At 66.7% G+C, this 57,671-nt stretch carries 35 protein-coding genes (1 of these 35 running past the window's edge); 8 read left to right on the forward strand and 27 right to left on the reverse strand.

Annotation, left to right across the window (positions count from 1 at the left end; all coding sequences use genetic code 11):
• Positions 1 to 102: 102 nt before the first annotated feature.
• The 5 genes from ABZ293_RS11600 to ABZ293_RS11620 form a co-directional block, all read right to left on the reverse strand.
• A complete protein-coding gene (locus ABZ293_RS11600; RefSeq protein ID WP_355179649.1) occupies positions 103 to 2,289 on the reverse strand; it encodes an MMPL family transporter in 2,187 nt (728 codons plus the stop codon).
• A gap of 49 nt (positions 2,290 to 2,338) precedes the next feature.
• Positions 2,339 to 2,860 carry an EXLDI protein gene (locus ABZ293_RS11605; RefSeq protein WP_355179651.1) on the reverse strand — a complete coding sequence of 174 codons (522 nt, stop codon included), beginning with the start codon at positions 2,858 to 2,860 and terminating at the stop codon, positions 2,339 to 2,341.
• A 413-nt stretch (positions 2,861 to 3,273) separates the two neighbouring features.
• Positions 3,274 to 4,533 carry an MFS transporter gene (locus tag ABZ293_RS11610; protein WP_355179653.1) on the reverse strand — a complete coding sequence of 420 codons (1,260 nt, stop codon included), beginning with the start codon at positions 4,531 to 4,533 and terminating at the stop codon, positions 3,274 to 3,276.
• Positions 4,534 to 4,880: 347 nt separating this feature from the next.
• On the reverse strand, positions 4,881 to 5,342 hold the full coding sequence (locus tag ABZ293_RS11615) for an NUDIX hydrolase (RefSeq protein WP_355179655.1): 462 nt from the start codon (positions 5,340 to 5,342) through the stop codon (positions 4,881 to 4,883).
• 4 nt (positions 5,343 to 5,346) lie between these two features.
• On the reverse strand, positions 5,347 to 6,558 hold the full coding sequence (locus ABZ293_RS11620) for a helix-turn-helix transcriptional regulator (RefSeq protein WP_355179657.1): 1,212 nt from the start codon (positions 6,556 to 6,558) through the stop codon (positions 5,347 to 5,349).
• Positions 6,559 to 6,685: 127 nt separating this feature from the next.
• Here ABZ293_RS11620 and ABZ293_RS11625 point away from each other — a divergent pair, with 127 nt between their 5' ends.
• The gene (locus tag ABZ293_RS11625) at positions 6,686 to 7,156 is read left to right on the forward strand and encodes a hypothetical protein (protein ID WP_355179659.1); all 471 of its coding nucleotides are present in this window, start codon (positions 6,686 to 6,688) and stop codon (positions 7,154 to 7,156) included.
• 100 nt (positions 7,157 to 7,256) lie between these two features.
• Here the strand turns inward: ABZ293_RS11625 and rpsQ are convergent, their stop codons facing one another.
• From rpsQ to rpsJ, 11 genes are read right to left on the reverse strand one after another with little or no spacing between them, the layout of a single operon-like run.
• A complete protein-coding gene (gene rpsQ / locus ABZ293_RS11630) occupies positions 7,257 to 7,535 on the reverse strand; it encodes a 30S ribosomal protein S17 (protein WP_355179661.1) in 279 nt (92 codons plus the stop codon).
• Positions 7,532 to 7,771: a 50S ribosomal protein L29 gene (gene rpmC / locus ABZ293_RS11635; RefSeq protein WP_040686552.1), complete on the reverse strand. Its 240-nt coding sequence runs from the start codon at positions 7,769 to 7,771 to the stop codon at positions 7,532 to 7,534. Before rpmC ends, rpsQ begins: the two co-directional genes overlap by 4 nt.
• Positions 7,771 to 8,187 carry a 50S ribosomal protein L16 gene (rplP, locus tag ABZ293_RS11640; protein ID WP_067666862.1) on the reverse strand — a complete coding sequence of 139 codons (417 nt, stop codon included), beginning with the start codon at positions 8,185 to 8,187 and terminating at the stop codon, positions 7,771 to 7,773. Before rplP ends, rpmC begins: the two co-directional genes overlap by 1 nt.
• A gap of 3 nt (positions 8,188 to 8,190) precedes the next feature.
• The gene (gene rpsC / locus ABZ293_RS11645) at positions 8,191 to 9,000 is read right to left on the reverse strand and encodes a 30S ribosomal protein S3 (protein ID WP_355179663.1); all 810 of its coding nucleotides are present in this window, start codon (positions 8,998 to 9,000) and stop codon (positions 8,191 to 8,193) included.
• A complete protein-coding gene (gene rplV, locus ABZ293_RS11650; protein ID WP_062983231.1) occupies positions 9,001 to 9,399 on the reverse strand; it encodes a 50S ribosomal protein L22 in 399 nt (132 codons plus the stop codon).
• Positions 9,396 to 9,677 carry a 30S ribosomal protein S19 gene (gene rpsS / locus ABZ293_RS11655; RefSeq protein ID WP_040686549.1) on the reverse strand — a complete coding sequence of 94 codons (282 nt, stop codon included), beginning with the start codon at positions 9,675 to 9,677 and terminating at the stop codon, positions 9,396 to 9,398. The genes rplV and rpsS overlap by 4 nt, the downstream gene beginning before the upstream one ends.
• A 15-nt stretch (positions 9,678 to 9,692) precedes the next feature.
• Entirely contained in the window at positions 9,693 to 10,529 is an 837-nt protein-coding gene (gene rplB, locus ABZ293_RS11660; protein ID WP_354960688.1) for a 50S ribosomal protein L2, read from the reverse strand.
• 33 nt (positions 10,530 to 10,562) lie between these two features.
• Entirely contained in the window at positions 10,563 to 10,868 is a 306-nt protein-coding gene (gene rplW, locus ABZ293_RS11665) for a 50S ribosomal protein L23 (RefSeq protein ID WP_040686547.1), read from the reverse strand.
• Positions 10,865 to 11,539 (reverse strand): 50S ribosomal protein L4, encoded by a 675-nt coding sequence (rplD, locus tag ABZ293_RS11670; protein WP_355179665.1) that lies wholly within the window; start codon positions 11,537 to 11,539, stop codon positions 10,865 to 10,867. Before rplD ends, rplW begins: the two co-directional genes overlap by 4 nt.
• Positions 11,536 to 12,201, reverse strand: a complete 666-nt coding sequence (gene rplC / locus ABZ293_RS11675) for a 50S ribosomal protein L3 (RefSeq protein ID WP_354960686.1) — start codon at positions 12,199 to 12,201, stop codon at positions 11,536 to 11,538. The genes rplD and rplC overlap by 4 nt, the downstream gene beginning before the upstream one ends.
• Before the next feature lie 14 nt (positions 12,202 to 12,215).
• On the reverse strand, positions 12,216 to 12,521 hold the full coding sequence (rpsJ, locus tag ABZ293_RS11680; RefSeq protein WP_003938093.1) for a 30S ribosomal protein S10: 306 nt from the start codon (positions 12,519 to 12,521) through the stop codon (positions 12,216 to 12,218).
• A 655-nt stretch (positions 12,522 to 13,176) separates the two neighbouring features.
• Here rpsJ and ABZ293_RS11685 point away from each other — a divergent pair.
• Both ABZ293_RS11685 and ABZ293_RS11690 read left to right on the forward strand, forming a co-directional pair.
• The gene (locus ABZ293_RS11685; RefSeq protein ID WP_354960685.1) at positions 13,177 to 13,653 is read left to right on the forward strand and encodes a hotdog fold domain-containing protein; all 477 of its coding nucleotides are present in this window, start codon (positions 13,177 to 13,179) and stop codon (positions 13,651 to 13,653) included.
• 115 nt (positions 13,654 to 13,768) lie between these two features.
• On the forward strand, positions 13,769 to 14,965 hold the full coding sequence (locus ABZ293_RS11690; RefSeq protein ID WP_355179667.1) for a lycopene cyclase family protein: 1,197 nt from the start codon (positions 13,769 to 13,771) through the stop codon (positions 14,963 to 14,965).
• Between the two features lie 28 nt (positions 14,966 to 14,993).
• Here ABZ293_RS11690 and ABZ293_RS11695 read toward each other — a convergent pair whose 3' ends face one another.
• The 4 genes from ABZ293_RS11695 to ABZ293_RS11710 form a co-directional block, all read right to left on the reverse strand.
• Positions 14,994 to 15,584 (reverse strand): Uma2 family endonuclease, encoded by a 591-nt coding sequence (locus ABZ293_RS11695; protein ID WP_355179669.1) that lies wholly within the window; start codon positions 15,582 to 15,584, stop codon positions 14,994 to 14,996.
• Positions 15,585 to 15,734: 150 nt separating this feature from the next.
• Complete coding sequence (locus ABZ293_RS11700; protein ID WP_355179671.1) at positions 15,735 to 16,589, reverse strand: ABC transporter permease; 855 nt, start codon at positions 16,587 to 16,589, stop codon at positions 15,735 to 15,737.
• Positions 16,586 to 17,368, reverse strand: a complete 783-nt coding sequence (locus ABZ293_RS11705; protein WP_355179999.1) for an ABC transporter permease — start codon at positions 17,366 to 17,368, stop codon at positions 16,586 to 16,588. Before ABZ293_RS11705 ends, ABZ293_RS11700 begins: the two co-directional genes overlap by 4 nt.
• 35 nt (positions 17,369 to 17,403) lie before the next feature.
• Complete coding sequence (locus ABZ293_RS11710) at positions 17,404 to 18,405, reverse strand: ATP-binding cassette domain-containing protein (protein ID WP_355179673.1); 1,002 nt, start codon at positions 18,403 to 18,405, stop codon at positions 17,404 to 17,406.
• 369 nt (positions 18,406 to 18,774) lie between these two features.
• Between ABZ293_RS11710 and ABZ293_RS11715 the strand changes: the two genes are divergently transcribed.
• Complete coding sequence (locus tag ABZ293_RS11715; protein WP_355180001.1) at positions 18,775 to 20,295, forward strand: aldehyde dehydrogenase family protein; 1,521 nt, start codon at positions 18,775 to 18,777, stop codon at positions 20,293 to 20,295.
• Between the two features lie 19 nt (positions 20,296 to 20,314).
• Here the strand turns inward: ABZ293_RS11715 and ABZ293_RS11720 are convergent, their stop codons facing one another.
• Entirely contained in the window at positions 20,315 to 21,616 is a 1,302-nt protein-coding gene (locus ABZ293_RS11720) for a TetR family transcriptional regulator (RefSeq protein WP_355179675.1), read from the reverse strand.
• A 163-nt stretch (positions 21,617 to 21,779) separates the two neighbouring features.
• Here ABZ293_RS11720 and ABZ293_RS11725 point away from each other — a divergent pair, with 163 nt between their 5' ends.
• Together ABZ293_RS11725 and ABZ293_RS11730 are read left to right on the forward strand one after the other, a co-directional pair.
• The gene (locus tag ABZ293_RS11725) at positions 21,780 to 22,583 is read left to right on the forward strand and encodes an enoyl-CoA hydratase-related protein (RefSeq protein WP_355179677.1); all 804 of its coding nucleotides are present in this window, start codon (positions 21,780 to 21,782) and stop codon (positions 22,581 to 22,583) included.
• 89 nt (positions 22,584 to 22,672) lie between these two features.
• Positions 22,673 to 23,698 (forward strand): SDR family oxidoreductase, encoded by a 1,026-nt coding sequence (locus ABZ293_RS11730; RefSeq protein ID WP_355179679.1) that lies wholly within the window; start codon positions 22,673 to 22,675, stop codon positions 23,696 to 23,698.
• Here ABZ293_RS11730 and ABZ293_RS11735 read toward each other — a convergent pair whose 3' ends face one another.
• Positions 23,699 to 24,055, reverse strand: a complete 357-nt coding sequence (locus ABZ293_RS11735; protein WP_355179681.1) for a helix-turn-helix domain-containing protein — start codon at positions 24,053 to 24,055, stop codon at positions 23,699 to 23,701.
• Between the two features lie 109 nt (positions 24,056 to 24,164).
• On the opposite strand from ABZ293_RS11735, the gene ABZ293_RS11740 reads away from it, so the two are divergent.
• Positions 24,165 to 25,094: a zinc-binding dehydrogenase gene (locus ABZ293_RS11740; protein WP_355179683.1), complete on the forward strand. Its 930-nt coding sequence runs from the start codon at positions 24,165 to 24,167 to the stop codon at positions 25,092 to 25,094.
• 10 nt (positions 25,095 to 25,104) lie between these two features.
• Complete coding sequence (locus tag ABZ293_RS11745; RefSeq protein ID WP_355179685.1) at positions 25,105 to 25,512, forward strand: nuclear transport factor 2 family protein; 408 nt, start codon at positions 25,105 to 25,107, stop codon at positions 25,510 to 25,512.
• A gap of 141 nt (positions 25,513 to 25,653) precedes the next feature.
• On the opposite strand, the gene ABZ293_RS11750 is transcribed toward ABZ293_RS11745, so the two are convergent.
• From ABZ293_RS11750 to ABZ293_RS11770, 5 genes are all read right to left on the reverse strand, one after another.
• Complete coding sequence (locus tag ABZ293_RS11750) at positions 25,654 to 26,892, reverse strand: Nramp family divalent metal transporter (RefSeq protein ID WP_355180003.1); 1,239 nt, start codon at positions 26,890 to 26,892, stop codon at positions 25,654 to 25,656.
• A gap of 278 nt (positions 26,893 to 27,170) precedes the next feature.
• Positions 27,171 to 28,160: an alpha/beta hydrolase family protein gene (locus ABZ293_RS11755; protein WP_355180005.1), complete on the reverse strand. Its 990-nt coding sequence runs from the start codon at positions 28,158 to 28,160 to the stop codon at positions 27,171 to 27,173.
• A 273-nt stretch (positions 28,161 to 28,433) separates the two neighbouring features.
• The gene (locus tag ABZ293_RS11760; RefSeq protein WP_355179687.1) at positions 28,434 to 39,746 is read right to left on the reverse strand and encodes an amino acid adenylation domain-containing protein; all 11,313 of its coding nucleotides are present in this window, start codon (positions 39,744 to 39,746) and stop codon (positions 28,434 to 28,436) included.
• 185 nt (positions 39,747 to 39,931) lie between these two features.
• Positions 39,932 to 55,735, reverse strand: a complete 15,804-nt coding sequence (locus tag ABZ293_RS11765; protein ID WP_355179689.1) for an amino acid adenylation domain-containing protein — start codon at positions 55,733 to 55,735, stop codon at positions 39,932 to 39,934.
• A 217-nt stretch (positions 55,736 to 55,952) separates the two neighbouring features.
• Positions 55,953 to 57,671, reverse strand: partial view of an amino acid adenylation domain-containing protein gene (locus ABZ293_RS11770; RefSeq protein WP_355179691.1) — the final stretch only. Its footprint extends 5,685 nt past the window's final position; only the last 1,719 of its 7,404 coding nucleotides appear in the window; its start codon lies off the right edge, out of view; the stop codon is at positions 55,953 to 55,955.

Raw genomic sequence — 57,671 nt, forward strand, 5'->3', positions numbered from 1 at the left:
GGATGTTCCGAGCCGGACGGCCTCTTGCTCATTCAGCGGCTGAACTCACCCCTGCCACTAGCGGATATTCGACCAGGGCGAGGATCGCCCCGCCGCCGGTGCCTACTGGGCTCCGGAGCTGTAGTAGGTGTCCGCGTAGGCGTACTGATCCCAGTGCGCCTCGTCCGACCGACCGTCGCCGGACCCACCCGAAGAATCCCGATCCCCGTGCCCCGGCCACCACGCGCGGTGACCGATGAGCGCGGTCACGGCCGGGGTGAAGAACATCGCCATCACGAATGCCGCGATCGCAATGCCGACCGAGATGGCGAATCCCATCTGAGAGAGCACATTATTGCCCGCCAGCATCATCGACGCGAAGGTGCCCGCGAGGATCACACCGGCCGCGGCGACGGTCGGCCCGGTGTGCCGCACGGCCAGGGCCGCAGCCTGTTTCGGCTCGTTACCGGCCCGGGCCTCCTCACGCAACCGCGCAACCATGAGGATGTTGTAGTCCGTGCCGAGTGCCACCACGAACAGGTACATGATCACCGGGAGAGTGAAGATCAGCCCGGAGTTGCCCTGGAAGTGCTGGAACACCAGGACCGAGGCACCGAGCGTGGCGGCGAAGCCGAGGAACACCGAGGCCATCAGATACCACGGGGCAACCAGGCTGCGCAGCAAGAGGGCGAGCACGATCATGATCAGGATGCCGGCCACCGGGAACACGATCTTGTAGTCGTGCACCATCGCATCCTGGAAATCGACGTACACCGAGGAGATCCCGCCCACGACGGCCGTGGTGCCCGCGGGTGCCATCGAATGTGCCGTATCCCGCAACGGACCGCGCACCGTATCCAGAGCCGCATCCGATTCGGGTGCGCCCGCGAGTGTCACCTGGAAGTCGGCGGCCATACTGTCGCTCGAAACTGTCGGCGCCCCAACCTGACTCACGCCGGACACAGCCGCGAGCGCCGCGCGGTAGACGGTGAGCTGGTCACCATCGAGCGGTGCGCCATTGGTTGAGCGCAGCAGCACATCGGAAGGCTGGGTCGATCCGGCGGGCAGACCCTTGAGCAATTCCTTGCTGTACACCGTGGATTCGGAGGTGTCCGAAGTCGAGCCGGAGCTGAGATCGAAGGTCGGATTGAAGCCGAAGGCCAGCACACCGAGGGCCACCAGCAGACCACCGGAGACCGCCGCGAATGCTCCCGGGCGCCGCCCAAGTGCCGCGCCGATGGCGCCGAAGCGTGCCCCCTTCGGCTCCTGCCGCCAGGCCTTGGAGGGCCAGAACACCTTGGTGCCGAGCAGCGAAACGACGGCGGGCACCAGGGTCAGCCCGGCGAGCAACGCCACCCCGACGGCGATCGCCAGCGCCGGACCCAGCGCACGGAACATGCCGAGTGTCGAGAGCGTCAGCGCCATGAAGGCGATGATCACCGCACCCGCCGCCGAGGTAATGGCCTCACCGACCTTGGTGACGGCACTGACCATGGCGGTCTTCGGATCCTCCCCCGCACGCAGCCGTTCCCGGTAGCGGAACATCAGGAACAGGATGTAGTCGGTGCCGACGCCGAAGAGCACGACCAACAGGATCGAGTTCACCGAACTGTCCACCTGCAGATCGAATGCCTTGGCCGCCATGGCGATCAGGCCACCGACGGTGCTGGAGATCGCGCCGATGATAATGATCGGCAGCAGCGCGATCACGGGACTGCGGAAGATGACCAGCAACAGCACCAGGATCAGCACGACGGTGGCGACACCGATAATGGCCATACCCTTGGTGCTGGATTCGGTTTGATCCAGCATCTGCGCGGCCTGACCGGTGACGCCCGCCTTCAGATCCGTGCCATGCACCTGCTCCTGCAATGCGTCACGCAACTTCTTGACCGCATCGCTCTGCGTGGTATCGCCCGCACTGGTCACCTTCGTCATCTGCACGGCGGCGATCTGCACCAACCGGTTCTCCGAGGCCGGACCGGCCTGGATCCCGATGACATCCTTGATGCGCTGGTCGTTCAACTTGGCCGTGATCGTCGCGACACTCGCCGAATCCCCTTCGCTCAGCGGTGCACCGTCCGAGCGCACGAAGACCAGGAGCGCCGCGGGCGCCTCGTTCTGCGGAAATGCCTTCTGCTGCAATTCCATTGCCTGAATCGACTCATAATGCGAAGGCAGGAAGGCGGATTGATCGGTGGTCGATTTGAGTTTCGGCGCCGAGGCCACCACCGCGATAATGATGAGCAGCCAGAGACCGATCACCTTCCACGGGTTGTGAACGACGATCGCGCCCAATCGAGCGAACATGCGGGACAATTCCTTTCGGGAATCGGTACGAGACTCGGGAGCCGATGGCTCAGATATCGAGGTCCTCGGCCTGCGGGTACTGGGTCATATCGACCAGGGAGCGGTAGATCTTCGCCGGGATCCGTCCGGCCAGATCCGCAAAGGATTCGACGACTTCGACCGTGTAGTCGGCCCAGACCTGTTCGTTGATGTCGAATATGTCGCGCCAGTTCTTCCGCCAGTCCGTGATCCAGCTCATCGCCGCGAAGTCGGACCATTCGGATATCCGCCGATGCACCACGTACTTGCCCTTACGGCTCAGATAGACCTGGGTCAGCTCGACACCATCGGTCGTGTAGCTGCGCGCCTGGCCGAGCAGTTGCCCCTGGAAGCGCTGTTTGCGTCCGCCACCCGGGCCTACCTCGAGCAGGATTTCCTGGAACTCGCCCGACGCCGCCTCGGTGGCCTCACCCGACGCCGCCTCGGTGGCCTCACCCGGCGCCGCCTCGGTGGCTTCGCCCGGCTCCGCCTTGGTGACGTCGACGACGGCCGAGGATTCGGTGTCCGTAGGCGCATTGTGGTCGGTGGTCATAACTCCCCATTTCATAAATTAATGCGCACATGCGCATGCTGCTTCACCGACGGTTCCAGCCGGATACCGTCGTCGGTGGCTCTTGCTCTTTCGGCGATCGCGCCCTCGGTGATCCGCGAGAGCCGCCGAAGGGGTCAGATGTCGAGGTCTTCGATCTCGGCGTCGACCAGCTCGCGGTCGATATCAACCGCGCCCGCGGTCGAACCGTTTGGACGGGCGGATGTGTGCGAATCCGCGGCCATGACTACCTCATCTCATAAACGAATATGCAATTACGCATGGAATCAGCGCCAACGGACCCTGCTTCGGTCCGTTGCGACGAGTCGATCTGCTGTTTTCCGGTACCCCCGAGCGCACTCCGCGGTATCCCGTCGGGAATCACTATAAGTAGATGTATACGTATAACGCAAGCCCTAAGGTCGAGCGACCTCACCACCGGCCAAGGCGGGCCGTCTTTCCCGGTCCGCGCGACGCCGCCGCGCCACGCTGACCAGCAGCGCCAGGCCGATGCCGAGTCCGAGTCCGAGCGCCCCGGCCGCCGCGAAGCCCGCGGGGAAGCCGCCCGCATCGATGGCGACGCCGGCGAGTGAGCTGCCGATGCCATTGCCGAGAGTCATTGCGGCACCGTGCCAGCCGATCGCTTCACCGCGCCCACTCTCCGGAACGATTCGGCTCAGCTGGTCGACGGATGCGACAAGCGTCGGCGCGCAGAGTGCGCCCGCGATGAGCCCGGTCACGCCGAGCGATAGCGGTCCGACGGCGAAGCACATCGGAATGGTGATGGCGCCGAGCCCGGCGAGCAGGAGGTAGGTCGAGATCGGTCGATGCAGAGCGCCGTAGACGAGTCCGCCGACCAGCGAACCGAAACCCCATACGGCCATCACCACACCGAGCCATCGCTGCGCGCCGAACTCTCGAATGGCCGAGACGAAGGTCAACTCCGAACCCGCGAGCACCGCGATCGCCGCACTCGCACCGATACACAGCGCGACGAATTCGAGCCGGAACCACGCACGCCGCGGGACGGCGGCCGAGCGATCGTTGTCATCGGTGCGCAGCGGCGGATTGCGCACCCATACGAAAACGCCTGCCAGCACCAGCGCCATCTGCATTCCGAACAGCGTGAGCGTCGTCGACCAGGCCGTCGCGGCGGCAACGCCGAGCACCGGCCCGACCATGAAGGCCGTCTCCACCGACACCGATTCCAACGCCAGGGCGGGCTGCCGGTTCTCCTCGGTGGTCGCCGCGATCACGGCCTGGCGCACCACCGTGAAGATCGGAATATCGAACAGCCCCGCCAGCGCCGCGAGCACCAGTAGCGCCCCGTATCCGACGAACGGCGCGATCGACCAGCACACCGCCCCGACAATGATCGACGGCAGAATCGTGCGCCGCAGCCCGAACCGATCCAGCATCCGCCCGCGCCACGGACCACTCACCGCAATACACAGGGTGACAACCGAACTCAGCGCACCGGCCTGTGCGTACGACCCGTGCAGCGTCTGCACCACATGCAGCGCGAGCAGCACCGCCCCCGCGAAGAACGGTATGCGAACCATCACCCCCAGCAGCAGCACATTGCGCACCGCCGAGTTGGACAGGACCTCGCGATAGGACCGCATTCGATCGAGGGTGTCATGCCCACCCGCCCCCGCGCCACCAATTAATCCCATGATTCGGTCCTACCGAGACGTCATGGACGTATCCGGTCAATGCGCGACAAGGCCCGATCACCGCGCGGTTCGTCGCAGGTGCGCTCCTGCCGCCGTGGCGCTGTCGGCGTCGTATTCGGTCACGAATCCCTCACCCCACGAAGTAAAAGTCCAGCCGTGGTCGGGTGCAGGCGTTATCGGCGCCGCGCAGTTCGCTCATGAACGCGACACCCAACCGGCGACCGCCAGCCGGGCCAGCGCGGACTCACCAACGAGACGGACGACCCATCGCCCACATGACAACCTCGGCTGCGATATGAGTGACGAATGGTGAGCCGAGGCGGCTGCCCCTCGGCCACCAATGCACCTCAGGGCGCAGGTTCCCCGTGTTCGAGGTACGCCGTGCGACCGTCGACATAGGCGGAATGGGCCTGCCTCAGGCGACGGCCCAGCCTGGGAATGACGTACTCATCGACCTTATCGATGCGGACCCATTTCCACTCGTCGAGTTCGGTTGGCTGAAGTTCGATGGCGCGCTCATCCTCGCCCAGTTCGCCACAGTCGAATACATAGAGCGCCTTATCGCCTTCGCCCTGGTTCGGCGCCCAGTCGTGGACGAGCAATCGCTTCGGCACGCGGTCGATCCCGAGCTCCTCACGGACCTCGCGGCGGCACGTCGCGGTAGGCGCTTCACCCGGCTCTACATAGCCACCGGGTATATCCCAACCGTTGCCATAGGTCTTGTGCACCAACAGCACCTCGTCACCACGGACGAAAAGTGCCCCCGCCGCCATCCGCGCGCGCGCAAACCGATTGTCCCCGTCGACCATTGGATCACCTCACGATCTGCATTCGTTTGGCCAAGGCTTGCAATGCGAACGAAGGACTGCCGTGGACACTGCGCATCCACGTGAGTACGAGCTGTCGGCTCAGATAATGGTGGCGAACTTGTTCCGGTGCCGCCTGTTCGGCGTCGAGCACGGCGGTGATCGAATCCTGTTGGCGCCCGGCGAGATTGAATGCCCGAGCGAGTTCCAGCTGGTGACGGATCTGGCGCTCGATCGGCAATGCCGAGGTATCGAGGTTGGGACCGAGGCTCAGCGCGATCTGCACATCGCCCAATTCCATTGCGGTATTGACCCGGTGGATCGCGACATTGGTAGGGCCGAAGGCGGTCCACAAGTAGTTGTGGTCGCCACCCAACCGCGCTGCCGCCTGATCTGCCTCTGCCAGAAAGCCCTGGACTACATCTCGTCGATTATTGCGGGCTGCGGCCATCGAACCGACGAGCAGCAGCGTTCCGTACACGGACCACACATCCGGCCGACCGGCGCCGAGATGGGATTGCAGGTAGTCGGCTCCGGCTTCCACCAGGTTCACGGCCGGTTGTACCCGGCCCGTCGACATGACGGTGAAAGCGACTGTCCTGATCAACGATCCGATGATCGCCGGATCGTTGGCGCGCTGCGCGGCGGCAAGTCCGCGCTCGGCCGCATTCCAGGCCAGGTCTGTCTCGCCGAGTTTGGTCAGCACCGACGCGGCGACCTGATAACCCAGCGCCAATACTCGATTGCTCGGTCCATCCGCATTGGATTGCACCATCAACAGCGCCGTGGACAACAGCGCGGGCAGTCGCCCGGCGGCGTAGCCGAACTTCGAGGCCTGGTAGGCGGCGAATACCTCGCTCAGATCCCGTTCGAGCTCCGGGAGCTGGAACGATCGAGATCTGCTCGTCGACGGTGACGGCGTGCGCATCAGGTGGCTGTAGTCCATCAATGTGGCGCGCAGTGCTGGGATGGTGGAAACCCCGCTTTCACTGGTCCAGTCCAGCAGCGTCGGCTCACCGATCAGATCACCTAGCGAAACATCGAGGGCGTCGGCGAGCAGACGGATAACCGATAGCCGGTCCAACGGGATCCGGTTGTTCTCGACCTTGCTCATCCAGTCGTCGGTGCGTCCGACGAGCCCGGCGAGAGCTTCTTGGGATATGCCTCGGCGGCGGCGATACCAAGCCACCCGTTCCCCGATGGTGAGATTCTGCGTCATTCCGCGCACAGGCCGATTTCCACCTCAATTGGAAAGGATCCCGGAAGGAAATTCCGGGCGAAAACTCGAACAAGGCTCAGGCTACTGCTAAGCCAACGACATCACTGCCAGATGAGACGGGATTACCGTGAACATCGAAGAGGTTCGGACCGTGCTCGATTGGGTCGCGTACTACCGCCAGCAATTTCACCTGCCCGCCGAAGAACGCGGCGGCTATGTCATGCTGCCGGTGACGAACGCGGTGGGAATCGTTCATGTGCCGAAGCTATTCGCCGAGAAGCTGCTGGCCGCACTTCGCCAGCAGGGCAACCCCGGTCCGCTCCTGGCCCGGCAGATCCGCTGGACGTTCATCGCAGCCGTCGACTACTCCCCCGGCTATCGAGTGCTGGACCTGCTCTCCCGCAACGACATCCATGTTCCGATCGTCGGCAGTGCGCTGATGATCCCGACCGGTCTCGGCAGGCACACCCGGGAGGGCGCCTACTGGATCAACCCGCCCGAGCGAGATCAGCGTCTGCCCCCGTTGTCGACGGTTATCACCACCGCGCTCGCATTGAGACCGATAAAAGGGAACCACCGGCAACGCGAAACGATCTGACTCGGAACAAATAAAAAGGACCGCCCCACCGGAAATACTCCGGGGGACGGCCCTTTTCAGAGCTGTCGTTTCGAGCGACCCGCAAAGCGGGCGCTAGAAACTACTTGGCCTTCTCCAGGACCTCGACCAGACGCCAGTGCTTGGTGGCCGACAGCGGACGGGTCTCCATCAGCTGAACGCGGTCGCCGACACCGGCGATCTCGTTCTCGTCATGCGCCTTCACCTTGGTGGTGGAGCGAATGATCTTGCCGTAGAGCTTGTGCCGCGTGCGGTCTTCCAGCTCGACCACGATGGTCTTGTTCATCTTGTCCGAGACCACGTAGCCGATGCGGACCTTGCGGGTGCCGCGCTTTTCCTGTGTCACGTTCTCTTCACTCATGCCGCATCTCCCTTGCCAGCGGGTGCCGAGGCCAGGCCGAGCTCACGCTCACGCATGACCGTGTAGATGCGCGCGATCTCGTGACGCACGACGCGCAGGCGACGGTTGTTGTCCAACTGACCCGTCGCCATCTGGAAGCGCAGATTGAACAGCTCTTCCTTCGACTCGCGCAGGCGGGCGACGAGCTCCTCTTCGTTGAGCTCGCGGAGCTCTGCGGCCGGTGTACCGGTAGCCATCAGAACTGCTCCTCCCTGGTCACGATCCTGCACTTCATGGGGAGCTTGTGCATCGCGCGGCGCAGGGCCTCACGAGCGGTCTCCTCGTTGGGGTAACTCATTTCGAACATCACGCGTCCGGGCTTGACGTTCGCGACCCACCACTCCGGCGAACCCTTACCGGAACCCATGCGGGTTTCGGCCGGCTTCTTGGTGAGCGGGCGATCCGGGTAGATGTTGATCCAGATCTTGCCGCCACGCTTGATGTGGCGGGTCATCGCGATACGCGCGGACTCGATCTGCCGGTTGGTGACGTAGGCGGGCTCGAGAGCCTGGATGCCGTATTCGCCGAACGCGACCGAAGTGCCGCCCTTGGCCATGCCGCTGCGGCCCGGGTGATGCTGCTTCCGGTGCTTGACCTTCCGTGGCATCAGCATGCGTCAGCCCTCCTGTGTTTCTGCCGGGGCGTCGGCAACCGCAGTGGCAGCGCCGGCACGCCCGGCCTCAGTGCTGGTCGCGGTGGTACCCGAGGAACCGGACCGACGCGGGCGGCTCGGCCGCTCACGACGCTCGCGGCGGTCACCAGCGGCGGGCGCGGCCGCGGCCGTGACCTCACGCTTGCCACCGACGATGTCGCCCTTGTAGATCCAGACCTTCACGCCGATGCGACCGAAGGTGGTCTTGGCCTCGTAGAGGCCGTAGTCGATGTCCGCGCGCAGCGTGTGCAGCGGAACCCGACCCTCGCGGTAGAACTCCGAGCGCGACATTTCGGCGCCGCCGAGGCGGCCCGAGCACTGCACCCGGATGCCCTTGACGTTCGGCGAACGCATGGCCGACTGGATGGCCTTGCGCATCGCGCGACGGAACGCCACACGGTTCGACAGCTGCTCGGCGACACCCTGGGCGACGAGCTGCGCATCCGACTCGGGGTTCTTGACCTCGAGGATGTTCAGCTGCACCTGCTTGCCGGTGAGCTTCTCCAGCTCGGCGCGGATGCGGTCGGCCTCGGCGCCGCGGCGGCCGATGACGATACCGGGACGCGCGGTGTGGATGTCGACGCGAACCCGGTCACGGGTGCGCTCGATCTCCACCTTGGAGATGCCCGCCCGCTCCATGCCAGTGGCCAGGAGCTTGCGGATGGCGACGTCTTCCTTCACGTAGTCCGCGTACTGCTTGTCCGCGTACCAACGCGACTTCCAGTCGGTGGTGATACCGAGGCGGAAGCCATGGGGGTTGATCTTCTGTCCCATTTACTTTGCCCCTCCCTTCCGGCGGCTGCGAGCAGCACCGGCGGTGGGCACGCTCTCGACCTCGATGGTGATGTGGCTGGTGCGCTTGCGAATCCGGAACGCGCGGCCCTGGGCCCGCGGCTGGAAGCGCTTCATGGTCGCGCCCTCGTCGACGTAGGCGGTCGAGATGACCAGCGTGGCCGGGTTCAGGCCGAGGTTGTTCTCGGCGTTGGCCGCGGCGCTGGCGACGACCTTGGCGACCGGCTCGCTCGCGGCCTGCGGCGCGAACTTCAGGATCGCAAGGGCGTCCTCGACCCGCTTGCCGCGGACCAGGTCCACGACACGGCGAGCCTTCATCGGGGTGACGCGAACGTGCTTCGCCGTCGCCCGGGCAGTCGGGTTCTGAGTCTCAGTGGTCATCGCCGCTTGCTCTTCCGGTCTTCCTTGACGTGGCTCTTGAACGTCCTGGTGGGCGCGAACTCACCCAGCTTGTGGCCGACCATGGACTCCGACACGAACACCGGCACATGCTTGCGGCCGTCATGGACGGCGAAGGTGTGACCGATGAAATCGGGGATGATGGTCGAACGACGGGACCAGGTCTTGATGACCTGCTTGCTGCCCTTCTCGTTCTGCACGTCCACCTTCGCGAGGAGGTGGTCGTCGACGAACGGGCCCTTCTTGAGGCTGCGTGGCATTTCTTACCTCCTCCTTCAGCGCTTCTTGCCGGTCTTGCGACGGCGGACGATGAGCTTGTCGCTCGGACGGTTGGGCTTGCGGGTGCGGCCTTCCGGCTGACCCCACGGCGAGACCGGGTGGCGACCACCGGAGGTCTTGCCCTCACCACCACCATGCGGGTGGTCGACCGGGTTCATGACGACACCACGGACCGTGGGACGGCGACCCTTCCAGCGCATACGACCGGCCTTGCCCCAGTTGATGTTCGACTGTTCGGCATTGCCGACCTCGCCGACGGTGGCGCGGCAGCGCACGTCGACGCGGCGGATTTCACCGGAGGGCATACGCAGCGTGGCGTAGGGGCCTTCCTTACCGAGCAGCTGGATGCTCATGCCAGCGGCACGAGCCATCTTCGCGCCGCCGCCCGGACGCAGCTCCACATTGTGGATCGTGGTACCGGTCGGGATATTGCGCAGCGGCAGGTTGTTACCCGGCTTGATGTCGGCCGTCGGGCCGGACTCGATCGGGGTGCCCTGCTGGATACCCTTCGGCGCGATGATGTAGCGCTTCTCGCCGTCCACGTAGTGCAGCAGCGCGATGTTGGCGGTGCGGTTCGGGTCGTACTCGATGTGCGCGACCTTGGCCGGGATGCCGTCCTTGTCCAGGCGACGGAAGTCGATCAGACGGTAGGCACGCTTGTGGCCGCCACCGCGGTGACGGGTGGTGATGCGACCGTGCGCGTTGCGGCCACCCTTGCTGTGCAGCGGGCGGATCAGCGACTTCTCGGGGGTCGACCGAGTGATCTCAGCGAAGTCCGAGACGCTGGAGCCACGACGGCCCGGCGTAGTCGGCTTGTATTTACGGATTGCCATGAGTTCTTCTCTGCTTTCTGGAATCCCAGGCGCTTACGCGACCGGGCCTCCGAAGATCTCGATGGGCTTGCTGTCGGCCGAGATGGTCACGAGCGCGCGCTTGGTGTCCTTGCGCTTGCCGTAACCGAAGCGGGTCCGCTTGCGCTTGCCCTGACGGTTGGCGGTGTTGACGCTGGTCACCTTCACGCCGAAGACCTTCTCGACGGCGATCTTGATCTGCGTCTTGTTGGAATCCGGGTGCACGATGAAGGTGTAGGTGCCTTCCTCGATCAGTCCGTAGGACTTCTCCGAGATGACCGGCGCCAGCAGAATGTCGCGGGGGTCGGCGATCGTGGTCACTTGCTCTCCTCCTGTGCGGATTCGGCGGGGCCGTGCACGAAGGCGTTCAAGGCCTCGACGCTGAACACCACTTCGTCGCTCTCGAGCACGTCGTAGGTGTTGAGCTGATCCGGCGCGATCGGGTGCACGAACTCCAGGTTCTGCACGCTCTTCCAGGCCGCGATGTCCTCACGTCCGAGGACGAGGAGGAACTTCTTCCGATCCGACAGCTCGGACAGGAAGGACTTCGCGGTCTTGGTCGACGGGGTCTGCCCCGAGACCAGCTCGCTGATCACGTGGATGCGCTCGTTGCGCGCACGATCCGAGAGAGCTCCGCGCAGTGCGGCGCGGATCATCTTCTTGGGGGTGCGCTGGCTGTAGTCACGCGGCTGCGGACCGTGCACGGTGCCACCGCCGGTGAACTGCGGCGCGCGGGTCGAACCCTGACGGGCGCGGCCGGTGCCCTTCTGGCGGTACGGCTTCTTGCCACCACCGCGGACTTCACCGCGGGTCTTGGTGGAATGGGTGCCCTGGCGAGCAGCGGCGAGCTGCGCGATGACCACCTGGTGCATCAGCGAGATGTTCGCGGTCGCGTCGAAGATCTCCGAGGGGAGTTCGACGGTGCCATTGGTCTTGCCACCCAGTTCTTTGACCGGAAGCGTCAGGTTGGTCTTCTTCTCAACGCTGGTCATGCGTGTGCACCACCCTTCACGGCGCTCTTGACGACGACGACGTTGCCGCGGCGACCCGGGATCGCTCCCTTGATCAGCAGCAGGCCGTTCTCGACGTCCACCTTGTGAACCGACAGGTTCTGCGTGGTGACGCGGTCATTGCCCATCCGGCCCGACATGCGCATGCCCTTGAACACGCGGCCGGGGGTGGCGCAGCCACCGATGGAACCCGGGCGACGGTGCACGGCCTGCGCACCGTGCGAGGCGCCCTGACCGGCGAAGCCGTGACGCTTCATGGTGCCGGCGAAGCCCTTGCCCTTGCTGGTGCCGGTGACGTCGACGTAGGCGCCCTCTTCGAAGACATCGGCGTTGATCTCCTGGCCGACCTCGAAGGTGGAGGCATCCGCGACCCGGATCTCGGCGACATGGCGGCGCGGGGTGACACCGGCCTTGGTGAACTGGCCGGAGACCGGCTTGTTCACCTTGCGCGGGTCGATGGCGCCGAAAGCGACCTGGACGGCGCTGTAGCCGTCGCGCTCCACGGTGCGGATCTGGGTAACGACGTTCGGTCCGGCCTTGATGACGGTCACGGGGACGACGCGGTTCTTGTCGTCGAACACCTGGGTCATGCCGAGCTTGGTGCCCAGGATGCCCGCCGCGGGCCTGTTCTTGTTATCAGTCATGATTCGAGTCCCCGTCACTGAATGTTGACGTCGACGCTGGCCGGGAGATCGATGCGCATCAGGGCATCAACCGTCTTCGGCGTCGGGTCGAGGATGTCGATCAGCCGCTTGTGCGTCCGCATCTCGAAGTGCTCGCGCGAGTCCTTGTACTTGTGCGGCGAACGGATGACGCAGTACACGTTCTTTTCGGTCGGCAACGGCACCGGCCCGACCACACGGGCCCCGGTGCGGGTCACCGTCTCCACGATCTTGCGCGCGGACGCGTCGATCGCTTCGTGGTCATAGGCCTTGAGCCTGATGCGGATCTTCTGTCCCGCCACGCTAAGTGTCCTTTTCTCCGCTTATCGTTCGTGGTCCGGAAGCCGGCTTCCGTACCACCTTCAATTGCACAGCCCGAACACACGAAGACGTCCCAGCCCGAGTGGGTCAGGCCCGGAAGAGGCAGCCTGCGTAACGCAGGGCCCCCGCTCGGGCAGATCCAACACAGTGAGACCCCGACCGGGCACGCCGCCCGGCTCCGCCGGTTGACGTGCGACAGTCTCGCCGCTGTTCATCTGTCATGGTTCTCCGGTCCACGCGGTCGGGCGTGTCGCCCATCCGCTCATTCCTCGGCTCCGGTTCGAAACTTCACCTGGCCTGGAACGTTGTCCCGGACGTACCCGCACTGGAAGCCAGCGAGGTACACGATTGGGTGTTGCTCGCCTCGCCACCCGCCACAGCCGCGGAACGGCATGACCTGGTGCAAGGCAACCCGAACAGTATGCCCGACGCCGTTGACGACATCAAATCCGCCCCCACCCCTCGACTCGCCACCAGGTCAGGGCACGAATCCCGGGCGCGCCCCCGGTTGCGAGGCGGTGGGCGATCACGCTCGAACGCACCTGAGCCACCGGGAGCGAACAGCCACCGGCGGGTGCGGCAAAAGTATGTCACGCTCCTACCGAAGCTTAACTTACTTTTGAGTAAGATAAGGGTATGACGAAGCAGACCGCGACCCATCGCATCTGGACGAAGCTGCCGGACAACCGGCTGGGGCACACCCTGTTCTCGCTGGGCATGGTGGCCCGAGTGCCCTATTTCGGCACGGTGCTGCCGAGCGTTGTCCGACTGGAACCCGGCCTCTGCGAGGTGACCTCGCCCAAGTGGTTCGGCATCCACAACCATCTGGGCACCTATCACGCGATCGCGGCATGCAATCTGGCCGAGGTGGCAATGGGAATGCTGAGCGAGGCGACGGTGCCCGATACCCATCGCTGGATCCCCAAGGCCATGAATGTGCAGTACCTGGCCAAGGCCGAGACCGGGCTGCGCGCGGTGGCGAAGCTGGCCGAGTTGCCCGACTTCACCGAGATCACCGAGGGCCGCGAACTGGTCGTACCGGTATCCATTTACGACAAGCACGGTCTCGAGGTCGTACACGCCGATATCACCACCTGGGTCACGCCCAAGTAGGCAATGCCCTCGCCCGGTCTCGAACCGGCGAGCGGCACCGCCGCCCCGCCCCGGGAGCTCGCGGGCCAGGGGGCGGTGTTGCGGGCGCACGGGCGGTGCGATTTGAATGCGAACCATGAGTGACAGCGCGGTCCGGGAATTCGACCTCTGTGTGGTCGGGCTCGGGCCGACCGGACGGGCGCTGGCGCATCGGGCGATGCGGGCCGGCTGTACCGTGGCGGCCGTCGATCCGCGGCCCGACCGGCTCTGGCCGCCCACCTTCTCCTGCTGGATCGATGAGCTGCCGGAGTGGCTGCCGCCCAGCGCCATTGCCGCGCGTATTCCGCGGCCGACGGTCTGGACCGTGTCCGAGCATCGCATCGACCGGCCCTACTGTGTGCTGTCGAAAACCGGTCTGCGCGATGCGCTTGCACTCGACGAGGCCAGCGTGTTCGCCGGTCGGGCCACGCGCGTGGATGCCAATGAGGTGGAGCTCGCCGACGGCACGATCCTCAGAGCGGAAACGGTTTTCGATACCCGCGGACTGCCCGCGCTCGGACAGCGCCGAGCCGCGAGCGCGCACGGCATCTTCGTCGACGCGGAGACCGCGGCGCCGATGATCACCGAAGGTGAAGGGCTGCTGCTGGATTGGCGTCCGCAGAACGGCGCGGGTCCGGACGAACCGCCGTCGTTCCTCTATGCCGTCCCGCTCGGCGATGGCACGGTGATCTTCGAGGAGACCAGCCTCGGCCTGCGCGGCGGTATGCCGCAACACGAATTGCGCAGGCGCACCCTGAACCGCCTTGCCGCACACGGCATCCGACTCACCGGCACGCAGCCGACCGAGGCCGCACATTACCCAATCGACCAGCCACCGCCGAAAAGGGGTACCGCCCAGGCGATTCCGTTCGGCTCCCGCGGCGGCATGATGCATCCTTGCACGGGCTACAGCGTCGCCGGTTCGCTTGCCCTCGTCGACACCGCCGTCGCGGCCCTGCGGCAAGGCCGCGACCCGATCGTCGAACTCTGGCCGTGGCGGGCGCGGCTGGTGTACTGGATGCGCATGCGCGGCCTCTGGGGCCTGGGCCGCCTGACCACCGAACAGTCCACCGCCATGTTCGACACCTTCTTCAGCGCCACCCCACGCGGCCAACGCGCCCTACTCTCGGCCCACGACGACTACACCTCCCTCGGCGCCGTCCTCTTCAACACCGTCGCCCACACCTGGCCCTTCCGCTGGCGCTACGACCTGGTCGGCTGGACCAACCGAAACCGCTGGCTGAACTACGATTTCGCAGAGCCACTCGAGCGCATCTCGCGACGCACAGAATGACGCCCCGATCATTCGAAATATCTGCGCCTCAACGAAAATCGACGGTTTCCAGCGTGAACGAGAAGGGGTCGGGAAGTTCGAGTGGCTTCCCGAAGGGAACTCTGATCTCCGAGCGGTAGTCGATCAGGTCCGCCTCGCCGCCGGGTTCACCGAGGAGAGTGATCGTCTGCTGCTGCCGATCGATGAGTAGATAGAGCGGCACCGCTCCGCGGGCATAGCAGTATCGCTTGGTCTTGCGATCCCAATCCGGTTTCGAGCTGGTGACCTCGACGACCATGACGACCTTGCCGACCGACATCCATGAGGGCTCGTCGATGAATGCACCGTCGGGGACGAATACGCCGTCGGGAATCAAATGGTTTTTCGGGCAGAGTCCGCCACGGTCCAGCGACAACCCCTTATGGCCGGAGAAGGAAAACTCCGTTGCGGACTGCCGGTACACCTGCCGAATCAGCGTGGAGATGTTCTGCTCGTGATTACCGTCCGGCGGTGGTGTCACGATGATGTCCCCCTCGATCAGCTCGGCCCGGAATCCTTCCGGAGTCTCCAGCGCGTGGAAGCCCTCCAACAGCACATCTGCTGGATCCCTCTGCGGCTCATGCGCCTTGGCTGCGGTCACTGCTGACACCTCCTCCGCTCGTGCCCTCAGCATACGGGTCGCCTATGACAAGTGCGTCCGATCGATAGCCTGGTCGGATGCCCTGTTTCGAAGGCGCCGCAGAGAACACTCGGCCCGGTCGGCGCAGCCGCGCCGACCGGGCCGAGTTCGTCAGGCGCCGGTTTCGGCGGCGCGTTGGTAGCCGCGGATGGCGGGGTAGGCGAACACGATGGTGAGGCCTAGTACCCAGGCGACGGTTTTGAGGAGGGGTTCGGCTACCGAACCGCCGTAGGACAGACCCTTCATGGCATCGATGGCACAGCTCATCGGCTGGTTGGCGACCACGTCCTGCAGCCAGATCGGGTAGGCGAAGACCGGTACGAAGCCGCTGTTGAAGAACAGCAGCAGGGTGTTGAAGATGCCGATCAGGCTGACGAGCATGACACCCTCGGTAATGGTCGCCAGCGCGGTGACGAGCACGGCGAAACCCACGCCGAACAGCACCGGAATGCCGATCAGCGCGATGGCCGCGAGCGGGCCCTGGCCGAACCGGAAGCCAAGGGTGAGGCCGACCGCGATCACGAACAGGGTGGTGACCAGGACGCGGACCGCCTCGGCAAAGAGCCTGCCGGTCAGTCCGGCCGCCCGGTGCACCGGCATGGTCCAGAAGCGCCCGAGCAGTCCGGTGAACTTCTCGCCCTTGAATCCCAGCGCACTGACCACCGCACCCGACATCGCGGCGACCAGCGTGATCAGCGCGACCTGCCCGTAGACGCTCGGCATGCCGGTGGCCGCGGTGATCGAATTGCCGAGCACGATGCGGAACATCAACAGCGTCAGTGCCGGGTAGACCAGCGTCTGGATGGTGGTCGCCGGATCGCGCGCCCACACCAGCAGCAGTCGCTTGCACTGGATCAGGCTGTGCGCGACCCAGGTGGACAGCGCACGTTCGGACGGCGGGGTGACCCGCGGCAGCACCTGGAACCCGTCGATCTCGGTGCGCTGCACAGTCTCGACAGAACTCATGACCGCCTCACGCTCGCCCAGATCGCCAACGGGGTGAAGACGATCGCCGCACCACCCAACCAGACCAGTGGCACCCACAGCACGTCCCAGCTCACCCCGCCATGGGCCATATCGCGCAGCGCGAAGGAGAACTGGGAAATCGGCTGATTGCGCACGAACGGCCGGATCCACATCGGGAAGCTGCGCTCCGGGACGAATCCGCACGAGAGCATGCCGAAGATCAAGGTGGGCAATGTCAATGCCTGGCTCAGCGATTCCGGACTCTTGGTCAGACTGCCGAGCGCATCCGCGCCGAGTGCGAGCACGGTACCGACCGCGATCGAGAACACGCAGAACAGCACGGCCTGACCGGCACCGGCGATGAATCGGAAGCCGATCATGTAGCCGAAGATGATCGCCGCGGTCAGCGCGGTCAGCGAACGGACCAACCCGGCCGCGATGCGCGCGCTCAAGGGCACCGTGGCGCCGATCGGCATCGTCTGTAGTCGGGTACTCAGACCGGTCAGCGCCTCGTAGGCGGCCAGCTGCGCATTCGACATCATGGTGAAGGCCATGGTCTGCAGCACGATGATCGGCATGACGAACTGGGCGTAGTCGATGCCCTGGAACTTCATCACGTACCGCAGCGGCAGATAGAAACCGAGGGTGAAGACCAGCGGGGTGATCATTGCGACGATCAGCTCGCCCTTGGTGGCCATGGTTCGGACGATGCGTCCGGTCAGCGCCCGCCACTGCGCGAAGGCGGACAGTCGGGCCGCGGGCAGCTCGGCGAAGAGCAGCGCCGTTTCGGGCTGCTCAACGATTGCGGAACTCACTAGTGGCCGCCCGAATGGCCGGTGATGGACAGGAATACATCATCGAGCGAGGGCCGCCGCAGCGCGATATCGGCCAGCTGGATCTCGGCGGCATCGAGCCTGCGCAACGCCTCGGAGAGGGTGGCAGCACCATCGGGCGCCGGAATGGAAAGCCGGTCCCCGCCATCGATATCGGCGAGCACCGCGGCGGGCACCAGATCACCGAGCGCGGCGGCGGCCTTGCCGAGCTGGGTCGGATCCAGCGGCACCACCTCGCAGTAGCTGCCGCCGGTCTTCTCCTTGAGCTCGTCGGCGGTGCCCTCGGCGATCACCGTGCCCTTATCGATGACGATGATGTTGTCGCTGAGCACATCGGCTTCCTCGAGGTACTGCGTGGTGAGCAGCACCGTGATGCCCTGATCCTTGAGCGCGGTCACCAGATCCCACACGCCCTGGCGGCTGCGCGGGTCCAGGCCGGTGGTCGGCTCGTCGAGGAACACCACCTCGGGGCGCACCACCAGGCCGCAGGCGATATCGACACGACGACGCATGCCGCCCGAATAATTGCGCACCGCACGACGGCCCGCACTCACCAGGTCGAATTCCTCGAGCAGGGTGTCGGCGCGCTTGCGGGCGGCGGATTTGCCGAGGCCCATCAGGCGGCCGAACAGCTCCAGGTTCTCGCGGCCGGAGAGGTTCTCATCGAGTGCGGCGTACTGGCCGGTCATCATGATCGAGCGCCGCACGCCCGCCGGATCCTTCTGCACATCGTGGCCCGCGACGATGGCAGTGCCGGAGTCCGGGCGCAGCAGGGTGGACAGCACCTTGACCATCGTGGTCTTACCCGCGCCGTTCGGCCCGAGGATGCCGAGCACACTGGCCCGCTCGGCGGTAAAACTGATGCCCTGCAACGCATGCACATCGCCGAATGACTTTCGGACGTCGGCAACGACGACCGCGGCCTCACCACCTTCGAGTGGTGGGTCGCTCGCGTGCGAATCCGATTTGTTCAAGCTCGGCATCAACTCTCCACTGTGTCTGATCGGCGGCGGTCGCTAGGCGTTAGGCATGAATACGTCCCGGTTGGTGATCCCTGCCGCCAGGCGTGATGTTACCGGCCCGCGCATTCCTATATGCCCGAGCGCGACATACCCACCGGTCCGAAACCTAAGTGTGTCCTTGATCACATTTGCAGTGGCCGATCCGCCGCGGCCGGGATCGTCGCTGGTCGCGGCGGTCAAGGGCAGCGCAGGGGCGGCAGGAGCGCCTTGTCGGGCCGTCGCGGCAACCATAGTCTGCTAGGCGGGGGAACACGCACTCACTCGTTGCGGCAGCACTGCTTCGCCTAGCGCTCGGCGGTCTGCGGCGGATCGACCCTGCGAGAGGTGACCATGGCCGAGACCGCGCAGCCGAGACTGGCAGCGCATACGGGAGGATCGGGCCGACCGAACGTGCTGACGTCCTATGACCCGCGCACCGGCGAAATCGTCGGCAACTACGCCGTAATGGGCGCCGGTGAACTCAACCGCACCGTGCGCGCCGCACGCTCCGCCGAAAAGTGGTGGGCGGAACTGGGATTCAGCGCTCGCAAACGCTGGCTACTGGACTGGAAGCGCAGTATCGCCAGGCGCGCAGGCGAATTGGTGGAGATCCTGTGCGAGGAAACCGGAAAACCGGAGGCGGACGCGGCAATCGAGGTGATGCTCGCCGTCGAGAATCTGGATTGGGCGGCCCGCAATGCCGCCCGGGTACTGGATCGGCGCAAGCTCGGATCGACCTGGCTGAGCCGCAATCAGCACGCCTCTGTCGGCTATCTGCCCCTCGGCGTCGTCGGCGTGCTCGGACCGTGGAACAACCCGGTGTCCACCCCGATGGGTTCGATCGCCTACGCAATGGCCGCGGGCAATGCCGTGGTGTTCAAACCCGATGAACTCACCACCGGCGTCGGGGTCTGGCTGGCCGACAGCTGGAACAAGCTGGCGCCGAATCAGCCTGTGCTGCAAGTGGTCACCGGCGATCACGCCACCACCGCGGCGCTGTGTCGCGGCAAGGTGGACAAAATCGCCTACGCCGGTTCGGATGCGGGCGCGCGGGAGGTGATCTCGCTGTGCGCGCAGACCATGACTCCGGTGGTGGTCGAGCGTAATGGCAAGGGCACCATGGTGGTTCACGTCGACGCCAAACTCGACGAGGCCGCGGAGGCCGCGGTCTTCGGCGCGATGGCCAATGCGGGCCAGAACTCGACCGGTATCCAGCGGGCCTATGTCGCCAACTCCGTCTACGACCGATTCCTGGAACTGGTGGTCGAACAGGCGCGGCGACTGCGCCCCGGTGCGGATAGGCGCGCCTCCTACGGCCCGATGATTCTGGAATCACAGGTCGACGTGGTGCGCAGGCAGGTGCGCGATGCGCTGGCCAGGGGCGGGCGCGCGGTGGTCGGCGGACTGGACTCGATACGCGAGCCCTATATCGAACCGATCGTGCTCGCCGAGGTGCCGGAGGAGAGCGTCGCGATCACCGGCGAGGGCATCGGGCCGGTGCTGATCGTCAACAAGGTCGCGAATATGGACGAGGCGGCGCGGCGCATCAACGCGGTCGGCAATGGTGTCGCGGTGTCGGTGTTCACCCGCGATGTGCACGGCATCGAATCCTTCGCCGAACAGCTGCGGGTCGGCGTTGTGACCATCAATTCTTCGACCACGTACGCCGGGATCCCCGCGTTGCCATTCGGTGGCGTCGGCGAATACGGGCAGGGACACCATCACGGCGACCAGGGACTGCGCGAGTTCAGCCGGACGCTGGCCATCGCCCGCAAGCGCTACCGCGCCCCGGTGAACCTGTCCACCTTCGATCGGCATCCCCGCCATCTGCGCACGGCGAAGACCATCTTCCGAGTGCGCCACGGACGGTAGAGCTGGGACGGAGCGAGTCTTACGAGCGAGGTTCGGCCGTCCCGCGTCCGAGCAGCACGGCTTCCATCAGGGCGCGCACGCGTGCGATCTGCTCGGGCCGGGAGTCGAATTTGGTCAACCGGCCGACGTCGATCACCTGACCGAGCGCGGCGTGCACGCGGAAACGCGCCTCGACCTGATCGCCGTCGAGCAGGTTGGCCCACTCCAGCACATTCTGGCGCTGGATGGCGCGCAGCTTGTGCTGTTCGGCCGGCGGCAGATTGCTGAATTCGGCGTAGTAGACCGGCATGATCTCCGGCATCGAGAAGGTGAGCCGGGCGTAGCGGTCGGCGATGCGCCGGACCGCATCGGGGCGGCTGGTCGCCTCGGCCAGCGCCTCGGTGATCGCGATGGCCACCCGGTCACCGGTGCGATGGAAGGCGGCGGCGAGCAGATCGGCCTTGCTGGTGAAGTACCGGTAGACGCTGGAGGCATTGATGCCGACGGCCGCACCGATCTCCTCGATGCTGGCCTCGTGATAACCCTGGCGACCGAAGATCCGGATCGCCTCGGTGAGCAACTGTTCGCGTTTCGAGGTGATCGGCAGGCCGCGGGCGGCCGGTCCGGGATCGGGTTCGGTCGGCGCGGGCGGCAGCTCGGCGCGCAGGATCGACCAGCACATCTCGCGCAGCAGTGGCAGCAGTCGGGCGGTGGCCAGCGCGGTGCGATGCGAGGAGATGCTGGCGATGGCGCTGAGCACCCCGGCGGCCAGCATCGCCACATCGGCGGGCGGCGCGGTGGGGCGCAGCTGTCCGATCGGCTCGGCCAGCAGCGCGTTGAGCGCGTCGTAGACCTTCCTGATCCGGGCCCGGTCCTCGGCCTCCAGATAGCGCCGCTCCCAGCGGTACAGCCCGGCCTCGCGGCGGATGTCGATGGTGTGGTCACTGAGCGCCTTGATCAGCGCATCGAGCCTGGCCTCCGGCGCCAGGGTCGGATCGTCCGCGCCGCGCGCGACCTTCAGCAGGTGCAGTGCGCCTTCCTCGGCGGCCGCGACCAGCAACGCGTACTTGTTCGCGAAATGGCGATACAGCGCGGGCCCCGAGATACCGACCTCGGCGGCGATCTCGTCGACGCCGACCGGGTAGTACCCGCGCTCGCTGAACGCGCGCGCGGCGGCCCGGATGATCTGGACCTTGCGATCCTTCGGGCGACGCCGGACCGATGGGGCGGGTTCGGCGGCCGCCCGGGTCCCACCCGCATCGGCGCGCGCGGGATCGGGGTTGTTTCGAGCGACCCGAAAGCGATCGCCAGCGATGTCGACCTCGCTGCGATCCGCGACCATGAAACTCTCCGTTCTGCGACGGCGCCGCCGGTTGACAGCGCCCGACAAATCATCCTAAGTTAACCACAATTCGCAAAGTTAACCACCATTCATGGCCAGCCGCAGCGATTGCGGGTCGCTGGAAAAACCCAGCGCCCGCCGAATTCCAGACCAGGAGCAGCACATGAGCAACCCCGATTCCGCGACCACCACCGCGGGCTTCAGCGCCGTCCACGACGGCAAGGTGCTGCGGGTCACGATCACCAAGCCGAAGCGGAAGAACGCCATCGACTACGACACGATGGTCGCCCTCGGTGACACCTTCCTGGCCGCCGCCACGGACCGTTCGGTTCGGGTGATCGTACTGACCGGTGCGGGCGGCGATTTCTGCACGGGAGCCGATCTTGCCGCAACCGCGTCGGAAGCGCAGCGCGGCATATCGTCAGACATGGTGATGGATGCGGCCAACCGCCTCGTGAAAGCCATTGTGGACGCCCCGATTCCGGTCATCGCCCGGATCAAGGGCGCAGCCGCCGGTGTCGGTGTCGGCCTCGCGCTCGCCGCCGATCTGGTCTATGCCGCCGAGGACTCCTACCTGCTGCTCGCCTTCGTCAATATCGGCCTGATGCCCGACGGCGGCGCGGCCACCATGGTCGCGGCGGCGGCCGGACGCGCGCTGGCCGCGGAGATGGCACTGCTCGGCGAGCGGCTGCCCGCCCCGGCGGCCAAGGCGGCCGGAATGTTCACCGCCGTGGCCGCCGAGGACGAACTCGACGCCTTGGTCGAGGCGGCGGCCGCCAAGATCGCCGCGGGTCCGCGCCGCGCGCTCGAACTCACCAAGAAGGCACTCAACGCCGCGACCCTGTCAGCACTGGACGCCTCGCTCGCTGCCGAAAAGTCCGGCCAGAGCGAACTGCTCCGGTCCCCCGACTTCGCCGAAGGCGCGACCGCCATGCTCACCAAGCGCAAGCCGGTCTTCGCGGACTGACCGCGCCGACCAGTTCGACAGGGCTCGATAAGGCAGGCAAGTGATCCCGGGCACACCTGCGCCCGAACAAGCGACTATGTTGATCCGCTATGACTTACCTGGTTACCGGAGCAACTGGGTTTATCGGTCGGTTTCTTGTCCCCGAGCTGCTGAAACGCAAGGGGGATATTCATGTGCTGGTACGGCCGGGCATCGATTCGGCGGACCGGTACACCTGCTGTGCCCAGGAGTGGATGGGTGAGGATCGGGTACGGCCGGTGCGCGGGGATCTCGGCGCGCCTCGGCTCGGCATCGATCCCGGCTGGCTCGCCGAGCACCGGGGCTCGATCGACCATATCTTCCATCTGGCGTCCAGCTATGACCTCACCGAGCGGGGCGGCGGCACCCGCAATGTCATCGATGTCGCCGAGGAGCTGAAAGCCGGACTGCTGCACCATATCTCGACGGTGGATGTGGCGGGCGGATTCGAGGGCCTGTTCACCGAGGACATGTTCGACGTGGGCCAGGTGCTGACCTCGCCGATGCAGCGGGCCGAATTCGAGGCCGAGCGGATCGTGCGCGAGTCCGGGATCGGCTGGCGCATCTATCGGCCCTCGATCGTGATCGGACATTCGCGCACCGGTGAGATCGACCGGATCGACGGGCCCTATTACTTCTTCCGGCTGCTGCGGATGGCCGCACAACTGCCGAGAATCCTGCCGGTGCTGGTGCCGAAGCTGGGTGAGACGAATATGGTCCCGGTCGATTTCGTGGCCCGCGCACTGGATCACCTTGCACACCGACCCGACTCGAATACGTACACCTATCATCTGGTCGATCCGCGGCGGCAGAGCGCCGCCGAGGCATTGAATCTGTTCGCCGATGAGGCCGGTGCGCCGCATCTGGTCGAGGTGATGCCCAAGCGCGCTCTCGAGATGCTGCTGCGCATCCCCGGTACCAACTGGTTGCTCCCCCGCGTCGGTGTGCCCCAGGATGTGTTGGAGCACAGCGAATTCAGCTGCTGGTTCGGCTGCCGCAACGCCACCACCGCGCTGGCCGGCACCGATATCAAGGTGCCGCCGCTGGCTGCCTACGCCCCGCTGATCTGGAAGTACTGGATAGAGAACTGGGTCTGATCAGCCGACTGCGGCGTATTCCGCTCGGGCGGTATTGATTTCGTCGATGTGCTCGATGGCCCAGGCCCGCAGCACATCGACCGCGGCGCCGAGACTGTGGCCGAGCGGGGTGAGGGTGTATTCGACGGTGACCGGCACGGTCGGATAGACCGTGCGCGACACCATGCCGTCGCGCTCCAGCCCGCGCAGGGTCTGGGTCAACATCTTCTGCGTGATGCCCTGCACCTGCCTGCGCAGCTCCGAGAAGCGCAGTGTGCCCGGTTTCAGGGCCAGCAGCACCAGTCCGGTCCAGCGTTCACCGAGCCGGTCGAAGACCGCACGGGACGGGCAGTTCAGGTTGAAGATGTCGTATGCCATGGGATTGTTGGTATCCACCAGGTACCTATACCACTAATTACTGCCTTCTTTCACCTGGAGACCAACCCTCCTAGGGTCGTTTTCATCGCAACGACCAGGAGGAATACAGATGAAAGCCCTTGCCGCAACCGGTGATCGGACCTTGGTGCGGTTCGCCGAGATCCCCGAACCCACGCCCACCGCCGACGCAACGGTCATCCAGGTCGAGGCATTCTCGGTGAACCGCGGCGAAATCCTCGCCATGACCGGGGCCTACGGCACCCCGACCGAGCCGGGCACCGTGATGGGACAGGATGTGGTCGGCCGAGTGGTCGCGGCCGCCGCCGACGGCTCGGGGCCCGCCGTCGGAACCCGCGTGGTCGGCCATGCCGAGGGTGGCGGCTGGGCTGAGCGGGTGCCGGTGCCGACGTCCGCACTGGTCGCACTGCCCGACGCGGTGCCGACCACCACCGCGGCAGCGCTGCCACTCGCGGGTTTGACCGCGCTGCGCCTGCTCCGCCATGTCGAGGCCCCGGCGGATAAGAGGGCGCTGATCACCGGCGCATCCGGCGGGGTCGGCCACTATCTCGTCGAATTGGCAACGGCCGCAGGCATTGCGGTGACGGCGGTCGCGGCCTCCCCCGAGCGCGGCGCCCGACTGGCCGAACTCGGCGCGGCCGTTATCCATGATGTCGCCGATGCGGATGGCCCCTTCGAGGTGATCTTCGAATCGGTCGGCGGCGATGTGTTCGCGCATGCGCTCGCCCGGATCGCGCCCGGCGGCACGGTGCTGTGGTTCGGCCAGGCGAGTCTGCGACCGATCCGGCTCAGCTTCTTCGAATACCTCACGGTCAGCCCATTCACGCTGAAGCACTTCCCACATTGGGTCGCCGATACCACCGACGCCGAAGACCTGCGCGTCCTGGTGGATCTGACGGCGCGGGGCCGCCTGCATCCGGAGATCGGTAGGGTCGCCGGCTGGGCCGAAACGGCGAGCGTGCTCACCGATTTGAACAACCGCCGGATTCGCGGCAACGCGATCCTCACCATCGATGCCTGAAGGAGCGACCATGTCGAGCACCGAGCAGACCCGCGCCACCATCCTGGCCTATATCGAGGCGCTCGGATCCGGCGATGCCGAGCGCGCTGCCGCCTTTTTCACACCGGAGTCGACCTGGACCCTGTTCGGCGAGCTGCCGACCGCGCGGACCTGGACCGGACCGGAGGAGATCTTCGGGCAATTCGTCGCGCAGATGATCGAGCGGATGGATCTGTCCCAGCCGATCGGTCAGCAGGTGCGGACCGTACTGGCCGACGGCGCGCAGGCCGTCGCCGAATGGACCACCCACGCGACCACCAAGGCGGGCGAGCCGTATGTCAACAATGTGGCAATCGTCTTCCGGGTCGAGGACGGCAAAATCGCCGAAGCCCGCGAATATTTCGACACCGGCTATGCCCAGCGCACCCTGTTCCCCTAATGCCCCGTCCAGACAGACTGCTTGCACTACCCGCTTCGGCTGCTCGCCGAGCGTAGTCATCAGGCGGTCGAATACGGCCTGCGCCACCACCATTCGACTACGTTCGACAGACCCCGCGGCAGGAGGTAGCTGGATGCGGCGCTAATTGCCCGCGACGGTCAGGTAGATCAGTGCGACATTGAGCAGGCTGATGATGAGGGCGACCAGCCAGGCCAAGCCGGTGGTGACCCGGTGGTTGACATCGTTGCCCATCAGGACCCGGTCGCTGGTGAATCGGACCAGCGGGATCAGCGCGAACGGAATGCCGAACGAGAGCACCACCTGCGAAATGATCAGCGCGCGTGTGGGATCGATGCCGACCGCCAGGATGATGATGGCCGGAACCAGCGTGACCAGACGGCGGGCCAGCAGCGGAATCTTGCGGCGCAGTAGGCCTTCCATGATCATCGCGCCCGCATACGCGCCGACCGAGGTCGATGCCAGGCCGGAGGCCAGCAGGCCGATTGCCAGCAGCAGCGCGGCGACGGGGCCGAGCGCATCGCCGACGGCGGCATGCGCACCCTCGAGGGTGTCGACATTCTCGCGGCCGCGCAGGGTGTTCGCGGCCATCAGCAGCATGGCCAGATTGACCGTGCCCGCGAGCACCATGGCCAGTCCGACGTCGTATCGGGTGATCCGCAGCAACCGGGTGCGGATCGGCCCGACCTCGGGTTGACCGTGGCGGTCGCGGGCCAGTCCGGAGTGCAGGTAGACCGCGTGCGGCATGACGGTCGCGCCGATCATGGCGGCCGCGAGCAGCACGCTCTCCGAGCCCTGGAAGCGCGGCAGCAGCCCGCCGAGGGTGCTGGGGACCGACGGCGGCGCAATCACCACGCTGGCCAGGAAGCCGATGGCGATGACGGCAAGTAGACCCGTGATCACCCGCTCGAACGGCTTCTGCCCGCGGCGGTTCTGCACCAGCAGCAGCGCCATCGAGACCACACCGGTGATCAGCCCGCCGACCAGCAGCGGCAGATCGAACAGCAGCTTCAGCGCGATCGCGCCGCCGACCACCTCGGCCAGATCGGTGGCCATGGCGACGGTCTCGGCCTGGATCCAGTAGGCAAGACGCACCGGACGACTCGACTTCGACCGGACCGCCTCCGGTAGCGACATACCGGTGACCAACCCCAGCTTCGCGGACAGGAACTGCACCAGCCCGGCCATCACATTGGCCATCACGATGACCCAGACGAGCAGATAGCCGAACTCGGCGCCCGCACTGATATTCGACGCCACATTGCCGGGATCGACATAGGCAATGGCCGCTACGAATGCCGGGCCGAGCAAGACACTGACAGATCTCGCCCGGGTCGTCGCGTTTCGCGCCGATTCGACCAGGGTTGTACTCACAGAACAGAATTTTACGGGTTCCCGAACTTAATCGTTAGTTGATCCCGCCTATTGAAACCTGCAAGCCGAACTCGGATGCCTCGACCGCACTGTCCGCGGCCACGGGTCTGGTACGGGTTGAGTTGCCCCACAGACGACGAGCTACCCATGTACCTGCGAAAACAGTAATAACGCGAAAACCGGACAAAAAAAGACCGACCGCCCCGATTGTGTTGTAGAACACATCGGGGCGGTCGGGTGCGATCAACTATCTCCCGGCGGCTGCCTCAGAGGCCGAGGCCGCGGGCCAGGGTGGGCCAGGACGCGTGCAGCTCGTCGTTCCAGTAGCCCCAGGAGTGGGTGCCGGAGGGGCGGAAGTTGAAGGTGGCCGGGATGCCGAGCGAATCCAGCTTGGCCTTCATGTTGTTGGTGCAGTAGTTGGTGCCCGCCTCGATGACACCGCCGATCAGGATCTGGTTGGCCAGACCGTAGGCGCCGGGAAGGGCGTACTGACCGTTCAGGGTGTCGTACGGGCCGGGCAGGCCGTTGCCGGTCGAGATGTAGAGGTCGGTACCGCGCAGACCCTCGGCGTTGACGTAGGGGTCGTTCGCCTTCCAATCCGCCGAACCGAGCGGGCCCCACATGTTCTCGACATTGCCGCCGCCCCAGGTCTCGACGGTCAGCTTGACGAACTCCGAGCCGACCGGATCACTGGTCTGGGCGCAGCCGCTGTAGGCGGCGGCGGCCTTGTACAGGCCCGGCTTGGCGATCGGCAGCGCAAGCACGGTGGTGCCCGAGGTGGACAGGCCCGCGATGGCATTGGTGCCGTTGGTGCCGAGCGCGCCGTCGATCAGCGGCGGCAGCTCCTCGGTGAAGAAGGTCTTCCACTTGTTGCGGCCGAGCGTCGGGTCGTCCTTGATCCAGTCGGTGTAGTAGCTCCACTTGCCGCCGATCGGCTGGACCACATTGACGTTCTTGTCGCCGAGGAACTTCAACGCATCGGTCTTGGCCACCCAGGACGCGTCGTCCTCGCCGCCGCCCGCACCGTTGAGCAGGTACAGGACCGGGCGCGGCACCGAGGCGTCGGCGGGGCGCTGCACGTCGACCGGGAAGGTGCGGTCCATGGCCGCGGAGTAGACCTGCAGGCGGATGCTGCGGTCGTCCTTGTACTCGGCCTTGGTGATCTTCGAGCCGTCCGCCGAGACAGGATTCGCCAGCAGCGCCTTCGAATCCATGATCGGGTCTGCCGTCGCCGTGGATGCGCCGAAGCCGGACATGACTCCCGCGAATGCTGCGGTTGCCGCGATCACCGCCGCCGCACGTGTGCCGCGACGCCGGATCAGACTACGCATCAATTTCACACCTTCACTTCGTATCGTGATTACGGGTGGGCTTCCCCAGGCCGTCAGGGACCGTGCCAACGGCACCATGCCCGACCATACGGCCTATTTAGTCGTGACAATACTGGACATCGTTACCGCAATGTTGCTCGACCGTGTCTGAGCTGCCCGAATGTGATCATGGTCGCCTCGGTCCGCGCCCGAGCGAGGTCATCCGGCGTGCACCCGCTGACCGTGTTCGGCCAGCCCGCCGAGTGCCCGGATCCAGTGTTCGGCGAAGGTCTTGACCTCGTCACCACCGAACGCCTCGGCCGCGTAGTCGAAGCGCACGAGCAGACCGTCGGCGGTGGCGTCGGCGGTGATATCGAGCAGCAGATCGGTGGCCGGTTCGTCGGTGTGCACCTGCGCCGGGCGCAGATCCCGATAGCGCAGCGCGCACCGGCCGACCGGCAGCGCATTCAGGGCGGCGGCGGTATCGGGATTCAGATAGCGCAGCAACCCGTAACCGACGCCGTAGGACGGCACCGCGCCCGTCAGCCGCTTGATCTGCTGGATCGCGATACCCGCAGCATGGCCACCGACCAGCGCCTCCTCGATATCGATGCCCTCCAGCCCGATCGGCAGCGGATAGGCGGTGGTGAAGGCGCCGACGAGGGTATCGGTCTCGGCCATCCCCCGGCTGTCGGCGAGCAGGCGCACCACTGGACCGATGGCGTCGGTGACGGTTTCGCCTGCGGAGGTGATCCGCGCGATGGCCAGGGCGGTCAGCAGCACCTCGTCGACGCTCGCGCCGTGTGCGGCGGCCGCCGCGACGACGGCCGCGGTGCCCTCGGTGGTGATGGTCAGTGAGACGCGACGACGCGACCGCAGATTCTTGCCCGTGGCACCGGCCGCGGCCGCGGGGACCACGCTCAGGGCGTGGTGCCACCATGCCACTTCCTCGATCGCGGCCGGGCCGCTCGCCCGCTCCGAGAGCACACCGAGCAGATCGGACAGGCCGGACTCGGGCACGGCGGGCGTCCGGTGTCTGCCGCGCGACCAGGCCAGCGACAGTTTGTCGATGATGGTGCGCCACGAGGTGTCGTCCACCACCAGACCGTTGGCCACCACCACCATGGTCGAGGGCACCTCTCGGCCGCCGACCAGGACGAAGCGGATATTGCGGCCGTTTACCGGATCCAGTTCGGTGGCCACGGCGCGCACCACATCATCGAGGGGCGGTGGGGTCTGGTCGGCGGTGTACTCCAGCCCGAGGAAGGCCTCGTCCAGGCGCAGGGCCTCGGCCGGAATCTCGAAGACCGGATCGGGCCCGACGCCGGAGCGGTGCAGGCGGACCCAGAGCATCGGATGCTGCTCGAGCACCGTATCGACGGCGAATTGCACCGCCTCCGGGGAGAAGTTGGGCGGAATATCGAGGGTGATGACGCGCAGTTCGGCTCCGGAGTCCAAGAGCCGCACGGCATTCGGGGTGAGCGACAGCGGAATGGGGCTGTCGTCGGGTTCCTCGGGTCGGTGCGGGACCGCCAGTTCGAACGGGTCATCGGGTGCCGCCGTGTCGATCGAGAATGCGACGTGTTCGGACCCGGCGACCTCGGGTGCCCGGTCGTCGGCTTCGGTTTCGTCGTCTTCGTCGTCGAACAGTGCCGGAGCCTCGACGGTGGGCGGCAGGTCGTCGATCGTCGCCGAGTCATCGACCGGTGCCGGGGCATCGACTTGTATCGGGACAAGGATCGTTGTCGGGTAGTCGTATTCGAATGCGGCCGGGGTATCGACTGATCCGGCGTATTCGCTGGCAGATCCCGCGGGCTCGTATTCGGCCGATCCCAGGCGTTCACCTTCGACCGAACCCGCACGGTCGTATTCGACCGACCCTGCACTATCGCGTTCAACCGACCCCGCACGCCCGAGTTCGGCCGATCCCACGCGGTCACGTTCAACCGAACCCGCACGCTCGTAATCGACCGACCCGACGCGCTCGTATCCGGCCGCATGCTCGCGTTCGCCCGAACCCGCACGCTCACGTTCGCCCGAACCCGCACGCTCACGTTCGCCCGAACCCGCACGCTCGTAATCGACTGACCCCGCACGCTCATGTTCAGCCGAACCCGCGTACCCAAGTTCGGCTGACCACAAGCGGTCACGTTCGCCCGAACCCGCACGCTCGTAATCGACCGACTCCGCACGCTCACGTTCAACCGAACCCGCATGCCCAAGTTCGGCTGACCACAAGCGGTCACGTTCGCCCGAACCCGCACGCTCGTAATCGACCGACTCCGCACGCTCACGTTCAACCGAACCCGCACGCTCGTAATCGACCAACCCCTCATGCCCGAGTTCGACCGATCCCACGCGGACATGTTCAACCGATTCCGCACGGTCGTATTCGATCGACCCGATGCGCTCGTACCCGGCCGCGTGCCCGTGTTCGACTGAACCCGTGTTCTCTGGTTCGACCGGCGCGGGCGTATCGGTGAATGCGTCGGATTCGATTGATGCCGTGGCGCTTTCGTCGACCGGCACCGCTGTGTGCTCGATGTCGTCCGCGACCGGAAGCTGGGGCTTTTCCGCGAACAAGGCGGCGATGACCGGGCCGATCTCGGCGAAGGCCGCGGGGGTTGTCATCAGCTCGTGGGTTGCGGCGATCTGATGTTCGGTGATCGTGCCGTCGACATAGGGGCGCCAGGCCCGGGATTCTGCGGTGTGGCCGGTGGCGCTGAAGAAGTCGAGCGTGCCGTGGAAGACCTTGTGCTGATGGTTGATGCCGAGTTCCACCGAGCGCACCGCGCCGCGGTAGCACTGGCGCAGACGTTCCGGGGTCAGCAGGGCCAGTTCCGGCGGGATATTGGCATACAAGACCGCGAGGGCCTCTTCGGTGAGGTTGCGGATATTGCTGTCGCCCAACTGCTCCGGGCCGATGCCGAGCTCGGCGAAGGCCGAGCGCAGCTCCGCCCAGAAGTCGGCGATACTGCCGCCGGTACGGCTGTCCAGCATGGCCAGCATGGCGACTTCGGCACCGGCGGACTGCAATTCGACCGCGACCGCGTGCGCCAGCGAACCGCCCAGCGACCACCCCAGCAGCCGGTAGGGACCATCCGGCTGCACCGCGCGGATCTCCTCGACATAGCGGCGCGCGATCGCGTCCACCGAAACCGGCAGGAAATCCGGTTCGGAGAGTGCGGGTGACTGCACACCGAAGATCGGGGTGTCCGCGGGCAGATGCTGCGCGAGACCGGTATAACACCAGGACAATCCGGCCATCGGATGGATGCAGAACAGCGGTGCCGCGGTGCCGTGCCGGATCGGCAGCAGCACGTCCAGGGCGGCTTCGGCATTCAATCCGTAGTCGTGGTCCCCGGATTCATCGGCCGCCATGAGGCGCTGGGTGAGGGCGGCGACGGTGGGATCGGTGAAGAACCACTGCACCTGGACCGCGATACCGGTCAGCTCGCGCAGTTTGCCTACCGCGCGCATCGCGAGCAGCGAACTGCCGCCGAGCGCGAAGAAGTCGTCGGCGGCGCCGATCCGGTCGATGCCCAGCACCTCGGCGTATACCCCGGCGACGGCCAGCTCCTGCGGTGTCGACGGCGCGAGGTAGGGGCGTTGGGCCAGTTCGGGTTCGGGCAGGGCCGCGCGATCGATCTTGCCGACCGGGGTCACCGGCACCGCGTCGAGGACCACGATGGTCGCGGGGACCATATGCCGCGGCAGGCTGCGCGCCGCGTATTCGGTGAGTTCGGCGGTATCGATGGTCCGGCCGAGTGCCGCGAGCACATAGGCGACGAGGATCTTTTCACCCGTCGCGGTTTCCCGGCCGATGGTGACGGCGAATTCGACGCCGTCGTGGCCGGTGAGCACCGCATCGATCTCACCCAGTTCGATGCGGAAGCCGCGGATCTTCAGCTGGAAGTCCGCGCGCCCGACGTATTCGAGCTCCCACTGCTCGGATTCGCCGACCCAGCGCACCAGATCGCCGGTACGGTACATCCGCGCACCGGGCGGACCCCACGGGTCGGCGACGAAGCGCTCCGCGGTCAGCGTCGGACGGTCGTGGTAGCCGCGTGCCAGTGCGGTGCCCGCGAGATACAGTTCGCCGACCGCGCCGGGCGGCACCGGGCGCATCCGCGAATCCAGTACCAGCATGGGCGTTCCCGGCACCGGCGCGCCGATGGTGATGCGCTGCCCGGCGACCATCTCGCTCCACGACGCGGCGACGGTCGCCTCGGTCGGACCGTAGCCGTTGCAGAAGTGCCGCCCCGGCTGCCATTTGGCGACCAGCTCCGGCGAGGTGATATCGCCGCCGCAGGACAGGTATCGCAATTCGTCCAGCCCGGCCGGATCGACGGTGCCGAGCACGGCCGGGGTGAAGATCGCGTGGGTGACCCGCTCGGTGCGCAGCAGGGCGGCCAGCTCCGGGCCGCCCAGAATTGTGGACGGCACGATCACCAGCGTCGCCCCGTTGCGGAAGGCACACAGCCACTCCAGGACCGACGGATCGAAGCTCGGCGAGCACAGATGCAGGAAGCGGTGGTTCGCGGTGACCTGGAACAGGGCACTCGCGTATTCGACCGCGCCGCCGACGCCGACGTGGGTGACGGTGACGCCCTTGGGGACACCCGTCGAGCCCGAGGTGTAGATCACGTAGGCCGGATGCTGCGGCAGCAGCGTCGTCAGCCGTTCGGCATCGGCGACCGGTGCTGGCGACTTACCGGCCACCGCGGTATGGATCGCGGGATCGTCGAGCTCGAGCCAGGCGGTTCCACTCGACCCGTTGGGCAGCTGCTCCGCGTAGGTCGAGGTGGTAATACCGAGCACGACGCCGGAGTCGCTCACCATGTGCCGGATCCGCTCCGCCGGATAGGTCGGGTCGATGGGCACATACGCGCCACCGGCCTTGGCGACCGCCCAGAAGGCCGCAACCATCTCCAGGGAGCGCGGGAAGGCAAGTGCGACAAGACTTTCCGGGCCGACACCGCGATCGATGAGTACCCGCGCCAGCCGCGAGGAATATTCGTCGAGTTCGCGGTAGGTGATCGAGCGACCGGCGGAGCGCACCGCGACATGCTCGGGATCGTCGCCGACGGCACTGGTCAGCAGGTCCGGCAGCAGGCGGACGGCGGGCGTCGCACCGCGCCGCACCGGCGTCAGCGCACGCTCCTCGGCCGCGTCGAGCAGCGGCAGGTCACCCACTGGGGAATCGGGGCGCGCGACGATTTCGGTGAGCAGTCGGGTGAACCGTGCGGCGAATCGCTCGATCGTCGCGTCGTCGAATAGATCCCGCGCGAAGTTGAATTCACCGCGCAGGCCGTCCTCGGCGGTACCCGGTGCCCACATGGTCAGCGACAGATCGAATTTCGCGGTATCGACCGCGAAATCGACGGTATCCGCCCGCAATCCGGGCAGTTCGAAGGTGCTGGTCGGCAGGTTCAGATACGACATCGACACCTGGAACAGCGGATGCCGTGCGGTTGAGCGCGGCGGATTCAGCAGCTCGACCAACCGCTCGAAGGGCAGGTCGGCATGGGTGAAGGCGTGTAGGTCGGTGTCTTTGGCGCGGGCGAGCAGATCGCCGAAGGTGCTCTCGCCGGGCACTTCCAGTCGCAGCACCAGCGTATTGACGAACATGCCGATCATGTCGTCGAGTTCGGCGGCGCCGCGACCGGCCACCGGTGTGCCGATGACGATATCGCCGGTGCCGGACATGCGCGCCAGGAATACCGACAGCGCGGCGTGCACCACCATGAACATGGTGGCGTTGTGTTCGCGCGCCAGCCGCGCCAGACCGGCATGCACCTGCGGGTCGATCGCGAATTCGGTGCGCCCGCCCGCAAAGGTCCGCATTGCCGGGCGTGGGCGATCCGTTGGCAGGTTGAGTTCATCGGGCAGATCGGCCAGCGCGGTGCGCCAGTAGTCGGCCTGCGCCGAGATCAGGCTGTCCGGATCGTCCTCGGAGCCGAGCACATTGCGTTGCCAGACACTGAAATCCGCGTACTGCACCGGCAGCGGCGCCCACGCGGGCGGCTCACCGGCACTGCGCGCGGAGTAGGCGAGCATGACATCGCGGACCAGGGGCGCCATCGACCAGCCGTCCGCGCCGATGTGATGGGCCACGAAGACCAGGATGTGATCACCGGTATCGAGCCGGAACAGGCTGGCGCGGAACGGCACCTGGACGGTGACATCGAAGCCCGCCGCGACGACCTGCCGAACCTCCTGTGCCGCGGCCGCTTCCGCGATCGGAATCGGTACCAGATCGATCGGCACCTCGCTCGGGGGGAGCACCTCCTGCACCGGGCCGTCGGGGGTGTGCGGGTAGACGGTGCGCAGCACCTCGTGCCGGGTCACCATATCCTCGACGGCCAGGCCGAGCGCGGTCACATCCAGCTCGCCGGAGAGCCGGATGGCAACCGGGATGTGGTAGGCCGCCGAACTGGGATCGAACTGGTTGATGAACCACATCCGCAGCTGCGCAAGCGAAAGCGGCACCTGCTCCGGCCGCAATCCGGCCAGCAGCGGTCGCCGCCGACCCGAACCGACATGGGTCTCGACCTTGGCGGCCAGTCCGGCCACGGTGGGCGTTTCGAAGACCGCCCGCACCAGAACCTTGGTGTCGAGTGCGTCGCCGATCCGCGCCGCCACCTGCGTCGCGAGCAGCGAATTGCCGCCCATGGCGAAGAAGTCGTCATCGCGCCCGATGCGCTGCACGCCGAGCACGTCGCCGTAGACGCCAGCCACGATCTCCTCGATCGGAGTCGACGGCACCCGGAAGACCTGGCTCTCGAACTCGGGTTCGGGTAGCGCGGCGCGATCCAGCTTGCCATTCGCATTGCGGGGCAACGCGTCCAGCCTCACGAAGGCATTGGGGACCATGTACGACGGCAGCACCGCACTCAGTGCCGCCTTGATCTCGGAGATCTCCACCGGGGTCGCGGTTACCAGGTAGGCCACCAGCCGGTCGCCGATCCGCGAATCGGATTTGACGAGCACCGCGGCCTGCGCGATCTCGGGCCGGGCGAGCAAGGCGGTCTCGATCTCGCCGAGTTCGATGCGGAAACCGCGGATCTTCACCTGGAAGTCGGTACGGCCGTGGTACTCCAGCTCACCCTGTTCGTTCCAGGCCACCAGATCGCCGGTTCGGTACATGCGCGCGCCGTATTCGAACGGATTGGCCACGAACCGTTCCGCGGTCAGATCCGCACGTCCGAAGTAGCCGCGCGCCAATTGCGCACCGGCCAGGTACAACTCCCCGCAGACGCCAACCGGCACCGGACGCAAACGCGAATCCAGCACGTAGACACGGCTGTTCCACTCCGGCGCACCGATCGACACCGACACCGTGTCCGCATCGGTCACCCGGTGGCTTGTGATGGACACCGCGGCCTCGGTCGGACCATACAGATTGAACAGGTCGGCGGCGTTGTCCCGACGGAACCGCTGTGCGGTCGAAACGGGCAGCGTCTCGCCGATCGCCAGCACCCGGCGCAGCGATCGGGACAGCTGTCCGGTCGACATCGCGTCCAGCATCGACGGCACAATATGCAAGGTCGTCACCGACTCGCGTGCCGTCAGCTCGGTCAGATAGGCCGGATCCCGATGACCATCGGGTGCGGCGATGACCAAGGTGCCACCGCAGACCGCCGCCGTCCAGAATTCCCAGACCGATAGATCGAAGGTGGCGACCGTCTTCAGCAACACCACATCATCGGCGCCGAGGCCGAACTCGGCCGTCTCCCACAGCAACTGGTTGACGATCGCGGCGTGCGAGACCGCGACACCCTTCGGCTGTCCGGTCGAACCCGATGTGAAGATCACGTACGCGGTATTCGCCGGTAGTAGTGGCCAACGGCGTTCGCCCGGCGTGACCGGCGTGTCCGGGTATCGGGACAGGTCGAGATCGTCGATCGCCACCGAATCGACCACATTGGTGCGGAATCCGTCGTAGGCGGTGTTCAACAGGCAGACCGGTCGCGCGGTTCGCAGGATGTATTCGACGCGCTCGGCCGGTTGATCCGGATCGATGGGCACATAGGCGGCACCCGATTTTGCCACCGCGTACATGGCAACGACCAGATCGATCGACCGGCGAATGCCCAGCGCAATCCGGTCCTCGGGCCGCACACCGCGCTGGATCAGATACCGCGCCAGGCGATTCGCCCGGGCGTCGAGTTCGGCGTAGGTAAGTTTGCGCCCCGGCTGATCCGATACCAGCGCAACCGCATCCGGTGCCGCCGCCACCGTCGCATCCAACAGCGATACCAAGGTCGCCGTCGTATCGATGGTGTGCGCGGTGTCGTTCCACTCCGCCAGAATCCGCGAACTCTCATCAACGGCCAGCAGTTCGATCTCACCGACGCGCACCGAGACATCGGTGATGACGGCATCGAGCACCCGCAGGAACCGATCCGCGAACCCCTGCACCGTGGTCTCGTCGAACAGGTCGGTGGCATAACCGAAGTCGGTCAGGATCCCGGCGGGCGCACCGTCCGGGCCGTAGCGGTCGGCCAGCGAGATATGCAGGTCCGTCTTGGCCAACTGCAGATCGAAATCGACCGCGCCGACCGAAAGTCCGGGCAGTTCGAAGCCGGTGTCGGCCAGATTCTGGAACGAAAGACCGACCTGGAACAGCGGATTGCGGGCGATCGAGCGCACCGGGTTCAGCGCCTCGACAATGCGCTCGAACGGCACATCGGCGTGCGCGAAGGCCTCGAGATCCCGCTCCCGGACCTCGGCGAGCAGTTCGGCGAAGGTATCGCCGGGCCGCACCCGCGTCCGGAATACCAAGGTATTGACGAACATGCCGATCAGATCGTCGAGTTCGCGCTCACCGCGACCGGCGATCGGCGTGCCGACGGCGATATCGTCCGTGCCCGATAGCCGGGCCAGCAGCACCGCAAGCGCCGCGTGCACGACCATGAACAGCGAGGCCTGGTTGGCCCGTGCCAGCGTGTGCAGCCGTGCATGCCGATCCGCGGAAATCTCGAATCGGACCGATCTGCCCTGGAAGGACTGTGCGGGCGGGCGCGGGCGATCCGCTGGCAGCTCCAATTGGTCCGGCAGCTGCGCCAGCCTGACCTGCCAGTACGCGATCTGCTGTGCGGCAAGCGATTGCGGATCGTCCTCCGAACCGAGTACCTCGCGTTCCCAGAGCGCGTAGTCGGCGTACTGCACCGGCAGCGCGGGCCACTGCGGTGACTGCCCCTGCACCCGTGCGGCATAGGCGACCATCAGATCGCGGGCCAGCGGCCCCATCGAGGCACCGTCGGCCGCGACGTGGTGCACCGTCAGTGCGACGACGTGCTCGCGCGGTGCGATCTGGAACAGTCCGATCGCGACCGGCACCTCGATGGTGACATCGAAGGTCATGGCGGCGAATTCGATTATCCGCGGTACCAATTCGTCCTCGGTGACCTCGGTCGGCACCAGCGCGAAGGAATTCTCCGGCACCGGATGCACGACCTGATGCGGCCGCCCGCCCTCGCTCGGATAGGTGGTCCGCAGCACCTCGTGGCGGGTCAGCACATCCCCGATCGCCAGACCGAGCGCGCGGATATCCAGCGCACCCGAGAGGCGTACGGCGACCGGAATGTTGTCCACCGCGGAACTCTCGGTGTCGAACTGGTTGAGGAACCAATACCGCTGCTGGGCCAGCGACAACGGAATCAGCTCCGGCCGCTCCCCCGCGATCAGGCGCGGTCGACCCCGGCCGGATCCGGCGGTGCGTTCGACCACCGCGGCGAAGGCGGCCACCGTCGCGGCGTGGAATAGATCGCGGACCGCCAATTCGGTATCCAGCGCCGCATCCAGCCGCGCGGTCACCTGGGTCGCGAGCAGCGAATTGCCGCCCAGCTCGAAGAAGTCGTCGTCCAGACCGACGCGCGCGACACCGAGCACATCGCCGAAGGTGCCCGCGACGATCTCCTCGACCGGTGTCGAGGGGGCGCGGAATACCTTGGCCTCGAAGACCGGTGCCGGCAATGCGCTGCGGTCCAGCTTGCCCATGGGTGACAGCGGCACCCGGTCGAGCACGGTGATGCAGGCGGGCACCATATGCGTGGGCAATTTCCGCTCGACCAGCGCCTTCAACTCCACCGGATCGACGGTGTACCCCTGCGCAGCGTGCACGTAGGACACCAGAACAGTGGTTCCGCTGTCGCGCTCATGCCCGACAGTCACGGCGAAGTCCACGCTCGGCGACGAGCCGAGCACCGCGTCGATTTCGGCGAGTTCGATGCGGAACCCGCGAATCTTCACCTGGGAGTCATTGCGGCCCAGGTATTCCAGTTCACCGGTCGCGCTCCAGCGCACCAGATCACCGGTGCGGTAGAGCCGGGTGCCGGGTTCGAACGGATTGGCCACGAAGCGCGCCGCGGTGAGTGCCCGTTGGCCGAGGTATCCGCGGGCCAGCTGTGCCCCGGCGACATACAGCTCGCCGACCACCCGGTTCGGCACCGGCACCAGCCGATCGTTGAGCACATAGGCGGTGATGCCGTGGATCGGCGGGCCGAGGGTCACCGGCTCCCATGGCACCATCGGCGCGGTGATATTGGTGGCGACGGTGGCCTCGGTCGGACCGTAGGCGTCGAAGAACTCGCGCAGCAAACCGCCCGCGATCGGTAATACCCAGCGCCGCACCAACTGCGGCGGACACGCCTCACCGCCGGTCACCACGACCCGCAGCTCGTCCAGTCCCTCGGGCTCCACCGAGGCCAGTGCCGCGGGTGTCACGAACGCATGCGTCACCCGCTCGCGCCGCAATACCGCGGCGAGTTCGGCACCGCCGTAGACGGTCGGCGACACCACCACCATGGTGGCCGCACCACCCAGTGCCAGCAGCAATTCCAGCACCGACGCATCGAAAGACGGCGAAGCGAAATGCAGTGTCCGCGCGGCACTGGTCACCCGGTACCGGGTGCGCTGCTCATCGCAGAAACCGGATAGCCCCTGGTGGGTGATGACCACGCCCTTCGGGACACCGGTCGATCCCGAGGTGTAGATGACATAGGCCGGATGCGCGCCGTGCAGCGGCCGCACCCGATCCTGATTGGTCACCCGATCCACCGGATACCGCTGCAGCCCTTGCGCGGTGACGGCATCGTCGAGCAATAGCCATTCGGCATGGTCGGGTAGGCCGCGGCGGACCGCATTGACCGTCAGCCCGAAACTCACTCCGGAGTCGGTCAGCATATGCGCCACCCGCTCCCGCGGATAGTTCGGATCCACCGGAACGAATCCGGCACCGGTCTTGGCGACCGCCCATACCGCGAGCACCGAATCCACCGACCTCGGGATGGCCACGGCGACCAGATCCTCCGGGCCGACACCACGGTCGATGAGCAACCGGGCCAACCTGGTCGAACGCTCATCCAACTCGGCGTAACTCAGCCCCGCGGAACTGCGGTTCGCATCGGCGAATACGACGGCCGGGCCGCCGGGATTGGCCTCCACGGCGGCCGCCATCAACTGCGGCAGGGTAATAACTCGCGTCCGCTGTGCCCGTGCCGGTCGCACGCGTGCCTGGCGCGTCACGCGCTCACCGCTTCCTCATGCCGACGTTGTCCAACCATCCGAAACATGAAGGAGCTCACCTACCCTGTAATCCCTAAAGTGCTCCCCACCCAGCGCTTACTCAGAAGCATCGCATGGTCAGACGCCGATCGTTACCGCATTGGCCGCTTGTTCACGCTGACGATCCACCCGCGTTTCCCGGCTTATCACCTGCGCTCAGGGGTTTCGAGCAGCTCAGCGAGCCTGGGACCGATCTCGTCCAACGCTTCGGCCGAGGTCATCAACTCGTGCGTCACCCCGATCGGGCGATCGATGATCTCACCAGAAACGAAAGGCTGCCAGTCGGCGGGGGTGCGATCGGCGCGCGCCTCGGCATCACCGGTGGCGCTGAAGAACTCGAGTCGCCCTTGGAACACCTGTGGTCGGTATTCCGATTCCAGTTCGACTGTGCGCATCGCCGTGCGGTAGATCAGCCGCAGCCGATCCGATGTCAGCACGTCCAGGCCCTCACCGATGACCATCGCCTCCAGTGCGGCCAGCGCCTCGTCGCCGATTTCCTGCAGGTTCTCCGCCTCGGGCAGTGCCGCCGGGTCCAACCCCAATTCGGTGAAGGCCTGGCGGATCTGGGTCCGGAAATCGGTGAAGTCGCCGCCGGGGTAGGCGTCGAGGATCGCCAAGAGGTCGACCTGCGCACCATCGGCCTGCAGCCGAGTCGCCACCGCGTGCGCCAGTTTGCCGCCGAGCGACCAGCCCAGCACCCGGTAGGGCCCCTGCGGCTGCACCGCTCGGATCTCGGCGACATAGCGACCGACGATCTCGTCGATCGAACCTGGCTGATAGTCGTCCTCGGAGAGCGCGGGCGACTGGATGCCGAGGATCGGCTGATCGGCCGGGAGCACCCTGGCCAATCCGGCGTAGGACCACGACAGTCCGGCCAGCGGGTGCACACAGAACAGCGGCGCCCTGGTGCCCGCGGCGCGGATGGGGAGTATCACGCCGAGTGCGGCCGCGGAACTGGACTCGAAATCGTGTTCGTCTTCGAGTACCGCGATGATCTGCTTGGCGATGCCGAGAACCGTTGGCTCGGTGAAGAACCAGGCGACCTTGATCTGCGCGCCGGTCAGTTTGCGCAGGCGGCTGACGACCTGGGCGGCCAGCAGCGAGTTACCGCCGAGGCTGAAGAAGTCGTCGTCGATGCCGACTCGCTCGACGCCGATGACCTCGGCGAAGACATCGGCGACGGTGGCCTCGAGCGGGTTCGATGGCGCACGGAATTCCCGTACCGCGAAGACGGGTTCGGGCAGTGCGCGGCGATCGAGCTTGCCATTGGGGTTCAGCGGCATGACCTCGAGCACCACAATGGCCGCGGGGACCATATAGGACGGCAGTTGCTCGGCCAGCTGGCTCCGCAGTACCTCGGCATCGACCGTGGCACCGTTGGCGGGCACGACATAGGCGACCAGCTGATCGCCGGTCCGCGCATCCGCACGCACCAGCGCCACCGCCTGGGCCACCGAATCGTGTGCGGTGAGCGCCGTTTCGACCTCGCCGAGCTCGATGCGCAGACCACGCAGCTTGACCTGGAAGTCGGTGCGACCGAGGTAGCCGATCGAGCCGTCGGCATTGCGCGTGACCAGGTCACCGGTGCGGTACATGCGGGCGCCCGGCGCGCCGAACGGGTTGGCCACGAAGCGATCCGACGTCAGGTCGGTGCGACCGGCGTAACCGCGCGCCAATTGCGCACCGGCCAGGTACAGCTCACCCGCGACACCCGATGGCACCGGGTGCAGACGCGAATCCAGCACGTACGCCTGGGCATTCCATACCGGCAGGCCGATGGGCACCGCACCCTGGATCTCGGCGGCGACCGGACTGTGGGTTGCGTGTACGGCGAATTCGGTTGGGCCGTACAGATTGTACAGCTCGGCCGAACTCACCTTGCGAATCGCCTGTACCGCGTCGGCGGTGAAGGCCTCACCGGCGATGAGCAGGGTGCGTAGCGAGGTCAGTGCGGAGCCATCGACGGCGCCCGCGAAGACGGTGAGCATCGAGGGCACGAACGAGGTCATGGTGACCCGTTCGGCCGCAATGACTTCCGCCAGGTACTGCGGGTCACGGTGGCCATCCGGGCTCGCGACGACGATCCGGCCACCGGTGGACAGGGGACCGAACAACTCCCACACCGAGACGTCGAATGTCGCCGGAGTCTTGAACAGCACGATGTCATCGGCACCGATGCCGTATTCGCCGGTGATCCAACGGATCTGGTTCACCACCGCCGAATGCGGCACGGCCACACCCTTCGGGCGACCGGTCGAGCCGGAAGTGAAGATGACGTACGCCGGGTTGCTCGGCCGCAAGGGTGCGATCCGCTCGGCGTCGGTGATCGGCTGATCCGGGTATCCGGACAGGTCGAGCTCATCGAGCGTCAATGTGGGCAGCGCACCGCCGTCGAAATCGTCCCGGGTGGTCGTCAGCACGCACACCGGCGCGGCCGAATCGAGCACATGGCCGATCCGCTCCGCGGGCTGGTCGAGGTCGAGCGGCACATACCCGCCACCGGCCGCATGCACCGCATACGCCGCGACCACGAGATCGACCGAACGCCGCAGACCGAGCGCCACCAGCTTTTCCGGGCCGACGCCGGCTTCGATGAGTCGACGCGCCAGCCGGTGCACGCGCGCACCGAATTCGGCATATGTCAGCGTCGCGGAGCGACTCGTTGAGGGGTAGTGGTCGGGCGACGGGTGGGCCAGCGATGAGGGGTGGTGGTCGGCCGACGAAGCACTCGTCGCCGGGTCCACGATCGCGACCGCGTACGGCGTGTTCGCCGCCTGCCTGGCGAACTCGTCCACCAGCGTGCCGACCGCACCCAGCTCACGGCTGGTGTCGTTCCACCGCCACAGCACCGCCGCCCGCTCGGTATCGCTGAGCAGATCGATATCGCCCACCGGCGCGTCCGGCCGGGCGACGATCTGCTCCAGCAGACCGACGAACCGGTCCGCGAAGCCCTGCACGGTGGCATCATCGAAAAGATCCCTGGCGAAGGACAATTCGGCAGCCATACCCGCATCCGCGTCCGGCGCGGCCTCCTGAATGGTCAGCGACAGATCGAATTTCGCGGTATCGATCGCCAGATCGACCGCGCCGATCCGCAGGCCCGGCAGCTCGAACGAGCTGTCCGGCAGATTCTGGAATGACAGCATCACCTGGAACAGCGGATGCCGTGCCGTCGACCGCACCGGATTCAGCAGGTCGACCAGCCGCTCGAACGGAATATCGGCGTGCGCGAAGGCCTGCAGATCGGCATCCTTCGTCCGCGCGAGCAGCGCATCGAAACTCAGCTCGCCCGACACCTCGCTGCGCAGCACCAGGGTATTGACGAACATGCCGATCACATCGTCGAGTTCGGCCTCACCGCGACCGGCGACCGGGGTGCCGACGGCAATATCGTCGGTACCGGACAGCCGCGCGAGCAGCACCGCAAGCGCCGCGTGCACAACCATGAACATGGTTGCGTTATTGGCGCGGGCGAGTTCGCGCAGCCCGCCGTGCAGTTCGGTGCCGATCGGGAAGACGACCCGTCCACCGCGGAAGGACTGTGTCGTCGGACGCGGCCGATCCGCGGGGAGATTCAGCTCGTCCGGCAGGCCAGCCAGCGTGTTTCGCCAGTATTCGGCCTGTGCGCTGATCACACTGTCCGGATCGGCCTCCGATCCGAGCACCTCGCGCTGCCAGATGCTGAAATCGGCGTACTGCACCGGCAGCGGCGCCCAGGCCGGACTCGCACCGGCCGAGCGGGCGGCGTAGGCGATCATCAGATCGCGGGTGAGCGGGCCCATGGACCAACCGTCCGCGCTGATGTGATGTGCCACCAGCACGAGTACATGCTCTGTGTTGTTTCCAGCGACCTGCGAGCCGTCGCTAGCGGTGTTGTTTCGAGCGACCTGCGAGCAGTCGCCAGCGGCGGCCTGCTCGACCCGGAAGAGCTTGGCCCGCACGGGCACTTCGGTCGTCACATCGAATCCGGCCGAGGCCGTCGCAATGACCTGCGCGGGCAATTCGTCGACACCGATCTCGACCGGCGTCAGATCCGGCACCGCCTGTTCGGCGGGCACGATCAGCTGCACCGGACCGTCATCGGTCTGCGGATAGACGGTGCGCAGTACCTCGTGCCGTTCGATCAGATCGACAACGGCCAGTTCCAGCGCGGCCAGATCCAGCGCACCGGTCAGGCGCACCGCGGCCGGAATATTGTTCACCGCCGAGGAAGGATCGAGCTGATTGAGGAACCACATCCGCTGCTGGGCCATCGACAGCGGAATCTGTTCCGGGCGCGGCCCGGCCGTCAGCGCCTTGCGACCGCCGGATCCGGCGTGCTGCTCGATCTTGACCGCGAGCCCGCCGACCGTCGAGGTCTCGAACAGGGCGCGCACCGGCACTCGGCCGCCGATCGCGGCACCGAGCCTGGCCACCACCTGGGTGGCGATCAGCGAGTTGCCGCCGAGTGCGAAGAAGTCGTCGTCGACGCCGACCCGGTCGATGCCGAGCACATCGGCGAAGACGCCCGCCACGATCTCCTCGACCGGCGTTGCCGGGGCGCGGAATTCGCGGCTGGTGAAACTGGGTTCCGGCAGCGCCTTGCGATCCAGCTTGCCGCTGGTGTTCAGCGGGAAGGCGTCGAGCGCCACGATGGCGGCAGGGATCATGTACGGCGGCAGGGTTTGTGCGATCGAGGTCAGCAGTTCGGCCTGATCGATTTCGTGACCTGGCGCGGGCACGGCGTACGCGACCAGCTGGTCACCCAGCGCCGATGGCAGCACCACCGCGACGGATTGGCTCACCGAAGCCTCGGCCAGCAGCGCGGTTTCGATCTCACCGAGCTCGATGCGCTGGCCGCGGAACTTGACCTGGAAGTCGGTGCGTCCGATGTAGTCGAGCACACCGCCCGCCGCGGTCTCCCGCCAGCGGACCAGGTCGCCGGTGCGGTACATGCGGGTGCCGTCGCCGAACGGGTTGGCCACGAACCGATCGGCGGTCAGATCGGGTCGGCGCACATAGCCGCGCGCCAGCTGGTCTCCGGCCAGGTACAGCTCGCCAGCGACACCCGCCGGCACCGGCCGCAGCCGCGAATCCAGCACGTACACCTGGGTATTCCACTGCGGCAGACCGATCGGGACGCCGGGGCGGTCGGTGCCGCGCGCCGCCCAGTAGGTCACCGAGACCGCGGCCTCGGTCGGGCCGTAGAGGTTGTGCACCCTGGCCTCGGACATCGCGCGCACCGCGTCGACGGTCTCCGGTGGCAGTGCCTCACCGATCACGAAGATGTCCCGCAGCGTCGGGCAGGTGCCCGCCGGGGTATGCGCGGCGAAGACCGTCAGCATCGAGGGCACGAAGTCGGTGACCGTCACGCCCTGCGCGGCAATGGTTTCCGCAACATAGGCCGGGTCGCGGTGGCCGTCGTGGGTGGCGACGACCAGTTTCGCGCCCGTGCGCAGCGGCATGAAATAGCCCCACAGCGAGACGTCGAAGGTCGTCGCGGTCTTCTGCAGGTACACATCGCCGACGCCGAGCGGGTATTCCGCCAGCATCCAGGTGGTCTGGTTGTGGATGGCGGCATGGGAGATCGCGACGCCCTTGGGTCGTCCGGTCGAGCCCGAGGTGAAGATGACGTAGGCCGGATTCTCCGGGCGGACCGGGCGCAGCAGTTCGTCGGCGCGCACCGGGGCCGCGTCGAATCGGTCCAGCTCCAATGCATCCAGGTGCAGCACCGGCGTATCGCCCGGCACCGCAATGGCATCCGCGGTGGTCGTGAGCACGGCCGCGGGCTGGGCGGTATCGAGGATGTGCGCGATCCGGTCGGCCGGATGATCCGGATCGAGCGGCACATATGCGCCACCGGCGGTCACGATGGCGTACATGCCGACGACCAGATCCAATGAGCGTCGAATCGCGAGGCCCACGAGGGATTCGGTGCCGACACCCTGTTCGATCAGCCGTCGGGCCAGCCGGTTGACGCGCTGGTCGAATTCGCGATAGGTGAGCGTCGCGGAGCGACTCGATGAGGGGTGGTGGTCGGGCGACGGGTGGGCGAGCGTCGCGGAGCGACTCGATGAGGGGTGGTGGTCGGGCGACGGGTGGGCGAGCTCGGCGCCTTCGTAGGCCACCGCGATGGCGTCCGGATATTCCGCCACCGCACGGCGGTAACCGTCCAGCAGCAGTTCGGGGGCGACCGGATGGCCGGTCTGGTTCCAGTCCAGCAGGATGCGCTCCCGCTCGGCCGGAGCCAGCAGGTCGAGTTCGCCCACCGGAGAGCCAGGGGCGGCGATGATCCGGCCCAGCAGGCGCACGAAGCGCTCGGCGAAGCCTTCGACGGTCGCCTGATCGAAAAGGTCCCTGGCGTAGACGAATTGGCCCGCGATCCCGGCGGGTACGCCGTGTTCGTCGTAGGCGTCGCTGACGATGAGGTTCAGATCGAACTGCGCCACCTGGGTATCGATGCCGACACCGGAGATGGTCAGACCGGGCAGCTCGAGGGTGGACTGCTCCAGATTCTGGAACGACAGCCCAACCTGGAACAGCGGATGCCGTGCGGTCGAGCGGACCGGGTTGAGGACTTCGACCAACCGCTCGAACGGGATATCCGCGTGCGCGAACGCCTGGATATCGGCCTCGCGCTGGCGTGCGGTCAGTTCGGCGAACGTCGCACCGGCGTCGACTCGGGTGCGGAACACCAGGGTGTTGACGAACATGCCGATCAGATCGTCGAGCGCGGCCTCCCCACGTCCGGACACCGGGGTGCCGATGGCGATGTCATCGGTACCCGACAACCGGGACAGCAGTACGGCGAGTGCGGTGTGCACGACCATGAACAGCGTCGCACCCTCGGCGCGCGCCAATTCGATGAGCGCCCGGTGGGTTTCGGGATCGATGCGCACCTCGGCGGTGCCGCCCGCGAAGGTCTGCGCCGCGGGACGCGGCCGATCCGAGGGCAGATCCAGCTGTTCGGGCAGATCCGCCAGCGCATCGCGCCAGTAGGCGACCTGCTCGGCAGCCAGCGAATCCGGATCGTCCTCGCTGCCGAGCACCTCGCGCTGCCAGATGCTGAAGTCCGCGTACTGCACGGTCAGCGGTGCCCAGCCGGGCGCGGCCGCCGCGGCGCGGGCCGCGTAGGCCATCATCAGATCGCGGGTCAGCGGCGCGACCGAGGAACCGTCGCCGGAGATATGGTGCACCACCATCGCCAGCACATATTCGCTCGTGTCGATGGCGGCGTCCGCGGGGCCCTCCGTGGTTACGCAGGCTACCTCCTCCGGGCCCGTCGCTCCCGCCGCGCCCGCACCGTCGATATCGAAGAGCGCGACCCGGACCGGCACCTCGCTGGTGACATCGAAGATCGTCGAGGTCAGCTCGATGACCGCGGATTCGAGCTCATCCGGCAGCACCTCGCGGACCTCGAGTTTCGGCGCGGCCTGATCCGAGGGCAGGATCAGCTGCACCGGGCCCGCATCGGTCTGCGGGTAAATGGTGCGCAGGATTTCGTGCCGCTCCACCAGATCGGCGACCGCCTGCCGCAGCGCCTCCACATCGAGCGCACCGGTGAGCCGGACCGCGATCGGGATGTTGTAGGCCGCGGAGTCGGTGTCGAACCGGTTCAGGAACCACATGCGCTGCTGGGCCAGCGACAGCGGAATGTGCTGCGGCCGTTCGCCCGCCGCCAGTGCCCTGCGGACCCCGGTTCCGGCGAGCTTTTCGAGCTCGGCGGCCAGTTCGGCCACCGTGGACGCCTCGAAGAGCACCCGAACGGGCACCCGGGTATTCAGTGCCGCGCCCAGGCGCGCCACCAGTTGCGTTGCCAGCAGCGAATTTCCGCCGAGTGCGAAGAAGTCGTCGTCGAGGCCGAGGTAGCGACGGTCGTCCGCGCCGGTGCCGATGCGCAGCACCGCGGCGAAGGTGCTCGCCACGATCTGTTCGGTGTGGGTCTTCGGCGCGCGGAAGGCGACCTGTTCGAAGACCGGTTCCGGCAGCGCCTTGCGATCCAGCTTGCCCACCGGGGTCAGCGGGATCTCGTCGAGTACGACGACCGCCGACGGCACCATATGCGGTGGCAGACTGCGCGCCGCATGGTCGGTGAGCACGCTGGGCTCGACGATCCGGCCGGGCACCGGCAGCACATACGACACGAGAATCGTGACGCCAGCGTCGGTTTGCTTGCCGAGGGTGATCGCGAACTCGACATCGGCGTGCCTGCCGAGGACGGCGTCGATCTCACCGAGTTCGATGCGGTAGCCGCGGATCTTCACCTGGAAGTCCGAGCGCCCGACGTAGTCGAGCACCCACGGAATCGATGGCAGCGCCGCATTGCCCGCCCGCATATCGGGTTCGGCGAACCAGCGCACCACATCTCCGGTGCGGTACATCCGCGCACCCGGCTCGCCCCACGGATTCGGCACGAAGCGCTCGGCGCTCAGACCGGGACGGTTGTGATAGCCGCGCGCCAGTCCGCCACCGGACAGATACAGCTCACCCGCGACGCCGGGCGCCACCGGGTGTAGACGCGAGTCCAGTACCAGCGCCGACATGCCGTGCACCGGGGTACCGATGGTGATCGGCTTACCCGCTTGCAGGGTGCCGTAGGAGGAGATGATGGTGGTTTCGGTCGGGCCGTAGCCGTTGTAATACCGGCGACCCGGCTGCCACTTGGCCAACAGCTCCGGCGTGGTGACATCGCCACCGACGGACAGCATTTCGAGCTGATCCAACCCGGCCGGATCCACCGTGCCCAGCACCGCCGGAGTGATGATCGCGTGCGTCACCTGCTCGGTGCGCAGCAGCTCACCCAGTTCCGGGCCGCCGATAATGGCCGACGGCACGATCACACAGGTAGCGCCGACCGAAAGGGCGACAAGCCATTCCAATACCGACGGGTCGAAGCTCGGCGAGCAGATGTGCAGGAAACGGTGTTTCGGCTCCAGCCGGTACAGACCGACCGCGTGGTCGACCAGGCCACCGAGTCCGGCGTGGGTCACGGTGACGCCCTTGGGCATACCCGTCGAACCCGAGGTGTAGATGACGTACGCCGGATGCTGCAGCCGCAGTGGCGCGATCCGATCGGCATCGGTGAGCGGAGCGGCGGATCGGCTGGCGCACAACGCATCCGTCTCGGCGTCATCCAGCGCGAGCCACTGCACGTCGTCCGGCAACTGACCGCGGTATTCGGCAGTCGTCAGACCCACAATGGCGGCCGAGTCGGTCAACATGTGCCGCACCCGATCCACCGGATAGTTCGGATCGACCGGCACATGCGCACCACCGGCCTTCGACACCGCCAGAACCGCCGCCACCATCTCATAGGATCGCGGCAAAGCAACCGCCACAAGACTTTCCGGACCGACACCACGCTCGACCAGCACCCTGGCCAACCGCGATGAGAACTCGTCCAACTCGCGATAGCTCACCGAACGACCCCGGTATCGGACGGCCGTGCGATCGGCACCGCGGCGCAGTCCGCGCACCAGCAGATCCGGCAGCAACCCACCGGCCATCACATGGTCCGGCTGCACCTGAGTCAGGAATTTCGCCTCGGATTCGGCGAGCAGCGACAGATCACCCACCGGCAGCTCCGGCCGCGTGGTGATCGCCTCGAGCAGGCGCACGAACCGATCGGCGAATACCCGGATGGTGGACTCGTCGAACAGGTCACGCGCGAAGGAGAATTCGGCGTACATGCCGCCGCCGCTGTCCGCAGTGGCCGCCAGTTCGGTAATGGCAAGCGACAGATCGAATTTCGCGGTATCGATATCGAGCTCGACCGCACCGACCCGCAATTCGGGCAGCTCGAAGGAGTTGTCCGGCAGATTCTGGAAGGACAGCGCCACCTGGAACAGCGGATGCCGCGCCGTCGACCGCTCCGGATTCAGCAGATCGACGAGGCGCTCGAACGGAATATCGGCGTGCGCGAAGGCCTGCAGGTCGCGATCCTTGACCACGGACAGCAGTTCGGCGAAGTTCGCGCTGCCGCGAACTGGGGTCCGCAACACCAGGGTATTGACGAACATGCCGATGACATCGTCCAATTCGGCCGCGCCACGTCCGGCGACGGGAGTGCCGACGGCAATGTCCTCGGTGCCCGACAGGCGCGCCAGGAATACCGCGAGCGCGGTGTGCACGACCATGAAGATGGTCGCGTTCTGCTCGCGGCCGAGCTCCTGCAGCCTGCGGTGCACCCGCGGCTCGACGGTGAAGCCGACGGTGCCACCGGCGAACGACTGTGTCGTCGGGCGGGGCCGATCGGCGGGCAGGTTCAATTCGTCGGGCAGACCCGCCAGCGCGGTGCGCCAGAATTCGGTCTGCGCCGTGATCAGGCTGTCCGGGTCGTCCTCGGAGCCGAGCACCTCCCGCTGCCAGAGACTGAAATCCGCGTACTGCACCGGCAGCGGCTGCCATGCGGGCAGCACACCGGCCGCACGCGCGGCATAGGCCAGCATCAGATCGCGGGTCATCGGTCCCATCGACCAGCCGTCCGCGCTGATGTGATGGGCCACGAAGACCAGCACATACTCGTCCGTCGGTACCTCGGACGCGACGACCTGGAACAGCGCACCGCGCAATGGCACCTGATCGGTGACATCGAATCCGGCCGCGATGATCTCGACGACCTTCGCGCGCAACGCATCCGCCGCGATGGGCTGCGGCGTCAGATCCGGAACCGCCTGCGCCGCGGGCACGATCACCTGATGCGCGATACCGTCCCGGTCGGCCGGGTAGACGGTGCGCAGGGTCTCGTGCCGCTGCACCAGATCGGCGACGGCCTGCTGCAGGGCGGCGATATCCAGGGCACCGGTGAGCCGCACGGCGACCGGCAGATTGTTCACCGCGGATTCGGTATCGAACTGGTTCAGGAACCACATGCGCTGCTGCGCCAGCGACAGCGGAATCTGTTCCGGCCGCGGACCGGCCACCAATGGCACCGCGCGACGCTGACCGGCGCTCGGTGCGATCGCCGCCGCCAGTGCGGCCACCGTCGGCGCCTCGAAGACGGCGCGCACCGGGACGCGGCCGCCGATGGCGGTGCCGAGCCGGGCCACCACGCGGGTGGCGACGAGCGAGTTGCCGCCGAGGTCGAAGAAATCGTCGTCCGCGCCCGCGCGCTCGATGCCGAGCACCTCGGCGAATACCTCGGCGACGGTGCGTTCCAGCGCAGTCGCCGGTTCGCGGTAGGGCCGCCCGATGAACTCCGGTGCGGGCAGCGCCTTGCGGTCGAGTTTGCCGCTGGCATTGAGCGGCAGGGCATCCAGCCAGACGATGGCGGAGGGCACCATGTACGAGGGCAGCGCGGCCCGCGCGTGGTCGAGCAGGGCGTCATCGTCGGTCCGGGCACCGGGGGCGGCCACCACGTAGGCCACCAGCCGATCGCCGGTGCTCCCCTTGACCAGCGCCACCGCCGCACGCTGCACCGCGTCCAGGCCGAGCAGCACCGTCTCGATCTCACCGAGTTCGACGCGCTGACCGCGCAGCTTCACCTGGAAGTCGCTGCGGCCCAGGTATTCCAGCGCATGCGCGCCGTTGCCGGGCACCCAACGCACCACATCGCCGGTCCGGTACAGGCGCTCACCATCGGCGAGCGCGACGAACCGCTCGGCGGTCAGCGCCGGTGCGTTCACATAGCCACGCGCCAACTGCACACCGGCGATATACAACTCGCCGACCGCGCCGACCGGTACCGGCCGCAACTGCCGGTCCAGGACGTGCACTCGGGTATTCGCGACCGAGGTACCGATCGGAATCGCAACGCCCCCATTGACCTCGGCCGGGTAGGCGGTGACGACGGTGGCCTCCGCGGGCCCGTACCAGTTGAACAGGTCCGCATCCGGCAGGAAGCGGGTGAAGCGCGTCGCGGTCTCCGCGGACAGCGCCTCACCGGCGGCGAACACCCGCCGCAACGATGGATGCGCGGTCGTCCCCGCGGGCGCGCCATCGAGGAACGCATCCAGCATCGACGGCACGAAATGCACGGTGCTGACCGAGTATTCGTCGATCACCCGGGCCAGATACGCGGGATCGCGATGTCCGTCCGGTTCGGCGATAACCACCGCGGCACCGGTCTGCAAGGTCCAGAACAGTTCCCACGTCGAGATATCGAAGGTGATCGGCGTCTTGTGCAACACCACATCGCCGGGACCGTGCGGATAGGTGCGCTGCGCCCAACGGAATTGGTTCGCCATCTGCCGGTGGGTGATCGCCACACCCTTGGGCCGACCGGTCGAACCGGAGGTGTAGATGATGTACGCGGTGTTGTCCGGATGCGTCGCCGCGACGGTATCGGCCAGCAGATCGCCGAAGATCAGCGCAGCGGCGGAATCGAGCACGTCCACATGCACCAGCGGTGCGGCGGTCTCGGTGTCGAAGCCGGTCGCGGTCGTGGTCAGCACACAGACCGGAGCCGCACTGGTGAGCACATATTCGCTGCGCTCGGCCGGATGGTCGGGATCGATCGGCACATACGCACCGCCCGCCCGCAGCACACCGTAGATCGCCACAACCATCTCGATGCTGCGCCGCATCGCAACGGCCACCGGCGATTCCGATCCGACGCCGCGACCGGCCAGCTCCCGGGCCAGCTCGCGCGAGCGGGCATCGAGTTCGGCGTAGCTGAGGGTGGTATCGCCGAAGATCACCGCCGGTGCCTCGGGCGTGCGGGCGACCTGCGCATCGAACAGCGTCAGCAGCGTCGAATCATCCAGCAGCTCGGGCACTCGGGTGGCATTGGCGGCGTCGAGCACGGCCCGGTCGGCGTCGGTCAGCGCGTCCACTTCGGCGATCCTGGCGAGCGGATCGCTGAGGAATCGGCCGATCAGCGCCGAGAAGCGCTGTGCGAGGGCCTGTGCCGCCGTCTCGTCGTAGATATCGCGCAGGTATTTGAGGGTGACGTGCATCCGGACATCGGGCACGACCACCACGGTCACCGGATAGTGCGTACCGTTCACCGCGACCGCGCCGGTGATACTCATGCCATCGATCGCGCCCGCCGCCGCGGTCAGCGCCTTGCCGTCGACCGGGAAGGATTCGAAGACCACCAGCGAATCGAAAAGCCCCTCGACGCCGACGATTTCCTGGATCTCACTCAGCCCGACATAGTGATGGTCGAGCAGTGCCGCCTGTTCGGCCTGCAGCTGGCGCAGCAGATCGGCCAGGGTGTCGTCGGCATTCAGCCGCACCCGAACCGGAATCGCGTTGAGGAACAGCCCGACCATGGTCTCGATGCCATCCAGCTGCGGCGGCCGGCCGGAGACGGTGGCGCCGAAGACCACATCGTCGCGGTCCACAGTGCGGCCGATGAGCAGACCCCAGGCGGCCTGGATAACGGTATTGACGGTGACCCCGGCATCGGCGGCCAACCGGCTCAGCGCCTTGGTGTCGTCCTCGGACAGCTCGAAGTCGATTTCGCCTACGCCAGCGGAGATTTCGCGTGCCGGATCGACCGGGGCCAGCGGCGTCGGCTCGGTAATACCGGCCAGCACCTCGCGCCAGGCGGCGCGGGCGGCGCTGTGGTCCTGTGCGCCGAGCCAGGCCAGATAGTCGCGGTAGGAACGGGCCTGCGGCAGCTGGGACGCGTCGCCGCCGAGGACGTACAGGGTCAGCAGATCCTGGGTCAGCAGCGGCATCGACCAGCCATCGATGAGGATGTGATGGCTGGTGACCAACAGGTGGTAGGCATCGGTCGCCGAACGGATCAATGCGAAGCGCAGCAGCGGCGCGGTGCGCATATCGAAGTGGTCGGCCAGATCCGCCGCCATGATCCGGTGCAGTTCGGCGGCGGCGTCGTCCGACCCGAGATGGGTGAGATCGATGGCGCGCCACGGCACTTCGACCGCATCGAGCACGACCTGCACGGGATTGCCATCGGAATCCTCGGCGAAGGCCACCCGCAGGTTGACATGCCGGCCCACCACGGCGACGGCCGCCGCGTGCAGCCGCTCGGTATCGACATCGCCGCCGAGATCGACCATGAACTGGGTCATGTACGCATCGACCGACGATTCGGCCAGCTGCGCGTGGAACAGCATGCCCGACTGCAGCGGGGTCAGCGGCCAGACCTCGGCCAGCTTCGGGTATTCCCGCGCCAGGCGGTCGCTATCGTCCTGCGACAGCTCGACCAGCGGCCCGGTCGCCAACTGCACGTCGGTCTCGGCCGGTGCGCCCATGGTGGCGAGCGGTGCGAGGGCGCCCACCGTGCGCGATTCGAAAACGTCTCGCGGCGTGAAGATCACACCGCGCGCCCTGGCCCGGGACACCACCTGAATGGAGGTGATGCTGTCGCCGCCGAGTGCGAAGAAGTCGTCGTCGAGACCGATGCGCTCGATGCCGAGCACCTCGCCGAGCACCTCGGCAATGGCCCGTTCTATATCCGTCTCCGGCGCCCGGTACTGCTTGGTCTCCAGTACGGGGGCGGGCAGTGCGCGCCGGTCCAGCTTGCCGACCGGGGTCAGCGGAATCGTGTCGAGCACGATAATGGCGGTCGGCACCATATGCGCGGGCAGGGAGCGTTCGGCGAAGGCCGTCAGCTCGTCGGTGTCCACCGCCGCATCGCCCGCCGCGTGCACATAGGACGCGAGAATCGTTGCGCCGGTATCGAGTTTGTGCCCGATGGTGACGGCGAAGTCCACACTGTCGTGTGCGCCGAGCACCGCATCGATCTCGCCGAGTTCGATGCGGAAGCCGCGGATCTTCACCTGGAAGTCATTGCGGCCGATATATTCGATCTCGCCGGAGGCGGTCCAGCGCACCAGGTCGCCGGTGGCGTAGAGCCGAGCACCACTGGGGTCGAACGGATTCGGCACGAAACGCGATGCGGTCAGCGCGGGGCGCGCGTGATAGCCGCGGGCGACCTGTGCGCCCGAGATGTACAGCTCGCCGACCACACCGCTGGGCACCTGATTCAGCCGGTCATCGAGCACATATTCGGTAATGGCCCGGATCGGCCCGCCGATCGTCACGGGCGCACCGGGTGTCAGCGGCGCGCTGATATTGGTCATGATGGTGGTCTCGGTCGGCCCGTAGCCATTGAAGAACTCGCGGGTTCGACCATCCACGATCGGTAGTACCCAGCGCCGCACCAGATCCGGCGGGCAGGCCTCACCACCGGCGACAACAACCCGGAAATCGTCGAGTCCGGTCGGATCGACGGAGGCGAGCGCGGCCGGGGTGATGAACGCGTGCGTCACCCGCTCCCTGCGCAGCAGCGCCGCCAGCTCGTCGCCGCCGAAGATATTCGGCGCGACCACCACCATGGTCGCCGCACCACCGAGCGCGAGCAGCAGCTCGAGCACCGACGCGTCGAATGACGGCGACGCGAAATGCAGTGTGCGCGACTGGTTGGTGACGCGATAGCGCTCCCGCTGTTCAGCACAGAAGCTGGACAGTCCGGCCTGTGTGACGACAACGCCCTTCGGCTTGCCCGTGGAGCCCGAGGTGTAAATGACATAGGCCGGATATTCCGCCCGCACCGCGCGGACCCGGTCCGCATTGGTGATCGCCTCGCTCGAGTATTCCTCCAGGCGCACCGCGAATTCGGGCGTATCGATGACCAGCCACTCGACCCGATCCGGCAGCCGCTGGGCCACCTCGGCGACGGCGAGGCCGAGCACCGCACCGGAATCGGTCACCATATGCGCGACCCGCTCGGTCGGATAGTTGGGATCGACCGGCACGAATCCGGCACCGGTCTTGGCGACCGCCCAGACCGCGACCACCGATTCGAGCGATCGCGGAATGCCAACGGCCACGAGGTCTTCCGGACCGACACCGCGTTCGATGAGCAACCGGGCCAGCCGCGTGGACCGGTCGTCGAGTTCGGCGTAGCTCAGCTGTCCCAGCGTCGCGGTGGCATCGGCGAAGACGACGGCGGTGCCGTCCGGATTCGCCTCGACCGCGGTCGCCATCAGCTGCGGCAGCGTGGTGACCCGCGGCTGCCGGGTCCGGACCGGGCGGGTGCGAGCGGGGCGGGTCACGCGAACATCCCTCCGAGCGACTGCCCGCGGGTCGCGGAATACAACGCTGTCCGCATCAGACCGTGACGCTGATGCGCCCGCTCCTGTCCAAGCACCCGATATCCCGGCACCCCAACCATAGGAACTTTCCTCACCTCGCCCATCGTCACTTCGCCAACCGGTCGCCGCCGGTGTCGACCTGTGCGCACACAGGCCAATGGATCTTCTGCGTGGAAGATCAACTCGGGTCGCCCGGCCTCTGGACGCCCAGCAGCGCACCGACTTCGACGACGGCCGCGACGGCGCCGAATTCCGGCGCGGGCGCGCCATCGTCGAGCACCACGGCTTGTAGATCCTCCAGCCCCGTCACATCGACGGTTCCGAGGCCGGAACGATCGATGAACAGATGCGTCACCCATTCGTCGGCCAACAGTGCCGACAGCGTTACGCTGTCCAGCTCACCGCCCGCCGTCAGCACCACCGACGCACCGTTCTCACCGGCCGCGACGACCTCCAGCAGCGCAGCCGCGGAATCCGCGCGGCCATACCGGAACAGACGCGATTCGAAGGTCAGCTCGGTGCGCGCCCGCAGTCGCTTGGTCGCCAGCGCGATGTCGTTGTAGGACAGCGTCACCCCGGCCACGAAGGCCGGATCCTCACCGCGCAGCGCCTGGGTCCGGTTCGCATAGGTCACCGGTCGCGGCGATTCGGCGGCGATCGCACCGAGTACGGCCGGATCGTCGAGGGCGAGCCAGTCGATGCCGCCGGTATCGATGGGAGCGTGGCCGATGGTCAGGCCGACCTTGATTTCCAACCCGTCGGGCAGTGCCGCGCTGCGGGCACTCGCCAGCGGTGGTCCGTCGAATGCGGTGACCGGGGCCAGTGCGGCACCCGCCTTGAGCACCGCCCAGGCGGCGACCACCGCGTCCACACTCCGATCGAGCCGGATCGCGACACCGGTGCGCGGCCCGCAGCCACGGGCGATCAGCACCCGCGCCAGTCGCGAGGACCTGGCGTCGAGCTCCTGGAAGGACACGGCGTCCTCCCCGAAGACCACCGCGGGCCCGTCCGGATCGTCCTCCACCGCGGCGGCCAGCGCCTGGGTCAGCGCCGCACCGCTGGTGACCGGAACACCGTCGGCGGCCTGCTCCAGCGCGCTGTCCGGTGCGGCCGCGCCGCGATCGCGCTCGGCCGCATCGAGGATATCGATATCGCCGACGCTGACCTGCGCATCCGCCACCACGGCGGTGCAGATGCGGGTCAGCCTGCGGCCGAACGCCTGCACCGTCGACTCGTCGAAAAGGTCCGTCGCGTAATTGAATACCGCGACCAGCTCACCTGGTGCACCGTCCTCGCGATGGCGCGGCTCGATGGTCAGCTGCAGATCGAACTTCGCCGCGACGGCGCCGGTATCCAGTGCCGCAACTGTGAGACCGGGCAGTTCCAACCGCGGCGGCTCGATATTGTCGAACGACAGCACCACCTGGAAGAGCGGATTGTGCGAGGTCGCGCGGTTCGGCAGCACCACCTCGACCACCCGCTCGAACGGGATATCGGCATTGCCGAAGGCCGAAAGATCGGTTTCGCGAACATGTTCGACGAGGGCGTCGAAGGTGGTCGCCGATTCGGTCGCGGTGCGCAGCGCCAGGGTGTTGACGAACATACCGACCAGATCATCGAGCGCGCGCTCGCCACGGCCGGCGATCGGGGTGCCGATCGTAATATCGGAGCTGCCCGACAACCGCGCGAGCAGCACCGCGAGCGCGGCGTGCACGACCATGAACAGCGACGAATTGTGTTCGCGGGAAATGCGGATCAACCCGGCGTGCACCTCGGGCGAGAGGGTGAAACCGGTCGACGCGCCGCGCATGGACGGCACCGCGGGGCGCGGCCGGTCCAGTGGCAGCTCCAGCGCGCCGGAATGTCCGGCCAGCTGTTCGCGCCAGTAGGCCAATTG

The sequence above is a fragment of the Nocardia sp. NPDC005998 genome (assembly GCF_040614395.1).
Lineage (GTDB): Bacteria > Actinomycetota > Actinomycetes > Mycobacteriales > Mycobacteriaceae > Nocardia.

Excerpts from the sequence above, each read along its gene's own strand:
- ABZ293_RS11600 (WP_355179649.1), bottom strand. The coding sequence starts at position 2,289 with ATGTTCGCTCGATTGGGCGCGATCGTCGTTCACAACCCGTGGAAGGTG.
- ABZ293_RS11605 (WP_355179651.1), bottom strand. The coding sequence starts at position 2,860 with ATGACCACCGACCACAATGCGCCTACGGACACCGAATCCTCGGCCGTC.
- ABZ293_RS11610 (WP_355179653.1), bottom strand. The coding sequence starts at position 4,533 with ATGGGATTAATTGGTGGCGCGGGGGCGGGTGGGCATGACACCCTCGAT.
- ABZ293_RS11615 (WP_355179655.1), bottom strand. The coding sequence starts at position 5,342 with ATGGTCGACGGGGACAATCGGTTTGCGCGCGCGCGGATGGCGGCGGGG.
- ABZ293_RS11620 (WP_355179657.1), bottom strand. The coding sequence starts at position 6,558 with ATGACGCAGAATCTCACCATCGGGGAACGGGTGGCTTGGTATCGCCGC.
- rpsQ (WP_355179661.1), bottom strand. The coding sequence starts at position 7,535 with ATGAGTGAAGAGAACGTGACACAGGAAAAGCGCGGCACCCGCAAGGTC.
- rpmC (WP_040686552.1), bottom strand. The coding sequence starts at position 7,771 with ATGGCTACCGGTACACCGGCCGCAGAGCTCCGCGAGCTCAACGAAGAG.
- rplP (WP_067666862.1), bottom strand. The coding sequence starts at position 8,187 with ATGCTGATGCCACGGAAGGTCAAGCACCGGAAGCAGCATCACCCGGGC.
- rpsC (WP_355179663.1), bottom strand. The coding sequence starts at position 9,000 with ATGGGACAGAAGATCAACCCCCATGGCTTCCGCCTCGGTATCACCACC.
- rplV (WP_062983231.1), bottom strand. The coding sequence starts at position 9,399 with ATGACCACTGAGACTCAGAACCCGACTGCCCGGGCGACGGCGAAGCAC.
- rpsS (WP_040686549.1), bottom strand. The coding sequence starts at position 9,677 with ATGCCACGCAGCCTCAAGAAGGGCCCGTTCGTCGACGACCACCTCCTC.
- rplB (WP_354960688.1), bottom strand. The coding sequence starts at position 10,529 with ATGGCAATCCGTAAATACAAGCCGACTACGCCGGGCCGTCGTGGCTCC.
- rplD (WP_355179665.1), bottom strand. The coding sequence starts at position 11,539 with ATGACCAGCGTTGAGAAGAAGACCAACCTGACGCTTCCGGTCAAAGAA.
- rplC (WP_354960686.1), bottom strand. The coding sequence starts at position 12,201 with ATGACTGATAACAAGAACAGGCCCGCGGCGGGCATCCTGGGCACCAAG.
- ABZ293_RS11685 (WP_354960685.1), top strand. The coding sequence starts at position 13,177 with ATGACGAAGCAGACCGCGACCCATCGCATCTGGACGAAGCTGCCGGAC.
- ABZ293_RS11690 (WP_355179667.1), top strand. The coding sequence starts at position 13,769 with ATGAGTGACAGCGCGGTCCGGGAATTCGACCTCTGTGTGGTCGGGCTC.
- ABZ293_RS11700 (WP_355179671.1), bottom strand. The coding sequence starts at position 16,589 with ATGAGTTCTGTCGAGACTGTGCAGCGCACCGAGATCGACGGGTTCCAG.
- ABZ293_RS11710 (WP_355179673.1), bottom strand. The coding sequence starts at position 18,405 with ATGCCGAGCTTGAACAAATCGGATTCGCACGCGAGCGACCCACCACTC.
- ABZ293_RS11715 (WP_355180001.1), top strand. The coding sequence starts at position 18,775 with ATGGCCGAGACCGCGCAGCCGAGACTGGCAGCGCATACGGGAGGATCG.
- ABZ293_RS11720 (WP_355179675.1), bottom strand. The coding sequence starts at position 21,616 with ATGGTCGCGGATCGCAGCGAGGTCGACATCGCTGGCGATCGCTTTCGG.
- ABZ293_RS11725 (WP_355179677.1), top strand. The coding sequence starts at position 21,780 with ATGAGCAACCCCGATTCCGCGACCACCACCGCGGGCTTCAGCGCCGTC.
- ABZ293_RS11730 (WP_355179679.1), top strand. The coding sequence starts at position 22,673 with ATGACTTACCTGGTTACCGGAGCAACTGGGTTTATCGGTCGGTTTCTT.
- ABZ293_RS11735 (WP_355179681.1), bottom strand. The coding sequence starts at position 24,055 with ATGGCATACGACATCTTCAACCTGAACTGCCCGTCCCGTGCGGTCTTC.
- ABZ293_RS11740 (WP_355179683.1), top strand. The coding sequence starts at position 24,165 with ATGAAAGCCCTTGCCGCAACCGGTGATCGGACCTTGGTGCGGTTCGCC.
- ABZ293_RS11745 (WP_355179685.1), top strand. The coding sequence starts at position 25,105 with ATGTCGAGCACCGAGCAGACCCGCGCCACCATCCTGGCCTATATCGAG.
- ABZ293_RS11755 (WP_355180005.1), bottom strand. The coding sequence starts at position 28,160 with ATGTCCGGCTTCGGCGCATCCACGGCGACGGCAGACCCGATCATGGAT.